Here is a 57671-nt window from a genome sequence, read left to right as displayed (position 1 = left end):
TCCGCCAGGTACTTGTAGGAGGAGCGCGCGATCTGCACCGGCGCGAGGTAGTTGACCTTCAGCGCCTCCTCGATGGTGGCGTTGTCGGTCTCGGCGAGCTTGCCTATGCGCAGCACGCCCGCGGTGTTGACCACGTAGTCGATCCGGCCGGTCTCGGCGTACGCCTTGGACAGCGCGTCGTCGACCTCCTCCGGGTTCTCCACGTGGGTGCCGGTGGTGGAGCGGCCCAGCGCGTACACCTTGGCGCCGTAGGACTCGGCGAGTTCGGAGATGTCCTTGCCGATGCCGTACGAGCCGCCGAAGACGACGATGGTCTTGCCGGTGAGCAGCTCGCGGTAGGCCTCGTCGCCGTTCTGCTCGGGCGCCGCGGTGGAGGCGAGCTGGAACAGCTTGTCGGCGATGAAGACGTCGACCGGCTGGGTCACCTTCATGTTGTACTCGTCGCCCGCCACGACGTGGATCGGCACGTCCGGCAGGTACTTGAGCACGACCGAGCAGTCGTCGGTGGCCTGGAAGTTGGGGTCGCCGGACGCGACCTCGTAGGCCCGCTTGATCGTGGACAGCTTGAAGGCCTGCGGGGTCTGGCCCCGGCGCAGCCGGGAGCGGTCCGGGATCTCGGTGATGAACTCGCCGTCCTGGCCGTGGGTGCGCGTGACGATGATGGTGTCCGCGGAGGGGATGGCCACGTCCACGGCCTGGTAACGCTCGAGCGCGGCCACGCAGTCGTCGATGACACGCTGCGACAGCAGGGGGCGGACGGCGTCGTGGAAGAGGACGTTGAGGTCCTCGCCGTCGGCCAGGCCCTCGCCCAGCGCGTCGATGGCGCGCTCGGTGGTCTCGTTCCGTGTCGAGCCGCCCTCGATGATCTTCTTGACCTTGGTGAACCCGGCCTTGGCGACGATCTTCTCGATGTCGGGCACGTAGCCCGGCGCCATCAGCACGATGATGTCGTCGATCGAGTCGGCGTTCTCGAAGGTGGTCAGGGTGTGCTCGATGACTGCCTTGCCGGCGATCTTCAGCAGCTGCTTGGGGATCGACAGACCCACCCGCTGACCGGTACCACCGGCCAGGATCACTGCGGTGGTACGGGGCTTGGCTATGTGCTGTGACACAGGTGACCTACCTCGGGGCGACAGGGAACCCGGAAATGGTCCCACTTCGGGTTACCGCAGTGCAAGGTGAGCGACCGGCGCCGCATATGTGCGCGCAACCTCTCATTCACCTGGCAGCGCTGGTGAAGGGCGATGCCCTCTTTGTCAGTTCCGCGGAATTGCTGTGAGTAACTCCACAGGTTCCGCGTGCCCCGGTTCGGCGCGGGCGCACCCGCTTCGGAGCGGTGTCCGAGGACCCCGAGGACACGGACCGGTTCCTCCGGCGGCGTCCGGTGAACGCTACGCGACCGCGCGGGCCGGGCGGGCACGGAAGCCGCCGCGGCCAGGGCGCCGTACAGCGCAGGGGCGGCCACCTCCGTGGCCACACGGGCCTCGTGGAACGCCGGATCGGCGATGATCCGGACACCCGTCACGTCGATCCGCTCGGCCATTCCCGCGCCGGTCGCGGCGGCGGCCTCGACGGCCCATTGGATGGTGCCGGTCCTCATGTCCCGCGGGATGGGACTGCACATGTTCTCCATATGCATGACCGCGCCGTTGCGAACGGGCTCGGAATAGAGCTCGGCGGGCGGTCCATTGCCCCGGAATTCCACATCAAGATTCCGCAGCATTTCGGTCTCGGCCAGGGTGAGCGGCCGATTCGCGGTGTCCGGAAACGGACGCAGGAGACCGCCGGGCGGCCCGGACGGCGCCTCGAAGGTGCACGGCAGGCCGCCCCGGTCCCGGGCGTCGGCCACGACGACGGCGACACGCCCCGGACCCGCCGCCCGGCCCGGGCGCCCGACGAACGGGAGCACCGTGGGACTCCGGTGGGTCCCACGGTGCCGCGCCGTACCGTCAGACCACCTGCACGCCGGGTTCGTCGGACTCCACCCGCAGCGTGGCGAGCGTGCTCGCCGTCGCCTGCGGTTTGAGCACGGTGTCCACGACACGGACCTGCGCGTCGATGCCGTCCTGGCGGATGTCGAAGAGGTGGTAGCCGCGGTGGGCGTCGATCACCTTCCAGTGCGGGTTGTCCGCCTTCAGCGGGTCCCACTGGGCGTGGAAGGCGGCCTGGTCCTGGTCACCGCTGCTGGAGATGGAGGTGCCGACGAACTCGGCGCCGACGACGTCGGAGTCCGGGTCGGCGAAGTCCTCCTTGAGGTCGCTGATCATCGTCAGGTGCCGGTCGCCGCTGAGCACGACCGGGTTGCGGATGCCGGTGAACTCCTTCAGGAGGGCGTTGCGTTCGACCTGGTAGCCGTCCCAGGCGTCGTAGTACCAGAGCTTGCCCTCGCCGAGCTTCAGGTCGGTCTCGGCCATCATGATCTGCGAGGCGATGATGTTCCAGCGGGCCGGGGAGTCCCGCAGCCCGTCGAGGAGCCACTCCTTCTGGTCCGCGCCGAGCATGGTCATCGACGGGTCCTGGGCGCCGGCCTGGCTGGTGGCCTGGTCGCTGCGGAACTGCCGGGTGTCCAGCACGTTGAACCGGGCGAGGCGGCCGAACTCCAGGCGCCGGTGCATCCGGATGTGCGGGCCGTTCGGGATCGCGGTGGCGCGGACCGGCATGTGCTCGTAGTACGCCTGGAAGGCCGCCGTCAGCCGGGCCACGAACGCGTCGTGCGACTGCTTGTCGGGGTCCTGCGGGATCTCGCCGGCCCAGTCGTTGTCGACCTCGTGGTCGTCGAAGGTCACCACCCAGGGGGCGTTCGCGTGCATCGCCGCGAGGTCGGGGTCCGACCGGTACTGGGCGTACCGGTTGCGGTACTGGACCAGGGTGTACGGCTCCCCCTTGCCCTCGTGCCTGCGCACGGCCGTCGCGGAGGGCGAGGACTCGTAGATGTAGTCACCGACGAAGAGCACGAAGTCGGGGTCCTGGGCGAGCATGTCGGCGTACGGGGTGAAGTAGCCGTGCTGCCAGTTCTGGCAGGAGGCCAGCGCGACGCGCAGCGAGCCGCCCTTGCGGTACGGGTGGGGCGCGGTGCGGGTGCGTCCGGTGGGCGAGACCTGGCCGCCGCTGCGGAAGCGGTACCAGTACGTGCGTCCCGGGCGCAGTCCGCGTACATCGACGTGAACGCTGTGCCCGTACTCGGGCAGGGCCTGGGCGACACCCCGGCGCACGGTCTTTCTGCACCGTTCGTCCTCCGCGAGTTCCCACTCCACCGGGACCGCGCTGTCCGGCATGCCGCCGCCGTTCAGCGGGTCGGGGGCGAGCCGGGTCCACAGCACGATGCCGTCCGGCAGCGGGTCGCCGGAGGCGACGCCGAGGCTGAAGACCCCGTCCGGCAGCTCGGTTCCGGCCGCTCGTGCGGTGGTCGGCAGCCAGAGCTGGGCGGAGGCCGCGGCGCCGAGGACGGCGGCACCCGCGGTCAGAAGGCGGCGTCGGTCGGGCGATGCTGCGGTCATTCGCTGACTCCCTTGCCACAGTGACCTCTTCGGACATGCGGAAGCTCCCACGGCCGGACGGTCCGCCCGTTGAACGGAACCCTTCGCGAGCATGACAAAAGCGCGACAACAGAAGACCCGTTGCGACACGGGAACGCCGCGAAGGCGTGATCTTGCCACAACGGGTCTAACGAAACGTCAACTGACATTCTGCGGACGAGCGTTCAGCCGGGGAAGCCCGATCCCGGCCAGGGCGTCAGGGCGTCCGCGACTTCACTCGAACGGGTCGAACTCGCCGAACTCCCGGAGGGACTCGTCACGCTCGGCCTGGCGGTCACGGCGCCGCTGGACCGCGGGGCGCTGCTCCTCGAAGCGGTGGTCCTCGCCGCGCCGCCCGAGCATCTCCGCGCCCGCCATGACCGTCGGCTCCCAGTCGAAGACGACGGCGTTCTCCTCGGGGCCGATGGCCACGGCGTCCCCGGAGCGGGCGCCGGCCTTCATCAGCTCCTCCTCGACACCGAGGCGGTTCAGCCGGTCGGCGAGGTAGCCGACGGCCTCGTCGTTGTTGAAGTCGGTCTGGCGGATCCAGCGCTCGGGCTTCTCGCCGCGCACCCGGAACACGGGTTCCCCGTCGGCCTCCTCGCGGGTGACCGTGAAGCCCGCGTCGTCCACGGCCTTCGGCCGGATGACGATCCGGGTCGCCTCCTCCTTCGGCTTCGCGGCGCGCGCCCGCGCGACCAGGTCACCGAGCGCGAACGACAGCTCCTTCAGCCCGATGTGCGCCACCGCCGACACCTCGAAGACCCGGTAGCCGCGCGCCTCCAGGTCCGGCCGCACCATCTCGGCGAGGTCCTTGCCGTCGGGCACGTCGACCTTGTTCAGGACGACGATCCGGGGGCGGTCGCCGAGCCCGCCGTACTCGCGCAGCTCCGCCTCGATGATGTCGAGGTCGGACACCGGGTCGCGCTCGGACTCCAGGGTCGCCGTGTCCAGCACGTGCACCAGCACGCTGCACCGCTCCACGTGCCGCAGGAACTCCAGGCCCAGCCCCTTGCCCTGGCTGGCGCCGGGGATCAGCCCCGGTACGTCGGCGATGGTGTACACGGTCGAACCCGCGGTCACCACACCCAGGTTGGGCACGAGGGTGGTGAACGGGTAGTCGGCGATCTTCGGCTTGGCCGCGCTCAGCACCGAGATCAGCGAGGACTTGCCCGCGCTCGGGTAGCCGACGAGCGCCACGTCGGCGACCGTCTTCAGCTCCAGGACGATGTCCTGCAGGTCCCCCGGCTCACCGAGCAGCGCGAAACCGGGCGCCTTGCGCCTGGCCGAGGCCAGCGCCGCGTTGCCGAGACCGCCCCGGCCGCCCTGCGCGGCGATGTACGACGTGCCGTGCCCGACCAGGTCGGCCAGCACGTTGCCCGCCTTGTCCAGGACGACGGTGCCGTCCGGCACCGGCAGGACCAGGTCCTGGCCGTCCTTGCCGGAGCGGTTGCCGCCCTCGCCGGGCTTGCCGTTGGTGGCCTTGCGGTGCGGGGAGTGGTGGTATTCGAGCAGCGTGGTCACCGACTGGTCGACGGTGAGGATCACATCGCCGCCCCGGCCGCCGTTGCCGCCGTCCGGGCCGCCCAGCGGCTTGAACTTCTCACGGTGGACGGAGGCACAGCCGTGACCTCCGTTACCCGCGGCGACGTGCAACTCGACGCGGTCCACGAAGGTGGTCATGGTTCAGTGCCTCCAGAAAAAGTACAAGTATGTCTCTGCGTCAACACGCGAAAGGCGGACCCGCCTTCCCGACCGGGAAGTGAGGTCCGCCTCGCGAAAGCGTTCGGTCTGTGCCTGGGATCAGGCGACCGGAACGATGTTCACGACCTTGCGGCCACGGTGGCTACCGAACTCCACCGCACCGGCCTGCAGCGCGAACAGCGTGTCGTCGCCGCCACGGCCGACGCCCGCACCGGGGTGGAAGTGGGTGCCGCGCTGGCGGACCAGGATCTCGCCCGCGTTCACGACCTGACCGCCGAAGCGCTTCACGCCGAGCCGCTGAGCGTTGGAGTCGCGACCGTTCCGGGTGGACGATGCGCCCTTCTTGTGTGCCATTTCTCCTCAGTCCCTTACTTCGCAGCCGTGGGGATCTCAGTGACCTTGATCGCCGTGTACTGCTGGCGGTGGCCCTGACGACGGCGGTAGCCGGTCTTGTTCTTGTAGCGCAGAATGTCGATCTTCTGGCCCTTGTGGTGGTCCACGACCTCGGCCTGGACCTTGATGCCGGCCAGCACCCACGGGTCGCTGGTCACAGCGTCGCCGTCGACAACGAGCAGGGTCGAGAGCTCGACCGTGTCGCCAACCTTGGCAGTGGAAATCTTGTCAACCTCAACGATGTCGCCGACAGCAACCTTGTGCTGGCGACCACCGCTGCGCACGATGGCGTACACGCGGATCTCACTCTCTCGCTCGGGAAACGGCACCCCCGCAGTCCAGCCGTCCGCACCGCGGACGGCCTCTCCCGGCCGGCCGACCGGGAGGAAGAGGTTTACGGGGATGTGGCGGGTCAGTGGACACGCCGACGGTCAAGGTTACGGGGCCACGCCCGAAGGGGTCAAACCGGGTGGCCGCGTGACACCCGCCCCACCCGGCGGTCACCGGGCGGGCAGCTCCGCCAGTTCGGTCGGGTACCCGGAGCCGTCGGCCGCAGCCCGCTCCGCGTACCGGGCACCGGTCCGGGGGCACTCCCACACCCCCGGCTCGCCCTCCCGCTCGACGAGCCGTACTCCGGCCCGGCCGACCCAGCCGACACGGCGGGCGGGCACCCCGGCCACCAGCGCGAAGTCGGGGACGTCCCGGGTGACCACGGCACCCGCCGCCACCAGCGCCCACCGCCCGACCCGCACCGGCGCGACACACACCGACCGGGCTCCGAGCGAGGCCCCCTCGGCCACCGTGACACCGACGGCCTCCCAGTCGCCGCCGCGCTTGAGGTTGCCGTCGGGGTCGACGGAGCGCGGGTTGTGGTCGTTGGTGAGGACGGCGGCGGGACCGACGAACACCCCGTCGCCGAGCTCGGCCGGCTCGTACACCAGGGCGTAGTTCTGCAGCTTCACGTTGTCGCCGATCCGGACACCCGTCCCCACGTAGGCGCCGCGCCCGATGACGCAGCCCGAGCCGAGACGGGCCTTCTCACGGATCTGCGCGAGCTCCCACACGGTGGTCCCGTCGCCCAGCTCCGCGCTGTCGTCGACCTGCGCGGTGGGCTTGATGGTGTGACTCACTGGTGAACCTTCCTGTGGCCGCCGGGCAGCAGCCGGTCGGGATCGTCGCGTACACGGTCGACGATCAGTGGCAGGCCCAGGACGACGGGCATCCACATCAGGACTCCGAGCCGGTCGGCCTCCTGGACCAGTGGATGGGCGGTGACCTGGCACACCCCCGTGAGGGCGGTCGCCAGGGCCAGTCCACCGAGGCCGTCGCCGCAGACGGCCAGCGCCCAGACCGCGGCGGCCGTGAGCAGCAGGAAGCCGGGCGCGGCGGCCTGCTGCGCGAGCCAGTCCCGCCAGAACCGTCCGGCGAGCGAGAACAGTGCGCGCCAGGGATCGGCGATCTCCGGGGAGCTGAAGTGGTGCGTGAAGGTGTCCTGCAGCGTGACCTGCGAGGACGGCAGGCGCAGCGTCCGCATCGCCACCGCGACGGCGGCGGCGGCCACCGTGGACAGGGCGGCGAGCGTGACGGTTCCCCGGTGCCGCGACCTGCGCGACAGGCAGAGGGTGCCGGTCACGACCGAGGCCACGAGGGCCGCGAGCACGAGGACCGAGGAGTAGCGGGTCACCGCGGCCATCGCGTACGCCAGGGCGGTGCCCAGCGCCGCTCCCACCGGATGTCTGCCGCGAACCAGCAGCAGACCACCCCACAGCACGCCCAGCACGCAGACCGTGAACAGTCCCTCCCCCAGCGCCTGTGCGCTCCACCAGCCGAGCGGTGTCGCCAGGAACGTCACCTGACCGACGGCGGCCGCGGGTCTGGTCAGCCCGGCACCGCGCAGCAGACCGTATACGAGCAGCGCGCCCGCCGCGGCCGTGAGCAGCCCCAGCAGCCGCATGCCGCGCAGCACCCCGAGGGCGCCGACGAAGGGCGCGGCGAGCAGCGGGTAGCCGGGGCGGCTCGAGAAGATGGCCTGGTAGCGCGGATCGCCCGTGGTGATGTCGGGGGCGTCGGCCCACCGGTCGAGGCACTGGCGTTCCTCGGCCGCCCTGATGGTGCTCCCGCTGCGCCGGGTCAGCGGCTGGAGCCGCGCGTCGTGCGCCGCGCGGTCGGCTCGGCTCGCGCAGTAGGCGGCGAGCGCGGTGCGGTGCGCCTCGGCGCGCGTGGCGCCGAGGTACTGCTCGGCCGCCCGCGCGTAGCGGTAGGAGTCGGGGAAGAGCGTCCACTGCGGTCCCGCCGCGAGCTGGAACGCGGTGTAGAGCGCGCACACGAGCAGGGGGAGGGCAGCCCGGTGCCGTCGCGCACGGGCGACGGCCCGGGCCACGGCGGGGGCGGTGGGAGCGGCAGGGGCGAGGGACACGTCGATCGGACGGCGGGCGCCGCGTCAGCCGCCGATGACGACGCGGCGGACGCCCTTCCAGGCCTCCGGGTCGGTGGTGCGCCGCCCGTCGACCAGGACCCTGACGTCCGGCAGGTCGGCGGGGGTCAGCGCGCGGTACTCGGCGTGGTCGGCCTGCAGGACCGCCGCGGTGACCGACTCTCCGGCGTGCGGGGTGAGGCCGAGCGCCGCGAGTTCCCCGGCCGTGTACATCGGGTCCGAGACGTACGGGACCGCGCCGCGTGCCTTCAGGGCCTCGACGGTCGGGAAGACGCCGGAGAACGCGGTCTCCTTCACCCCGCCGCGGTAGGCGGCGCCCAGCACGAGGACGTTCACCCCGGTCAGGTCGCCGTACGCGGCGGCCAGCAGGTCGACGGCGTACTCGGGCATCGCGGCGTTGGCCTCGCGGGCGGCGCGCACCACGGTCGCCTGCGGGTCGTTCCACAGGTACATCCGCGGGTAGACCGGGATGCAGTGGCCGCCGACGGCGATGCCCGGCTGGTGGATGTGGCTGTAGGGCTGTGAGTTGCAGGCCTCGATGACCTTCTGCACGTCGATGCCGTTGCTGTCGGCGAACCGCGCGAACTGGTTGGCGAGGCCGATGTTGACGTCGCGGTAGGTGGTCTCGGCGAGCTTGGCGAGCTCGGAGGCCTCCGCGGTGCCGAGGTCCCAGACGCCGTTCGGGCGGGGCAGGTCGTCGCGGGGGTCGAAGTCGAGTACCTGCTGGTAGAACTCCACACCGCGGCGGGTCGAGGTCTCGTCGATGCCGCCGACCAGCTTCGGGTAGCGGCGCAGGTCGGCGAAGACCCGGCCGGTGAGGACCCGTTCGGGCGAGAACACCAGGTGGAAGTCCTCGCCGGGGGTGAGGCCCGAGCCCTCGGCCAGCATCGGCGCCCAGCGGGTGCGGGTGGTGCCGACCGGCAGCGTCGTCTCGTACGACACCAGGGTGCCGGTCACGAGGCCCCGGGCGATGTCCTTCGTGGCCGCGTCCATCCAGCCGAAGTCCGGCACGCCCTCGGCGTCGGTGAACAGCGGTACGACCACGACGACGGCCTCGGACCCGGCGACGGCGGCCGCGGTGTCCGTCGTCGCGCTGAGCAGCCCGGCGTCGACGGCCTGCTTCAGCCTGACGTCCAGGTCGTGCTCACCGGGGAACGGTTCGGTTCCGGCGTTGACCAGCTCGACGACCCGCTCGTCGACGTCCGCGCCGACGACCCGGTGCCCCTTCGCCGCGAACTGCACGGCCAGCGGGAGTCCGATCTTGCCGAGCGCCACTACACAGATGTTCATGGACGGTCGCTGCTACTTCCTTCTGGAACCAGGGACGAAAACGGCCCTGACCCGGGAGGCCAGGGACTTCTTGCGCTGGGCCATCCGCGCGGTGTCGATCACCACGCGGCCCTTGTCGTTCACCAGGGCCGACGCCCGGTACGGGTCCTCGTAGCGGCCCCACCGGCGGGCCAGCGGCATGGGCTTGTCCTTGCCGCGCACGGGGATCTCGTACGTCGAACCGGCGACGTCCAGGTACACGCGCACACCCAGTTTCACGTCGCGCTTCTCCAGCGGGACGCGGGCGTGCAGTACGGTCGCGGAGCCGTCCTCGGCGGTTCCGGCCGTGGTGCGGCCCACCGGCGCCGGAAGGGTGTGCCTGGCGGGCAGCTTTCTGGCCCCGGCCTTGTCCGCGGTGTTCGGCATGGCGCCGTGGACGAGCCGGACGACGGCGCCGTCGACGTCACCGAGGACGGGCACCCGCACGGCGGCCGTGTAGAAGATGCCGTCGCCCTCCTGCTCCCAGCCGGAGTCGAGCAGTTCGGTGCCCTTGGCGAGGCGGCCGGGTACCGCCTCTCCGACGAGTTCGAAGCAGCGGTCGGACAGACCTATCCGCGGGTCGCGGAAACCGGGGTAGCGGGCGTACGCACGCTCGCCCTCGACGACGAAGGGCGGCGCCCCGTGCGCCTTCTCCGAGGTGATCGCCTCGCACAGCTCGTCGATCGCGCCGGCCCGGGCCAGGCACAGGCGCACCCGGCGCTGGACGCCGAGGCGGTCACGGATGCCGTCCGTGAGGTAGGCGTCGGCGAGCCGCGCGATGCCGGCGCAGATGTCGCGCTGCAGACCTCGGTCGAGGGCGGGGAAGTCGTGCTGGACGAGCTTGGCCAGCTCCCATGTGAAGTGCCGGCGCAGCACGGCGTCGCGCCGCGGGCCCGCCTCGACGAGAGCGGCGGTGAAGTCCATGATCTCGGCCGTGCACCGCAGCCGCGCCAGGTGGTCGGCCCGGTAGGTGATGTTCCCGGCGTCGCCGCGCTTCACCGCGTAGTAGCAGGTGTAGTCGGCCACCACGGAGATCTTCCGGGCGCGGACGCAGGCCTCGATGGTGAACGGCTGGTCGCTGCCCACGGGCAGGTGCTCGGGGAAGCGCAGCTTGTGCTGTTCGACCAGGTCGCGCCGGAACAGCTTGGTGTTGGCGAGGGTGAACGGCAGGTCGGAGTCGTAGAGGCTGACGTCCCGGTTGCCCTTCTTGTACAGCGCCTGATGGACGTAGCGGCCGTTGGTGCCGACCATCCTGCCGACGACGACGTCCGAGTCGTTCGCGTCGGCGCAGGCCACCATGCGTTGCAGCGCCTCCTCGCCGAGGTGGTCGTCGGAGCCGACGAAGTACACGTACCGGCCGGTGGCGATGTCCAGCGCCCGGTTGCTGGGGGCGGCCGGGCCGCCGGAGTTGGCCTGGTGGATCACCTTGACGGTGTCCGGGTAGAGCTCCGCGAACCGGTCGAGCTCGTCTCCGCTGCCGTCGGTGGAGCCGTCGTCGACCGCGACGATCTCCAGCCGGTCCCGGCCGATACTCTGCCCGACCAGGGAGTTCAGGCACTCCGTCAGGTAGGGCATGGTGTTGTACACCGCGATGACGACGCTGACGTCTGGGGTCCCGGTCATGCCCGCGCCTCCACCGCTCTCCGGCCGGCCGCGGGGCGGGCCGCGCCGCCGCCCAGCAGCCCGCTGTAGACGGCGTCCAGCCGCTCGGCCTGCGCCTCCCAGGTCCACTGGTCGAGCAGCCCGGGCGCGTCGTACGCGCTCCGGTACCGCTCCGCGTCGCCGACGACCGACTTCACCGCACGCACGTAGTCCTCCACGTCCTCGGCCCGGAACACCTCGCCCTGGCCGGTCTGTTCCACCATCGAACCCATCGTCCGCACGTCGCTGACCACCAGCGGCAGCCGGGCGTGGGAGTACTCGAAGAACTTGGTGATGAGCGCGATCTCATGGTTCGGCCAGTGGTGGATCGGGATGACCCCGACGTCCGCGGCCGACAGGAAGCGCACCACCTGGTAGTGCGGCACGTACGGCAGGATGTGCAGCCGGTCGGAGACGCCGAGTTCGTCAGCGCGTGCGTGCAGGGTCCGCATGAGGTCGGACTTGGGGTTGAGCACGACGAAAGCCGTGTGCACGTCCGGCAACAGCGGCAGTGACTCGACCATGATGTCGAGGCCACGCTGCGGTGACGCGGAACCGCTGTAGACCGTCAGCGGCACGTCGTGGCCGATTCCGCACAGCTCGCGCAGGTCCGGGACCGGCTCCGCGGCCAGCTCCGGCGGGAGCCCGGCGTCCGGCGCGTTGAGGACGACGGCAGGGCGTTCCCTGAGCCCGTGCCGCTCCTGCAGCATCCCGGCGAGGGTGTCCGACACCGTGGTCACGGCGTCGGCGTGCCGCGCGTACTCCCGTTCGTGCGCGCACTGGGCGACGTGCCAGCGCGGGTGCGACTCCCACGGTTTGATGCCGGGCAGGAACTCGTGGGCGTCCCAGACGAGCTTGACGTCCCGGCCCCGGGCTCGGGCGCGCAGCGCGGCGCGGGCGCCGACGCCCAGCATGCGGAAGTCGTTGGCATGGATGAGATCGGGCTCGAGCTCGTCGACGACCTTGCCGTAGGCCAGTTCGAAGTCCCACAGGTGCGGGTCCAGCCGCCGCCAGGCCCGGTCGCCCATGGTCTTCCGCCAGAAGGCCGTGGTGAACCTGTCCAGTGCCGAGTCCATGGTCTTGCGCCGCTTCTCCAGTGCCTGGGTCCTGCGGTGCCGCAGTCTCACCCAGGAGTCCAGGAACCGCGAGGCCAGCCGGGGAACCAGCAGCCTCAGCCGGCCGAGGGCCGAGCCCTCCCGCCGGGCGATGATCAGCCGGACGTTGAGGTCGGCACGCCAGGCCTTCACCTTCTGGCGCCGGTACGCGGCCAGCGGCCCGGGGCGGTAGGCCAGCGGGGAGCGCAACACGGCCCGCCGGTACTCGTGGCGCCGGCGGTGCAGAGGCCCGGGTACGGGCAGGAGACGCACCTCGGCGTCACCGATCCGCCAGGTCTGCCCCTTCTTTCCCTTGGCCCTGCCCAGCAGGACGACGTCCCAGCCCGCCTCGGCGGCCGAGCGGGCCTCCTTCTGGACGCGGGAGTCGCCGTTGACCCCGTTGTCGACGAGCATCACGATCCGGCCGCGGGCGGCGCGTCCGGCCGCCGCGGGGTTGTCAGACGCCATGAGCTGCCAGATCCTCCGACTGAAGCAGAACGCTGCGGTTGTCCGTCGCCGACTCGAGCACCGCCGCCGCCACCTCGACCGTGCGCAGTCCCTGGCGCAGGGTGCAGATGTCGGCGGGCCTGCCGAGCACGGCGTCGCGGAACAGCTCGTGTTCCACGAGGAGCGGCTCGCGCTTGGGGATGGCGTAGCGGATCATGTCTCCCTCGGACACGCCGCGGAAGGCCTGCAGGGCCTCCCACTCGGTCGCCACCGCGGAGTTGGAGTGGAACGTCAGGTCCGCGGTGAGCGTGTCGGCGATGAAGCAGCCGCGCTCGCCGGTGACCGAGGTGAAGCGCTCCTTGAGCGGGCTCAGCCAGTTGACGAGGTGGTTGACCATGGTGCCGTCGTCGAGCCGGCCGACCGCGGAGACCATGTCCTCGTGTTCCCGGCCGCTCTTGGAGACCGTGTGCGCGGCGATGGAGACGTACTCGCGGCCGGTGACCCAGCCGGTGAGGTCGATGTCGTGGGTCGCGAGGTCCTTGACCACGCCGACATCGGCTATGCGGTGCGGAAAGGGACCCTGACGGCGTGTCACCACCTGGTACACGTCGCCGAGTTCCCCGGCCTCCAGCCGGACCCGCAGCGAGCGCAGCGCCGGATTGCACCGCTCGATGTGCCCGACCCCGGCCACCAGGCCACGCGACTCGAAGGCGGTGACGAGCCTGCGCGCCCCCTCCACGGTGTCGGCGACCGGCTTCTCGACCAGCGCGCAGACACCGGCCGCGGCGAGCCGCAGGCCGACCTCCTCGTGCAGGGCCGTCGGGCAGGCCACCACGGCGTAGTCGATCCCCGAGCCGATCAGTTCGTCGACGGTGGACAGCAGAGGGGCGCCCTGCGCGGCGCCGTGCTTGTCGCCCATCGGGTCGACGACACCGACGAGGTCGACGCCTTCCAGACCGGACAGGACCCGGGCGTGGTGACGGCCCATGGAGCCGAGGCCGACGAGTCCGGCCCGCAGTGTTCTTCCCGTGCTCACCCCTGCTCCCCCAGCGTGTTCACGGCGGACACGATGCGCTCCAGGTCCCGCGTGGACAGGCCGGGGTGGACGGGCAGCGACAGGACCTCGGCGGCCGCGCGCCCGGTCTCGGGCAGCTCCCAGATCCGGCCGGCCTTCTGGTCCGGCTCCCAGTACGGCTTCAGCCGGTGGATCGGCGTCGGGTAGTACACGGCGTTTCCGACCCCGGCGGCGGTCAGCCGCGCCGTCGCGGCGTCCCGGTCACCCCGGACCCGCACGGTGTACTGGTGGTAGACGTGCCGGGCGCCCTCGGCGACCGTTGGCGTGACCACGTCCGGGTTGGTGATGTGCCCTGTCAGGTGTGCGGCGTTGGCGATGCGCCGCTCGGTCCAGTCGTCGAGTCTGGTGAGCTGCACCCGGCCGATCGCCGCGGAGACGTCCGTCATGCGGACGTTGGCGCCGACGATCTCGTTGGCGTAGCGCTGCTCCATGCCCTGGTTGCGCAGCAGGCGCAGGGTGCGGGCGAGCTGGGCGTCGGCGGTGCTGACCATGCCGCCTTCGAGGCTGTGCATGTTCTTCGTCGGATAGAAGCTGAACGTTCCGGCGGTGCCCCAGGAACCGACCGGCGTGCCGTGCAGTGCGGCCGCGTGCGCCTGGCAGGCGTCCTCCACGACGGCCAGGCCGTGCCGCTCGGCGATGGCCTGGATGCTGTCCATCGCGGCCGGGTGTCCGTAGAGGTGGACCGGCATGACCGCGGCGGTGCGGGGCGTGATCGCCGCTTCGACGGCCGCCGGGTCCAGGCAGAAGCTGTCGGGCTCGATGTCGGCGAAGACCACCTCGGCGCCGACCAGCCGCACGGCGTTCGCGGAGGCGGCGAAGGAGAACGACGGCACGATGACCTCGTCGCCCGGACCGAGCCCGAGGGCTGACAGCGTCAGGTATAACGCGGAGGTGCCGGAGTTGACGGCGACGCAGTGGCGTCCGCCCACCAGCCGTGCGAACTCCTCCTCGAAGGCGGCCACTTCAGGTCCCTGTACGACCCTTCCGCTGCGCAGAACGCGTACCGCGGCCTCGATCTCCTCGTCGTCGATCACAGGCTTCGCGGCCGGTATTAAGTCCTGGATGTCAGTCATCCGCATCCCCTCCCCGGACCGCCGTCACGTTACCAGCGGATGGCCAAGTGATTTCCTCCGGAATACGAGAGAGAGTCACCCGAAGTGGCGTGGATCACAGGTGAAACCGTGAGTGCCGGCCGGCAAGGGGTCCGGCAGGGGAAACGAAAGCGCGGGACACCGGTGGATCCGGTGTCCCGCGCTTCTCTCCGCGCTACGGCCCCTGTGGGAGGGACCGGGTCAGTCCTCCGCGGTGGCCGAGACCGACGGCGGCGTCTGCTCCGCCGCCGCGGTCTTCTTCGTCGTCCGCTTCGCGGCGGTCTTGGCGGTGGTGGTCTTCGCCGCCTTCTTGGCCGTCGTCTTCTTCGCGGCCGTCTTCTTGGCCGCGGTCTTCTTCGCCGCGGTCGTCTTGGTGGCGGCCTTCTTCGCCGTGGCCTTCTTGGCGGCCTTGCGGGCCGTCTTCTTGGCCGGGGCGGCCTCCTCCGCGTCAGTGGCCTCGGCGGCTGCCGGGACCTCCGCCGACGGGACGACCACGACGGCCGTCTCCTCGGGCGCGGTGGGTGCGGTGGCCTTGCGCACGGCACGGCGACGCGGGCGGGCCGGGGCGGCGCTCTCGGCGGGCGCCTCCTCGACCGGGGCCGCGGTCCCGGGCTGTGCCACCGGGGCCTCGTCGGCGGACGACGCCTGCTCGGTGACCGTCACCACGACCGCCTCGGCCCCCGCGGGGGAGCCGGCCGGTGCCGACACCTTGCGGGTCGCCCGGCGGCGCGTACGGCCCTTGGGCGCGGCCTCCTCGACAGCCGGGGCCTGAGCCTCGGGCTGCGCGTGCGGCACGACCGGGTCCTCGACGGCCATGGGCTCGGCCTGCGCCTCGACGGCCGGCTCCGGCAGCACCGGACGCTCGGCCTCCGCCGCCGCGGGGACGTCCTGGGCGGTCGGGGCCGCGGCCTCCTCGGTCACGGGCTCCGCGTCACGGGCTTCCGGCTTCCGGGTGTCCGCCTTGGGCGTGCCCGCCGGAGCGGACGCCCGCCGGCTCGCCCGGCGGCGCGAGCGGCCCCGGGTGGCGGCGGCCTCGGCCTCGGCGACGCTGCTGAACAGCTCCTCGTCGGGCGCGAAGTCGGGCGCGGGCAGCGCCACCGGCTCGGCGATCTCGGCCGCGACCTCCGCCACGGCCTCGTTCTCGGCCTCCTCCTCGGCGGTCTCGGCGACGCCCGAGGCCACGGAGACGGTCTCCTGCTCGGTGACCTGGCCGTCGCCGCCGCGCCCGCGCTTCTTGCGCTTGCCGCCACCGCCCCCGGTCGAGGTCGGCTGCTCCATGTGCACGATGACACCGCGGCCGTTGCAGTGGACGCAGGTCTCCGAGAAGGACTCCAGCAGGCCCTGGCCGACCCGCTTGCGGGTCATCTGGACCAGGCCCAGCGAGGTGACCTCGGCGACCTGGTGCTTCGTACGGTCCCGGCCCAGGCACTCCAGCAGGCGCCGCAGCACCAGGTCCCGGTTGGACTCCAGCACCATGTCGATGAAGTCGATCACGATGATGCCGCCGAGGTCGCGCAGCCTGAGCTGGCGCACGATCTCCTCGGCCGCCTCCAGGTTGTTCCTGGTGACCGTCTCCTCGAGGTTGCCGCCCTGACCGGTGAACTTGCCGGTGTTGACGTCGATGACGACCATCGCCTCGGTCCGGTCGATCACCAGCGAACCGCCGCTGGGCAGCCAGACCTTGCGGTCCAGGGCCTTGGCGAGCTGCTCGTCGATCCGGTACGTGGCGAAGACGTCGACCTCGGAGCTCCACCTGGACAGCCGCTCGGCGAGGTCCGGGGCGACGTGCGAGACGTACCCGTGGATGGTCTCCCACGCGTCCTCGCCGCTCACGATGACCTTGGAGAAGTCCTCGTTGAAGATGTCGCGCACGACCCGGACGGTCATGTCCGGCTCGCCGTACAGCAGCGTCGGGGCGTTGCCGTTCTTGGCCTTCTTCTGGATGTCCTCCCACTGCGCCTGCAGCCGTTCGACGTCCCGGCGCAGCTCGTCCTCGCTGGCGCCCTCGGCGGCGGTGCGGACGATGACGCCCGCGTCGTCGGGGACGATCTTCTTGAGGATGCTCTTCAGCCGGGCCCGCTCGGTGTCGGGGAGCTTGCGGCTGATGCCGGTCATCGAGCCCTCGGGCACGTACACGAGGTAGCGGCCCGGGAGGGAGACCTGGCTGGTCAGGCGGGCGCCCTTGTGGCCGATCGGGTCCTTCGTCACCTGGACGAGGACCGACTGGCCGGACTTCAGGGCGGACTCGATGCGGCGCGGGCCGTTGGCCATGCCCAGCGCCTCGAAGTTGACCTCACCGGCGTACAGGACGGCGTTGCGGCCCTTGCCGATGTCGATGAAGGCGGCCTCCATGGACGGCAGCACGTTCTGGACCTTGCCCAGGTAGACGTTGCCGACGTACGAGGTCGACTGCTCCTTGTTGACGTAGTGCTCGACGAGCACGCCGTCCTCCAGGACGCCGATCTGCGTACGGTCGCCGTTCTGGCGGACGACCATCACACGCTCGACGGCCTCGCGGCGGGCCAGGAACTCGGCCTCGGTGATGATCGGGACCCGGCGGCGGCCCTGCTCGCGGCCCTCACGGCGGCGCTGCTTCTTGGCCTCCAGGCGGGTCGAGCCCTTGATGGACTGCACCTCGTCGGACGGTTCGGCGGGCTTGCGCGGCTCACGGACCTTGACGACGGTGCGCTCCGGGTCGCCGTCACCGGGCTCGGCGTCGGCGGAGGTGTCCCCGGCGCGACGACGGCGGCGGCGACGACGGCGGCTGCTGGAGCTGGAACCGCCGGACTCCTCGGAGCGGGCGTCCTCTTCGTCCTCTTCGTCCTGCTCGGCGGTGTCCTCGGCGTCCTGGTCGGCCTGCTCGGCGGCGACCTCGTCGGACTCGGTGTCGTCCGCGCCCCCACCGGCCTCGCCGTCCATGGCGTCACCGCGACGGCGGCGCCGGCCACCACGACGGCGACGGCGGCGTGAACCGGTCTCCTCGCTGTCGTCGGTGTCGTCGGCCTCATCGGCCTCGTCGCCCTCGGCGACGTCCTCGACGGGCTCCGCCGCTTCCTCGGCCTCGCCGGTCCGGCCGGCGGTCACGGTCTCGTCGTTACGGGCCTCGGCCTCGTCGCTGCCCCGGCGGCGACGGCGGCGACGCGAGCCGGTCTGCTCCTCGGGGAGCTCCTCGGCCGCCTGGACCTCGGGGGCCTGGTCGGCCTCGTCGACCTCCGCGGCCTCGGCGGCCGCCTGGGCGGCGGCGCGCTCCGGGGTCTGGAACCTCGGCTCGGTGAACACGGGCGCCTGGAACACGGCCACGGCCGGGCGTGCCGGGCGGCGCGGTGCGTCGGCCTCCGCGGCCTTCGGGGAGGCCTCCTGCGCGGGCTCGGCGAACCCGGTCGCGGCCTGCCGCACGACGCGGCGGCGGCGACGCGGGGTGGCGGCCTCGGTAGGGGCCTGCGGTGCTTCGGCGGCGGGGGCCTGCGGTGCTTCGGCCGCCTCGGCGGTCTGCGTGGGCTCGGCGGCGGTGTCCGCGGCCACAGCGGTCTCCTCGGTCACCTCGCCATCGGCCGGGGCCGACACGCGGCGCGTGGCACGGCGGCGGGTACGGCGCGGCGCGGCCTCCTCGGCGGCGGCCGGTGCCTCGACAGCGGGAGCAGCCTCGGTGACCTCACTGGTCACGGCGGTCCCCGAAGTCTCTTCAGCCTCGGCGGGCGCCTCGGCGGCGGCTTCCGGAGCGCCTGCGGACGCGGACGCCCGGCGGGTCGCACGGCGACGCGGACGTGCGGCGGGTGCGGCCTCCTCCACGGCGGCGGCCTCCTCCACGGCGGCCGGAGCCTCGGCGGCGGGCGTCTCGGCGGCGGCCGGGGCGGCCTCGGCCTCGGTGGCCTCCGCCGACGCGGGCGCGCCGGCCGGGGCGGACGCGCGGCGCGTGGCACGGCGGCGGGTACGGGGCGGAACGGCCTCCTCCACGGCCTTCTCCGCGCTCTCCTCCGCAGCCTCCTCCACGGCCTCGGCAGGGGCCGCGGCGGCAGCGGCCGGGACGACCGTCTCGACGGTCTCCGCCGACGCCGGGGAGCCGACGGGTGCGGACGCCCGGCGGGTCGCACGGCGACGCGGACGGCCGGCGGCTGCGGCCTCCGTCACCGCGGCCGGAGCCTCCGGAGCGGACGCCTCTGCGGCCACCTTCTCCTCGACCTCGTCGGCCTCGGCGGCCGGTATGGCCGGCGCGGTGACCTCGGCCGGAGTCTCCGCCCCGGCGGGCGGCCCCGCGGGGCGGGAAGCGGCCCGGCGCCGGCGACGCGGCGGCAGGGTGTCGCTGGGGGTGTTCAGTTCGGAGCCCTCTGTGGGCTCGGTCGGTTCGAGCATGCGGGCGTTTCTCCCGTCAGGCTCCCGGGCGCCGCGCCTGGTCCGGGGTCGATCCAGTCGACCGCCGTTGACGTCCACGGCTCGCGCGGTGCGCGGTGCCGCCGTCCGGGGCGCGGGCGCCACACGGGAGCTCTATTGTCCTGTCTCGCCGGTTCCGTATGCCTTGTCGCCTACGGCCTGGCGAAAGTCTTGTGGTCGGTGCGCTGCCCGACCCAGGTGGCTCCCGAGTACGAGGGCGGCGCTACGACGTCCGTCCTACGCGGAGCCTTCCGTCGCCGGCACCGTCGCGGTGGCAGCGGCAGCGGCCGTTGTGAGGGCCGCCGCTGCCTCGCGGTCGGGCGCGAGCGGGTCGGTCACCGTGCCGGTCTCTTCATCGAACAGCCCCTGCGCCAGCCTGGTCACCGCTACGGGGACCGGCGGCGCCAGGTCGGCCACGGCGCGGAGTCCGGACAGGACGTCGTCGGGTCGTACGGCAGGCGTCACGTGCCGAACAACCAGCCGCAGTATCGCACAGGGCTGGTCGCTGGGCCTATCAGCCTGCTGACTCTGTGTTGTCACTCTCTTCTGGCTCTCCAGGCGCGCGACCGCGGACCGGGCGTCGAAAGTGCGGACGCCGTTCTTGGTCGTGCGCTGGACCTCGACGGTGCCGGCCTCGTTGAAGGCCGCCACCGCCCGCTCGGCCTCGGCCGGGTCGACGCCGTCCAGCCTGAGCTCCCACACGGAAGCCGTCAGCCGGTCGGCGAGTCCCGACGTCCGCGCCTCGACCGCGTCGACGATGTCGAGCCCGGGGGGCAGCGACTCGTCGAGCAGGACGCGCAGCGTCCGCGGGTCACGGGGCGCGGCGAGCGCGATCTCCAAGTACTCCGCCTCACTGCCCGTACCGGTGGGTGCGGCATTGGCGTACGACACCTTCGGGTGCGGCGTGAACCCCGCCGAGTACGCCATCGGCACCTCGGCACGGCGCAGCGCACGCTCGAAGGCGCGCTGGAAGTCACGGTGGCTGGTGAACCGGAGGCGGCCGCGCTTGGTGTAGCGCAGTCGGATGCGCTGCACCGCGGGTGCGGGCGGCGGGCCTTCGGGCTGTCGCTTGCCCAGTGTCCTAGTCCTTCGTGAGAGCGGTGGTACTCCTACCAAGAGTACGTGCCCCGGCGGCCGTGGGTTCCCGCCGGGGCACCGGTTCCGGTCGCCGGGGCTCGCCGAAGAGCATGCGCCGCACGTCGGCGCGTGCCTGCCGGACGGTCTCCCGGGCGGCGGCCAGGGCCTGCCCGGTGGCCCGGCCCACGGCCCGCGCCGCCGCGGCGACGGGCCGCAGCAGCGCGTCCCGCAGGACGTGCCCGGCCGGGGTGAGGAGGGTCCGGTACACCCAGCGCGCCGGCTCCGCCAGGACCCACCGGAAGAGGGTCCCGACGACCCGTCCCACGGCGCGTGAGACATGCCCCGCGATCCGCCAGGCGTGGCCGAGCGCGGCCCCGATCTCCCGTCCGACGACGGCGAGGACCCGGCCGACCGGCGCGAGCACCCAGCGCCACAGGGCGAGGGCGGGCAGCACCAGCAGTACGCGCGCGATCCAGTGGAGCGCGGTACCGATCCCGGTGCCGGCCATCCGCAGCAGCCATGCCACGGCCTGCCCGACCGGCGCGAGCACCCAGCGCCACAGGGCGAGGGCGGGCAGCACCAGCAGTACGCGCGCGATCCAGTGGAGCGCGGTGCCGATCCCGGTGCCGGCCATCCGCAGCAGCCACGCCACGGCCTGCCCGACCGGCCTGAGCACCCACGTCACGGCGTGCCCGATCGGCGTGAGCACGCGCGCGTACAGCCACACCAGGGTTTGGCCCAGGGGGGTGAGGAGATACCGGTAGAGCCAACCCAGGGGTACCACGAACAGCGCGTACAGCAGCCAACCGATCGCCCTGCCGACCGGTGCGAGCCCGTACCGCCACAGGAACCGCCCGGTCGCCGCCAGCACGTCCCACACCATCCGCACCGGCACGACCAGCACGAGCACGACGATCCGCAGCGGGATCCGGAGCGCGACGACCAGGCAGCCCTCGACGCGCTCGGGCGGGGGCGCCGGCCTGTGGGGATCCATCTCCGCGGCCACTAGCCGACGACCCGGACGGGCGTTCCCTTGGTGGCGAAGTCCCACATCGCCTTGCCGTCCGCCGCACGCTCCCTTATGGCACCGGTGCGCAGACTCGGGTCGGGCGACGGGGAGGAGCCGTCGACGGCGTTGGAGAAGGCGTTGGCGGTCCCGAAGTACACGGCGTTCTCGATCTGCACGCCGTCACTGCCGGTTCCGGTCTCCCGCCGGAACGAGACGGCGTAGGCGCCCTTGGACGGCGTCACCGTCCCCGGCCAGACGGCGAACGTGCGCTGGGCCTTCCCGTCGGCCCCGACCAGCCACACCCGCTTCTGCCCCACGGAGTACACCACCCTGCGCCCGGTGCCGGAGCCGGCGGGCAGCTTGTGCTCCGGCGCCTTGGGCGCGGCGGAGTGGGAGGCCTTCGCACGGGGCTTCGCTGAGGCCCCGGCGGCCAGTCCCCCGTCCGGGATGTTCTTCCGCGCCTGCAAGGACAGTACGAACACCGCGGCCAGTGCCCCGACCAACAGCCCGGTTATCCAGGCGCCCGCGGGCACCTTACGCCTCGACACTGGACCAGTCTCCCCAAACGCCTTGTACGGACCTCCCCGACGTCGGCCCTTCGTGTCGGTAGATTATCCGTGCGGTACCCGAGGTCGGCCCCTGCACGATGTACTCGGGGTACTCGGGGACGTCTGAGTACTCGTGCTCTGGTCGGCGGCGGGGCGGCCCGGAACGCTGGGGCCATGCGACGAAGACTGCTGAAACCCCTTCTTCCCCTGCTGTGGCTCCTCGTGCTGGCCGGGACATCGGCGGCGGCGTGGGCCGCCTGGCTGGGCTGGGACCAGAAATACGACGAGCATCCCGATGGCACGGTGAGCGGCCCGTACCAGGCGTGGCAGGTGATCGGGCTGGTGCTGACCCTGCTGGCACCGGTGTGCTGGGCGGCGTACCGGCGCCACTTCGCGGGCACTGTGCTCGGCACCACGTTGGGCCTGACGGTCGCCGCCAACTACGACTGGTCGGACGACTCCACCGGCCAGTACGGGGTCGGCGTGGTCCTGATCATGATGGGCAGCCTCGCAGCGACCGCCGTCGTGTCCGCCGTGGCGGCCTCCATGGCCCGGGACGTGCAGCGGATCGGTGCCTGACGGCCGGGGTCCGGGCCTACGGGGCCTGGCCGTCCGCCGGCGCGAGGTCCTGCTCGGTCCAGATCGTCTTGCCGGTGGCGGTGTAGCGCGTGCCCCAGTGGCGCGTCATCTGGGCGATGATGAACAGGCCCCGGCCTCCCTCGTCGTCACTCGCGGCGTGCCGCAGGTTGGGCGTGGTGTGGCCGGTGTCGGAGACCTCGCAGATCAGGTTCCGGTCGCGGATGAGGCGTACCTGCACCGGGCCGCCGACGTAGCGGATGGCGTTGGTGACCAGTTCACTGACGATGAGCTCGCTGGTGAACGCCAGGTCGTCCAGCCCCCAGTCGCCGAGCTGCTTGCCGACCGCGGTGCGGATGCCGGCCACCGCCGCCGGGTCCGGGGGCAGTTCCCACTGGGTGAACTGGTTGCGGTCGAGCAGGCGGGTGCGGGCCACGAGCAGCGTCGCGTCCTCGTCCACCGGCCCGGGCAGCAGGGCGGCCACCGCCCGGTCGCACAGCTCCTCCAGGGACCTCCGGTCGTCGGCGAGGACCTGGGACAGCTTGGCGAGTCCGGCGTCGCGGCCGTCCGCGGACTGCAGGAGACCGTCCGTGCACAGGGCGACCAGGCTGCCCGGCGGGAGCTGGAGTTCCGTGCTCTGGTAGGGCACGCCGCCGATTCCCAGCGGCGGCCCGGGCGGCAGCCGCGGACAGTCGACGACGCCCGTGTGCGGTTCCACGACCGCCAGCGCCGGCTCCCCGGCCCGGGCCAGGCTGCAGCTCCCCGAGACCGGGTCGTACACCGCGTACAGACAGGCCACGCCCAGGGTCCGGTCGGCCCCCGGCCTCCGGTTGCCCGGGCCATGGCGGGCCCTGCGCTCCTGCGCGGTCTGCTCGAACAGGTCGTCCAGTCGGGACAGGACCTCGTCCGGGGTCAGGTCCAGCCGGGCGAGGACGCGCACGCCCGTACGCAGGCGTCCCATGGTGGCCGCCGCGCGCATGCCGTGGCCGAGCACGTCCCCGACGACGAGACCGACCCTGGTCCCCGACAGCGGGATGACGTCGTACCAGTCGCCGCCGACCCCGGACCCGCTGTCGGCGGGCAGATAACGGCTCGCCGAGTCGAGGGCGGTGTGCGGCGGCAGACCACGCGGGAGCATGCTCCGCTGCAGCTTGAGCGCCACGGTGTGGCCCCGGGTGACCACCGGCATCAGCAGCAGGCCCAGCAGCAGGGCGCCCAGGCCCACCACGGTGACGCCGCCGGTCGGTCCGACGAGCGGCAGGTCGACACTGGTCGCGCCGTATCCGGGGTCCGCGTAGACGAGGGCGGCGTACACGAACAGGCCCAGCATGAGCAGCCCGCCCAGCGCGGGCAGCACACCCTTGAAGACGAGGTCCTCGGTGCTGCGGGTGAGGACCCTGCGGTGGTACCGGACGCAGGCGAACCCGGTCAGCCCGTACTGGAAGGTGATCGCGAGGCCCACGGAGTCGATCGAGTCGGCCAGCACGTTCCCGCTGAAGGTGGTCAGCAGGACGAGGAAGGCGATGGAGACCGCTCCCATGCCGACGGTCGACCAGGTCGGGGTGAGGAACCTGCGGTGGACCCGGGCGAACCGGGCGGGCACGGCCTTGTGCACCGCCATGGAGAAGACGGTCCTGGCCAGCGGCAGGATGGTGGTCTGGGTGGAGGCCAGCGCCGAGGTCAGCACCATCAGGATCAGCAGGCTCGACAGCACGAAGCCCGTGCCGTGGCTGCCGAAGACGGCGTCGCCCAGTCCGGAGAACACGTCGTCGGAGTGGCTGGGGTTGCCCAGGCCGATGCCCGAGCGGCCGGCGCCGGCGAAGGCCTGCGCCGAGGTGGCCACCAGTGCGTACATGACCAGGAGCAGCACGGTGGACAGGACGGCGGCACGGCCCGGGATGCGTGTGCTGTCGACGGTCTCCTCGTTGATGGAGACGGCGGTGTCCCAGCCCCAGTAGATGAAGACGCCCGCCAGCAGGCCCGAGGTGAGGGCCTTCGCCGAGGACACCTCGAAGGGGTTGAACCAGGAGGCGGAGACATGGATCGCCGTCGGGGGCGGGTCGGTGTAGACCCTGACCAGCGCGGCCACGGCGAACAGGGCGAGCATCGCCACTTCCAGGCACAGCAGCCAGCGCTGGACTGCGGCCGAGAACTCGATGCCGACGTAGCAGACCGCGGTCATCACCGCGATCCAGACGATGCCCGCCACGGTGGTCCACAGCCGGTCCTCCGCCAGTCCGTCCAGGCCCACCAGCCGGAAGCTGTAGGTGCCGGCGATCTCGGCGAGGCTCGCCATGACGATGACGTTGGCGACGACGATGCCCCAGCCGCCCATCCAGCCGGTGCGCGGGCCGAAGGCGCGGGTCGCCCAGGTGAAGGTGGTCCCGCAGTCGGCGTTGCTCGCGTTGAGCTCCCGGAAGGCGTACGCGATCAGGAGCATCGGCACGAACGACAGCATGGTGACGATCGGGGCCTGCAGGCCGACCGCCGCCACGATGAGCCCCAGCGTCGCGGCGAGGCTGTAGGCGGGGGCGGTGGACGCCACCCCGATGACCACCGAGGAGAACATGCCGAGGGCGTCGTTCTTGAGCCCTTTGCGGCCGACCCCCGTCCCGGGGGCGGGGCGGCCGGCGGGCCCGGTGCCTCCGAAGTGCCTCACACTTGATTGCACCGCCGGGCAACTCCCCCCGCAACAGCGCGGGAGCCGCGGCCACGGCCACCGATTCGCCGAATCCGCCGGCGCCGCTCCGCTAACATGATCGAGCTCATGACGGACGTCTTCCTGACCCGTCCTCACATCTCAACAAACCAACACACAATTGATATCCATAGCGCCGCGGGTGTTTTCGCGAAGAAACTGCAGAATTGCGGCGGGCGCGGCAACCCTGGGATTCCTCATCGCGCTGGAATTCGCCGCGCGCCGCTACGGCCTGCCGGGGCCGCTCACCAACCAGGTGCAGGAGGTGATATTCCCGCCGAAATCGGGATTCCTGCTGTACGCCGGCCTGGCGCTGACGATGGTGGTACTGACCTGGCGGCAGCGGTTCGTCGCGGTCGCCGCCGCGATCGGCATCGACGTCGCCTTCGCGCTGGTCCGATGGGCGCTCGGCGTCGAGGTGACCGACGGCCACCCCTTCGGCAACGGCGCCCTGTGGGTGATGCTGGGCTGCGGGATCATCGCCGTCACGCGCCGCACCGGCCGGGAACGTGTCCTGCTGCTGAAGGGCGTCGGGCTGGGCCTGCTGCTGGTGGCCGGCCGCAAGACCGGTGACACCTGGCTGCTCGTCACGGCGAAGACCCGCCCGATGGTGCTCGACCAGTACCTCGCGACCGCCGATCACGCGCTGGGCAACCCGTCGTGGCTGGCAGGCCGGATCGTCAGGGCCGGCGGCCCGATCGGCGCCCATGTACTCGACGCCGTCTACATCCAGCTCGCGGTGGCCGCGGTCGTCGTCGCGCTCCACCAGCTGCGCCACGTGGCGGCCGAGCGCCGCTTCCCGCGCCACCACCTGGTGCGCACCTTCCTGGCCATCGGCCTCCTCGGACCGGCCATCTACATGATCTTCCCGGTGGTCGGCCCGGTCTTCGCCTACGGACCCGGCGCCTTCGGCACCGGCGGCACGCACTGGGCGGTGGCCGACCTGTGGCCGCACACGCCGCCGCCGGTGAGCACCCCGCACCCGATGCCGTTCGACGAACTCACCCCGCGCAACTGCATGCCCAGCCTGCACACGGCGTGGGCCACCGCGATATTCGTCCATTCCCGGAAGGGCCCCCGCGCACTGCGCTTCGCGGGCACGTTCTGGCTGGTCGCCACGCTCGGCGCGACACTGGGATTCGGCTACCACTACGGCGTGGATCTCGTCGCCGGAGTGGTGTTCGCGCTCACGGTCGAGGCTGCTCTGCGCTCACTCGACCACGGCTGGAACCGGTCGGGAATTCAGCTGGTCGCGCACGGTACGGCGGTCTTCGCCGCGCTCCTGCTGGCCTACCGGTACCTGCCGCTGAAAATGGCCGAACATCCATGGGCGTTCGGCCCTCTTCTCATTCTGGCGATGGCCTCGGTGATCGGGGGCTACATACGGACCACCAGACTGTGGGACCCGAAAACCGCACCGGCACTGCAACCGGAACCGCAACCCGAACCCGCCTGAGCCGGGCCCGTCCGCGCCCGGACGACGCCCCTGGGACCGACGCGACACCGCATGCCCGGCGCGGTTGACTGCCAGGTATGGGAAGGCGCGGGACACCACCCGGCAGGGGCCGCTCCGACGCCGTGCGCGGGACCGGGCCGGGGAACGCGTGGCAGGCGGCGGGCCGGCGCTTCGCGGCGAGCACGGCGGGACGGCTGTGGGGGCGTCTCAGCGTGGCGGACTTCTTCGGCCACTCGTTCCAGCTGGCCTCGCTCGCCTTCCTCTGTTTCTTCCCGTTCCTGATCCTCGTCACCACCGCGGTCGGCCAGGACGCCGCGCAGATCATGGCGGGATGGCTCGGACTGAACCAGCAGGCGGCCCAGGCCCTCGCCGGCCTCTTCAAGCCCAGTCCCGGCTCGGTCACCCTCACCCTGGTGAGCGCGCTCCTGCTGGTCGCCGGGGCGGTCGCCGTAGCCGGCACCCTCCAGGGCTGGTACCAGTTCCTCTTCGACGTTCCCGCACGGTGGGGGCGCGACCTCGTGGCCCGGCTCGCCTGGCTCACGACGCTGGTCGCCTACGGCGCGGCACAGGCCGGGACCGGCGCGGCACTCACCTCGCTCACCCTGAGGAGCCTGTCCGGCTTCGTCCTGGCGCTGCTCTTCTGGTGGGTGACCATGCGACTGCTGCTCACCGGAGCGGTCACCTGGCGCTTCCTCCTGCCCGCCGCCCTCGCCACCAGTGTCAGCTGGACGGGTCTCGGGCTGTTCTCCGCCCGCTTCTTCTCCGCGTCGATCGTGGCCAACGACCAGAAGTACGGCCCCGTGGGCGTCGTCATGGTCATCCTGTCGTGGCTGGTGGCGGTGGGCGTGGTCATCCATCTCGGCGCCGTCGTGGGCAACGAGTACGCCGGGCACCGCGCCGCCCGGTCCCTCACCCGCGCCGGGTGAGGCCGTCCCCTCCCTGCCATGCACAGGATGAACTCGGAAGGGAGTCGACATGACTGCTCCACAGACCGCCCCCGCACACGCGGCGAGGCGCCCCTGGGCCCAGGGCCTCATGCTCTTCGCCGCCGTCATACTGATGATCACAGGAGTGCTGGACATCCTGCGCGGCATCATGGGGATCGCCCAGGACCAGGTGTTCCTGGTCACCCAGGGCTACGTCTTCCGGTTCGACCTGACCGGCTGGGGCTGGGTCCACCTCGTCCTGGGAGCGCTCGCCGTGATCGTCAGCCTCGGGCTGTTCCAGTCGGCGCGCTGGGCGCGCTTCGTCGGCGTGGCCATCGCCGGACTCATCATCATCGCCCACTTCCTGTCCCTGCCGTACTCCCCGGTGTGGTCCACGCTGATGATCGCGCTGTCGGGGCTCGTCATCTGGGGCCTGTGCGTGGCACGCCCCGCGGACTCCTCCGGGGTCTCCGGAACCTCCGGGACCTACGGGGGAACGCCGCGGGAACAGTGAGCGCCGCTTCCCGCGGGTCGCCCGCCCTCTGGGCCCGCCTGGCGCTGCTCGCCCTGCTGGGCAGTGTCCTCGTACCGCTGGTCGCCGCCGGACTGACCAGCCTGCTCTGGCCCTTGATCGGTGTCGCGGGGCTGGCCCTTGCCGCTGCCGGGCTGTGGCTGGCCCTCGCGCACACCGGGATCGTCCGGGCGGTGGGAACCCTGCTCTCGGTGGCCGTGCCACTCGCGGTCCTCGCCCTGTTCGCCGCGAACGGGGTGCTGTGGGCCGTCGTCGTCTCGCTCGGCCTGTGGGCGCTGGCCGTCGCGGCCGCACGGACCGCCGTGACGCCCGGGGGTGCCGCCGCCCCGGCCGGCCGAGAGCACCGTACCGAGGCGCCGCGCCGTCCCTGGATCGTGATGAACCCGCTGTCCGGTGGCGGCAAGGTGGCCCGTTTCCACCTGGTGGAGAGGGCGCGGGCGGCGGGCGCGGAGGTGGTGCTGCTGGATCCGGCGCGACGCCAGGACGTGGCGGAGCTGGCCAGGCGGGCGGTGGACGACGGAGCCGATCTGCTGGGTGCGGCCGGCGGGGACGGCACGCAGGCCCTCGTGGCCGAGGTGGCCGCCGCGCACGACATGCCTTTCCTGGTGGTCCCGGCCGGCACCCGCAACCACTTCGCCCTGGACCTCGGCCTGGACCGCGACGATCCGGCGGCGGCCCTGGACGCCCTGACCGACGGCGTGGAACTCCGGGTCGACCTCGGGTTCGCCGCCGGCCGTGTGTTCGTCAACAACGCCTCGTTCGGCACCTACGCGTCCGTGGTCGCCGACCCCGCCTACCGGAACCGGAAACTGCGCACGGCCCTGCAGACGCTGCCCGAACTCCTGGGCGGCGACGAAGCGCCCGGTCTGGAGATGCGGGCCGGTGACACCCGCCTGCGCGGACTGCAGGCCGTACTGGTCAGCAACAACCCCTACCGGCGTGCCGGCGACACGGCCCGCCCCGGGCGCCGGGAGCGGCTGGACTCCGGACGGCTCGGCGTGCTGTGCGTCGGTGTCCACAGTGCCGCCCAGGCGGCGCGGACGGTACGCGGCGCACGCTCCCCGGACCTGCGGCGGCTGACCGCCCGGGAAGTGGTCGTGCAGGCGGACGGCCGTACCGTCCCGGCGGGCATCGACGGGGAACACGTCCTGCTCACGGCCCCGGTGCTGTGCCGCATCGCCCCCGGCGCCCTGCGGATCCGCGTGCCCCGGCACCGCCCCGGCACCCCGGCGAACAGACCACCCGCCGACTGGCCGCGCGTACTGCGGCTCGCTCTGGGCACGGGAGGCGGTCAGCGGGACTGAACGGGCCCGCCCGCCCACTCGGCGCCGGTGCGCGGGCGGTAGGCGGCGACGGCGGCCTCCACGGTGGGGAAGAAGCGCGGGTGAGTCCGTACCGCAGCCCGCTCGGAGCGGCCGCCGCCCTCCACCGCCGCCGCCCGCTGCGGCAGCGCACGGGGCCCGGTGGCTGCGGTTGGCTGCCTCAAGGCCCCGACCACAGCCTCGCTCACGTCAGTGCGTGTGCCCGCTCGGAGCGGCAGCCGCGTTCTTCACCGTCAGCGGCAGCAGCTTCTTGCCGGTCGGGCCGATCTGGATGGAGGTGTCCATGGCCGGGCACACCCCGCAGTCGAAGCACGGCGTCCAGCGGCAGTCCTCGACCTCGGTCTCGTCGAGGGCGTCCTGCCAGTCCTCCCAGAGCCAGTCCTTGTCCAGACCGGAGTCGAGGTGGTCCCAGGGGAGCACCTCCTCGTAGCCGCGCTCGCGGGTGGTGTACCAGTCGACGTCCACGCCGAAGGGGGCGAGGGCCTTGTCGGCGCAGGCCATCCAGCGGTCGTAACTGAAGTGCTCGCGCCAGCCGTCGAAGCGGCCGCCGTCGTCGTACACGGCGCGGATGACGGCGCCGATGCGGCGGTCACCGCGGGAGAGCAGGCCCTCGACGATGCCCGGCTTGCCGTCGTGGTAGCGGAAGCCGATGGAGCGGCCGTACTTCTTGTCGCCGCGGATCTTGTCCCGGAGCTTCTCGAGGCGGGCGTCCGTCTCCTCCGCCGAGAGCTGCGGGGCCCACTGGAAGGGGGTGTGGGGTTTGGGGACGAAGCCGCCGATGGAGACCGTGCAGCGGATGTCGTTGGACCTCGACACCTCGCGGCCCTTCTGGATGACGCGCGTGGCCATGTCGGCGATCTGCAGGACGTCCTCGTCGGTCTCGGTGGGCAGGCCGCACATGAAGTACAGCTTCACCTGGCGCCAGCCGTTGCCGTAGGCGGTGGCGACGGTCCTGATCAGGTCCTCTTCCGAGACCATCTTGTTGATGACCTTGCGGATGCGCTCCGAGCCGCCTTCGGGGGCGAACGTCAGGCCGGAGCGGCGGCCGTTGCGGGTCAGTTCGTTCGCCAGGTCGATGTTGAAGGCGTCCACGCGGGTGGAGGGCAGCGAGAGGCCGATCTTGTCGTCCTCGTAGCGGTCCGCCAGGCCCTTGGCGACGTCACCGATCTCCGAGTGGTCCGCGGAGGAGAGGGAGAGGAGGCCGACCTCCTCGAAGCCGGTCGCCTTCAGGCCCTTCTCCACCATCTCGCCGATGCCCGTGATGGAGCGCTCGCGCACCGGGCGGGTGATCATGCCCGCCTGGCAGAAGCGGCAGCCGCGGGTGCAGCCGCGGAAGATCTCCACCGACATGCGCTCGTGGACGGTCTCCGCGAGGGGGACCAGGGGCTGCTTGGGGTAAGGCCACTCGTCCAGGTCCATCACCGTGTGCTTGGAGACGCGCCACGGTACGCCGGACCTGTTGGGGACGACGCGGGCGATACGGCCGTCGGCGAGGTACTCGACGTCGTAGAAGGCCGGGATGTAGACCCCGCCGGTCTTCGCCAGGCGGAGGAGGACCTCGTCGCGGCCGCCGGGACGGCCCTCCGCCTTCCACTCCTTGATGATCCGCGTCATGTCGAGCACGGCCTGTTCGCCGTCGCCGATGACCGCGGCGTCGATGAAGTCGGCGATCGGCTCGGGGTTGAACGCCGCGTGGCCGCCGGCCAGCACGATCGGGTCGTCGACGGTGCGGTCCTTGGACTCCAGCGGGATGCCGGCCAGGTCGAGCGCCGTCAGCATGTTCGTGTAGCCCAGCTCCGTGGAGAAGGACAGGCCGAACACGTCGAAGGCCTTCACCGGGCGGTGGCTGTCCACCGTGAACTGCGGGACGCCGTGCTCCCGCATCAGCGCCTCCAGGTCCGGCCACACGCTGTAGGTGCGCTCGGCGAGGACGCCCTGCTGCTCGTTGAGGACCTCGTAGAGGATCATGACGCCCTGGTTGGGCAGGCCGACCTCGTACGCGTCCGGGTACATGAGCGCCCAGCGGACGTCGCACTCGTCCCAGTTCTTGACGGTGGAGTTGAGCTCTCCGCCGACGTACTGGATCGGCTTCTGCACATGCGGGAGCAGAGCCTCGAGCTGTGGGAAGACCGACTCGACAGACATCGCGGGGGTTACCTTCGTGAGCTGACCGGGGGCACCCCCGGCCGGAGGCTGGGGGAGAGTGATTGTCTAGCGTAACCCGGTCGGAGCCCTCCCCCGTACGCTCAGCCGGACACCCGGGACCTCGCCCTCTTCCAGGCACCCGGCAGCTCGGCCTCCACCGCCGCCGCCCGCTGCTCCTCCCGCCCGTACAGCAGCCCGTAGGTGAAGGCGGACTCCCCCGCCGCGTGTGCCACGGCGGACAGTTCGCGCAGGGTCCGGCGGGCCATGACGCTGTCCTGGTGGTCGCCGAGGAGCTGGGTCAGGGACTTCATCGACCTGGCCAGGGCGGCGGCCGGGTCGCCCAGGGCCGGGGTGGCCGCCTCGGCGGCGTAGCGGGTGCGCTTGGCCTTCTTGCGGGCCTCGTGCACGGCGACGTCGCGGTCCTGGCCGGGGGGTGTGTCGATCGCGAGCTCGACGAGCCCGGAGACCCGGCGGAACTCGTCGCGTACGGCCTTCGCGATCGCCTTGGACGGCTGCTTCCCGGCCGCCTTCCGCAGCGGGGGGTCGGCGAGCAGGGCGTCCAGGGCGTCGAGCAGCGCCATGTAACGGCCGGAGTCGAGGACGCCGACGAGGTGGGGCCGCGATCCGCCGCGCCGGCCCTCGGCCCAGGCGTGCAGCCGGTCGCCGACCGGGCCGGAGACCAGGGTGTCCGGCAGTCCGGCGAGATCGGCGGTCAGACGCTCGGCCAGCACCTCGCGGTCGCGGTCCACGCCCAGTTCGCCCGCCAGCCACTTCAGCTCCGCGCCGATCGGCTCGGTGACGGCCCGGTCGAACAGCGTCCGGTAGGCGCGCAGCGCGCTGCGGGCGCGGCGGGTGGCGACCCGCATCTGGTGGACGGAGTCCTCGACGTCCCTGCGTACGGCCGGGTCGAGCGCGACGATCGCCTCCCGCTGGGCGCGGAGGTAGGCGAGGACGTGGTCGCCGGCGGTGACGGGCGGGGCGGCCTGCCGCCGGCCCCGTCCCTTCTTCCCCGCCTTCCCCTTCTTGCTCTTCGGCGCGGTCTCGGCGAGCGCCCGGGCCAGTTTCGACGGTGACTCGGAGGGGCGTACGTCGGCCTTGCGCAGCCGCTTGTCGACCAGGTCGAGGAAGGCCGGGTCCGCGCCGTCGGCGAGTTCGACCTCGATCTCGGTCCACTGGGCGAGGCCGCCCGCGCCGGTGAGCCGCTCCGCCGTCACGGCGTCCACGCTGGCCTCGGCGAGCAGTCGGCCGTCGGTGTCGACGAGGTGGCGTACGTCGCGGACGGAGCGGAGCCGGACGACGGGGACCAGTTCGGCGTCGCGGACCCGGGAGCGGGCCAGGGCGGTGAGGTCGTCCGGGACGGTGTCGGACAGGGGCGCCCGGATCTCGTCGCGTACTCCGGGAGCGACCGGGAGTTTGAGGTGCCAGCCGGCGTCGGAGCCGCCGGTGCGGCGGCGCAGGGTGACACCGCCGGCGGCCAGGCGCTCGTCGGGCGTGTCGTAGTAGGTGGCGTCCAGCTCGACCACGCCCTTGTCCAGGACGGCCGTCACCCCGCCGACGCCGGTCAGGTCGGGCAGGCCGCTCTGGTGGGACTCGTACTTGCGCTCTGTCTCCCGCTTCACATCCGCCATGAACCGAATCTAGTCGCGATTCACCCCGATGGACTCCCTATGCGGACATCGGTCGCTGCACCCTGATCGACTGCAGGAGTCCCACCGCCACCCACACCGCGAACATCGACGAGCCGCCGTACGACACGAACGGCAGCGGCAGACCGGTGACCGGCATGATGCCGAGGGTCATGCCGATGTTCTCGAAGGCCTGGAAGGCGAACCAGGCCACGATCCCGGCGGCCACGATCGTGCCGTACAGCTCGGTCGTCTCGCGGGCGATGCGGCAGGCCCGCCAGAGGACCACACCCAGCAGGAGGATTATCAGTCCCGCCCCGACGAAGCCCAGTTCCTCCCCGGCGACGGTGAAGACGAAGTCGGTCTGCTGCTCGGGCACGAACTGGCCGGTGGTCTGCGAGCCGTGGAACAGGCCGGCGCCGGTCAGTCCGCCGGAGCCGATCGCGATGCGGGCCTGGTTGGTGTTGTAGCCGACGCCCGCGGGGTCGAGGTCGGGGTTGGCGAAGGCCGCGAAGCGGTTGATCTGGTACTCGTCCAGGATGTGCAGTTGCCAGACCGCGATCGCGCCGAGCGCGCCCGCGCCGATGAGGCCGAACACCCAGCGGTTGGAGGCGCCGGAGGCGAGCAGCACGCCCAGGATGATGATCACCATGACCATCACCGACCCGAGGTCGGGCATGAGCAGCACGATCATGATGGGTACGGCGGCCAGGCCCAGGGCCTGCAGGACCGTGCGGTGGTCGGGGTACTTCTTGTCGCCCGCGTCGACCCGGGCCGCGAGCAGCATCGCCATGCCGAGGATGATCGTGATCTTCACGAACTCCGAGGGCTGGAGCGAGAAGCCGCCGCCGAGCACGATCCAGGAGTGCGCGCCGTTGACGGTGGAGCCGAGCGGGGTGAGCACGAGCAGGATGCCGAAGACCGACAGCCCGTAGAGGATCGGCACGAAGTTGCGCAGGGCGCGGTGGCCGAGCCAGATGGTGCCGATCATCAGGGCGAGCCCGATGCCGGTGTTCATGAGGTGCCGGATCAGGAAGTAGTACGGGTCGCCCTGGTTGATCTCGGTGCGGTTGCGGGTCGCGGAGTAGACCAGCAGGGAGCCGAGCATCGACAGGGCGAGGGCCGCGAACAGCATCGGCCAGTCCAGTCGGCGGGTGATGGAGTCGCGGGCGAAGACGCGGGTCCAGCCGGCCCGCTCGGGGCCGTAGCCGGAGACGGAGAAGGTGTTGGCGCCGGTCATGCGGGCATCCTCCGGCTTCCCCTCTTCCGAGGCCTTCTGCGGGTGTTGCGGTTGCGGCTCCCGGGTGAGGCCGTGGTCGCGGCGGGCTGCGAGTCGCCCGGGGACGGGGAGCCGGACGGGGTGGCCTGGATGTCCTTGGCGGGGTCGCCGGAGACCTTGGGGGTGGCGATGGTGCCGTCGGTGCGGACCTTCGGCAGGCCCTTCTGGGGCTCGGGCAGCAGCGCCTTCTTCTTGTCGATCGAGCCGTCCGACTGGACGCCGTAGAGCGCGCTGTAGATGTTGCGCACGGCCTCACCGGAGGCGCCGGAACCCGTACCGGCCTGGGCGATGGTCATGATGACCGTGTAGTCCTTGGAGTAGGTGGCCAGCCAGGACGTGGTCTGCTTGCCGTAGACCTCCGCGGTACCGGTCTTGGCGTGCAGGGCGATCTTGTCCTGCGGCCAGCCGCCGAACTTCCAGGCGGCGGTACCTCGGGTGATGACGCCCGCGAAGGCCTCGTTCATGCCCTTGAGGGTGGCCTGGCTGACCGGCAGCTTCCCGGTCCTCTTCGGCTTGATCTCCTCGACGCGCTTGCCGTCGGCGCTGATGACCGCCTTGCCGATGGTCGGCTGGTACATGGTGCCGCCGTTGGCGACGGCGCCGTAGATCGCGGCCTCCTGGATCGGGGTGACGAGGGTGTCGCCCTGGCCGATGGAGTAGTTGATCTCGTCACCCTCGCGCATCTTGTTGCCCTCGAGGCAGTTCTCGTACGCGATCCGCTCCACGTACGAGCCGTTCTTCTTGCCGCTCTTGCACCAGGCGTCCTTGTTGGCCTTCCAGTAGTTCTGCTTCCACTGGCGGTCGGGGACGCGGCCGGTGACCTCGTTGGGCAGATCGACGCCGGTCTCCTTGCCGAGGCCGAACTGGTGGGCGGTCTTGAAGAAGTAGTCCTTGGGCTCGCCCTTCTTCGGGTTGATGCCGCCGTCCTTCTTCCATTCCCGGTCGGCGAGGCCGTAGAAGACGGTGTCGCAGGAGACCTCGAGGGCGCGGCCGAGCGAGATGTCGCCGAAGTTCTCGCCCTCGAAGTTCTTGAAGACCTGGCCGCCCACCGAGTACGAGCTGGTGCACGGGTAGCCGCCGTCCCAGGGGTAGCCGGCCTGGACCGCGGCGGCCGTGGAGACCACCTTGAAGGTCGAGCCGGGCGCGGCCTGACCCTGTATGGCCCTGTTGAGCAGCGGGTAGTCGGAGTTCTTGCCGGTCAGGGCCTTGTAGTTCTTGCCGGAGATGCCGCCGACCCAGACGTTGGGGTCGTAGGTCGGGGCGGATGCCATGGCGACGATCCGGCCGGTCTTGGCCTCCATCACGACGACGGCGCCGGAGTCGGCCTTGTAGTTCCTGCCGGTGATCTTGTCGTACTGCTGGCGGGCGACCTTCATGGCGTGGTCCAGCTCGTACTCGGCGACCCGCTGGACCCGGGAGTCGATGCTGGTGACGAGGTTGGCGCCGGGCTGGGCGGCGTCCGCCTGGGCCTTGCCGATGACCCGGCCGAGGTTGTCGACCTCGTAGCGGGTGACGCCGGCCTTGCCGCGCAGCGCCTTGTCGTACTGGCGCTCGAGGCCGCTGCGGCCGACCATGTCGGAACGCAGGTAGGGCGAGTCGGTGTTCTTGGCCTTCTGGATCTCGTCGTCGGTGACCGGCGAGAGGTAGCCGAGCACCTGCGCGGTGTTGGCCTTGCCGGGGGCCGGGTAGCGGCGCACGGCCTCGGGTTCGGCGGTGATGCCGGGGAAGTCCTCGGCACGCTCCCGGATCTGCAGGGCCTGCTTGGGGGTGGCCTTGTCGGTGATCGGGATCGGCTGGTACGGGGAGCCGTTCCAGCACGGCTGCGGGGTCTTGGCGTCGCACAGCCGCACCTTCAGCATGACCTCCTTGGGGTCCATGCCGAGGACCCCGGCCAGCTTGGTGAGGACCGCCTTGCCGTCGTCCTTCTGCTGCAGCAGGTCGGTGCGGGAGGCGGAGACCACCAGCCGGGTCTCGTTGTCGGCGATCGGCACACCGCGCGCGTCCAGGATCGAGCCGCGTACGGCGGGCTGGACGACCTGCTGGACGTGGTTGCCGGATGCTTCCTTCTGGTACTCGGCGCCCTCCCGGATCTGCAGGTACCACAGACGGCCGCCGAGGGTGCCGAGCAGGGAGAGGACGAGGATCTGGATCACGACGAGCCGGATCTGGACCCTCGGGGTCCGTCCGGTCTCGGGGATATTGGTCACTGCGGCTGCCTCCCCCTCTCAGTGTGTGGATGTGTCATATACGACGAAGCTGTGCGCGGGCGGGTGTGGACCCCGCGTCCGCGGGGCCGTCGGTTCTCCGGTGCTCACAGCCGCTTGACCCCCTTGATACGGCTCACGCGCGCGGTGCGGGTGCGGGTCCTCGCCTTGAGGGCGCCGAGTCCGCCGCGCTGGCTGCCGATGCGCAGCCCGGTGCCGGAGGAGAGCCAGCCGGAGGAGATGTCGGCGGCCTTGGTCGCGGAGGTGGTCTCCGCGAGGGGGTCGTTGTCGAGGCGGCGGGCCAGGGCGATGATCCCGGGGACGACGAACGGCGCGAGCAGCAGGTCGTACACGGCGGCCGTGATCAGCAGGCTGACCAGTCCGACATGGCGGGCGGCGGTGTCGCCGACGAGGGCACCGACCCCTGCGTACAGCAGCGTTGAGCCGATCGCGGCGGCGACCACGACGACCATCGGGCCGGTGGCCGACTTCAGGCGGCCGTTCTCCGGCTTGATGAGTCCGGCGAAGTAGCCGATGACGCACAGCACCAGTGCGTACCGGCCGGCGGCGTGGTCGGCGGGCGGGGCCAGGTCGGCGAGGAGCCCCGCGCCGAAGCCGATGAGGGCGCCGCCGACATGGCCGTACACGATCGCCAGGCCCAGCACGGTGAGCAGCAGCAGGTCGGGGACCGCGCCCGGGAGGTGCAGCCGGGCGAGGACACTGACCTGGACGACCAGGGCGACGACGACCAGCGCGGTGGAGAGCAGGATCCGGTTGAGGCGCATGGGACTTCTAGCTCCTACTGCTGCTGGTCGTTGGCGGTCGCGTCGGAGGACGGGGTGACCGTCACGGTCACCGTCGGCGTCGGGGTCGGCTTGGGCTTGGCCGGGAGAACCTCGTCGCGCGGGTCCTTCTTCGGGGCCTCCACGACCACGCCGACGATGTCGAGCTTGGTGAAGCCGACGAACGGGGTGACGGAGAGGGTGCGGGTCAGACCGCCGCCGGAGGGGTCGACGCGGGAGACGACACCCACCGGCACGCCGGGCACGAACGGCTTGTCGGACTGGGAGCCGAAGGTGACGAGCCGGTCGCCCTTCTTCACCTCCGCCTTGCCGTTGAGGAGTTCGACGCGCAGCGGGCGGTCGCCCTGCCCGGAGGCGAAGCCGAGTTCGTCGCTGCCTTCCATCCGGGTGCCGACGGTGAAGTCGGGGTCGTTGGCGAGCAGCACGGTGGAGGTGTTCGGGCCGACGGTGGTGACGCGCCCTACCAGGCCGTCCCCGTTGAGCACGGTCATGTCCCGCTTGATGCCGTCGTCGGCGCCGGCGTCGATGGTGATGGTCCAGGAGAAGCCCTGGGCCGACCCTATGGCGATGACCTGGGCGCCCTTGATGCCGTACTGGCCCTCGCCGGCGAGCTTCAGCATCTTGTCGAGCTGCTTGAGGCGGCTGCGGGTGCGGTCGTTGCTGCCGAGCTTCGCCTTGAGGGTCGCGTTCTCCTTCTCCAGCCGGGCGAGCCGGTCGTGCCGGTCACCGGAGTCACGGACCGCGGTGACGGCGTTGCCGACCGGGTCGACCACCGACGACACACCGTTCTCGATCGGGCCGAAGGCCGCGGCCGCGGCCTGCCGGGCGCCGTCGACCGGGGAGTTCTCGCCACCGCGGATGTCCACCGTGATCAGCGCGAACGCGATGGCGATCAGCAGCACCAGGAGCAGCCGGCTCTCTTTCGTGTCCCTCACGTGCGGCGGCCGTGCCCTTCCTCATTGGAATGCGACTGGGGATGCAACTTGCGGGATGAACTTGTGCGTGAACTTGTGGATGAACTTGTGCGATGCAACTTGTGGGAGCTTATGTCTCTATATCAACGATCCGCCGTACGAGAGGAGATCGTCTCGTACGGCGGAATCATGAGTCGCTCATCGGCGCGGCTGGGCGTCGAGCACCTGCTGGAGCGCCTCGAACTCCTCGACGCACTTGCCGGAGCCGAGCGCCACGCTGTCCAGCGGGTCCTCGGCGATGTGGATGGGCATACCGGTCTCCCGGCGCAGCCGCTCGTCGAGTCCGCGCAGCAGGGCGCCGCCGCCGGTGAGGACGATCCCGCGGTCCATGATGTCGCCGGACAGTTCCGGCGGGCACTTGTCCAGGGTCGTCTTGACGGCGTCGACGATCGCGTTGACGGGCTCCTCGATCGCCTTGCGCACTTCGGACGCGGAGATGACGACGGTCTTCGGCAGCCCGGAGACGAGGTCCCGGCCGCGGATCTCGGTGTGCTCGTCGTCCTCGAGTTCGTACGCCGAGCCGATCGTGATCTTGATCTGTTCGGCCGTCCGCTCACCCAGCAGAAGGCTGTACTCCTTCTTGATGTGCTGGATGATCGCGTTGTCCAGTTCGTCGCCGGCGACGCGGATGGACTGGGCGGTGACGATGCCGCCGAGCGAGATGACCGCGACCTCCGTGGTGCCGCCGCCGATGTCCACCACCATGTTGCCGGTGGCCTCGTGGACCGGCAGGCCGGAGCCGATGGCGGCGGCCATGGGCTCCTCGATGATGTGCACCTGGCGGGCGCCCGCCTGGGACGACGCCTCGATCACGGCGCGGCGCTCGACGCCGGTGATGCCGGAGGGCACACAGACGACGACACGCGGCCGCGCGAGATACCTCCGCTTGTGGATCTTCAGGATGAAGTAGCGGAGCATCCGCTCGGTGATCTCGAAGTCGGCGATGACGCCGTCCTTCAGCGGCCGCACGGCGACGATGTTGCCGGGGGTCCGGCCGATCATCTTCTTTGCTTCCGCGCCGACCGCGAGGATGCCACCGGTGTTGGTGTTGATCGCGACGACGGACGGCTCGTTGAGTACGATTCCGCGACCCCTGACGTACACCAGCGTGTTGGCGGTCCCGAGGTCGACAGCCATGTCACGGCCGATGAACGACATTGAGTTCCCCATCAGGATTCGTCTGGCCTTCCCACGAGCTTTTGAGGGCTTTTCAGGTCGGCGAGGTGGGTGCTGTGACGTGAAGGCTTCCATCGTAAACGCGCCTGCACGAACACTGCGCGAGGGTCTTCGCCATTGTCAGCAGATGGGCGAGCGCCTCGCTTGTGGAGACGGCCCAACGGGGGCAGTCGTTCCCCCAATCGGCGCGCATATGCCAATCGGCGGCCGAAAAGGTGCGGCCGCCGCAGCTCAGCCGACGATTCCAGGTGACGAACCCTCAGAAAATTCCTTGGAAAACTCACCTTCGGAGCCGAGCGGCCGGCCGTGGCCCGACCACCCGAATGCGGGCACGGGCGGGCGGCGGCACACAACCCCGCCGGGCGCAACACGACCGGCGCGGCCCCGCCCGGGGCGGTAGCACCCGGGCCGGGCGGCGCGGCCCGGGGCGGTAGCACCCGGCCGGGCGGCGCGGCGCATGCGTTCGGCGACCGGAGGCGGTGGAGGGGCACAGGCACGGCCGGGCGCGGCCACGGCGTACGAGCGCCCACGCCCGCCACCCCGGGTGACAGGAACCAGCCGGACGCGGAACCGGTGACGCGGGCAGCGCCCGGGCCCGAGCGGGCAGTCGTGGCGCGTGCGGCGGCGCGACTCTCCGTCCGGCGGCCGGTGGCTCCCGCCCCTGCCCCGCGCTCACGCCCGGGCACACACCGGCACGGCCGCCGATGACCCGGTCGTCCTCGGGCATGCCGGCCGTCCGCTCGGGGTCGGGCCGACCGCTCACCCCGCGCGGCCCCCGGCAGGGATTACGCGTGGCCCGGGAAGAAGATCTTCACCTCGCGGGCGGCGGACTCCTCGGAGTCCGAGGCGTGGATCAGGTTCTCGCGGACGATGACGCCGTAGTCGCCGCGGATGGAGCCGGGGGGCGCGGCGATCGGGTCCGTCGGGCCGGCCAGGGCGCGCACGCCCTCGATGACCCGCTCACCCTCGACGATCATTGCGACGACCGGGCCGGAGGCCATGAACTCCACGAGCGGCTCGTAGAAGGGCTTGCCCTTGTGCTCGCCGTAGTGCTGCTCCAGCGTCTCCTGGTCCAGCGTGCGCAGCTCCAGCGCGGTGATCTGCCAGCCGGCCTTGCGCTCGATACGGCCGATGATCTCGCCGGTCAGGCCGCGACGGACGGCGTCGGGCTTGAGCAGGACGAGGGTGCGCTGGGTCACTGGGGGCTCCTTCTTACTGACGTGTGCGGTGGCACGAGATTACAAGGTCGCGCTCCGCGCTTGTTACGCAGCGTCAGCTGGGGTGGAGCTCTCCGCCTGCGCCGCGAATCTCGCCTTCGCCTCGTCCACCTTCCGCCCGAAATGCACCGACGCCCACCACAGCGCCGCGAACACGACGCCGAGGATGAACATCATCGGGACGTAGAACCCGGAGGCGACCAGCGCGATCTGCAGGGCCCAGCCGAGGGCCACACCGCCGGGCCGGGTCACCATGCCGCACAGTGCCACGCTCAGGAACATGGCGATGCCGCAGACCGTCCACACGGTCGCCGTCGACAGGTCCTGGTCCTTCATGGCCACCAGCCCCGCGAAGCCGATGATGAAGAACTCGCCGATCAGGGTCGACGAACAGAGCGTACGCATGGGAGCCCTCAGCCCCTTCCCAGCAGCAGCCGGGCCTCGCCGACCGTGATGACGGAACCGGTGACGAGCACGCCGCCGCCAGTGAACTCGCCCTCCTCCTCGGCCAGCGTGATCGCCGCCTCCAGCGCGTCCGGCAGCCGCGGCTCGACCTGCACCCGCTCCTCGCCGAACACCTCGACGGCGATCGCGGCCAGTTCGTCGGCGTCCATCGCCCGGTGGCTGGAGTTCTGGGTGACGACGATCTCCGCGAAGATCGGCTCGAAGGCCTCGAGGAGACCGCGCACGTTCTTGTCACCGCTGGCTCCGACCACCCCGATCAGCCGGCTGAAGTCGAACGCCTCGCCCACGGCCTCCGCGGTCACCCGGGCACCCGCCGGGTTGTGCGCGGCGTCCAGCACGACCGTCGGCGATCGCCGCACGACCTCCAGCCGCCCGGGCGAGGAAGCCGCCGCGAAGGCCTTGCGGACGGTGTCGATGTCCAGGGGCTCCGCCCGCTGGGCGCCGACCCCGAAGAACGCCTCGACCGCGGCGAGCGCGACGGCCGCGTTGTGCGCCTGGTGGGCGCCGTGCAGGGGGAGGTAGACCTCCGGGTACTCGCCGCCGAGCCCGCGCAGGGTCACCAGCTGTCCGCCGACCGCGACCTGCCGTGCCACGACCCCGAACTCGAGCCCCTCCCGGGCCACGGTCGCGTCGACCTCCACGGCCTTCTTCAGCAGCACCTGCGCCGCGTCCACCGGCTGCTGGGCCAGGATCACGGTCGCGTCCTGCTTGATGATCCCGGCCTTCTCGCCGGCGATCTCGGCGTGCGTCTCCCCGAGCCGGTCGGTGTGGTCCAGGTCGATCGGGGTGACCACGGCGACATCGCCGTCGATCACGTTCGTCGCGTCCCAGCTGCCGCCCATCCCCACCTCGACGACGGCCACGTCCACCGGCGCGTCCGCGAAGGCCGCGTACGCCATGCCGGTGAGCACCTCGAAGAAGGAGAGCCGGAACTCCTGCCGGTCGTCGACCATCTCCACGTACGGCTTGATGTCCTGGTACGTCTCGATGAACCGCTCGGCGGTGATCGGGGCGCCGTCCAGACTGATCCGCTCGGTGATCGACTGCACGTGCGGCGAGGTGTAGCGGCCGGTGCGCAGCTCGAAGGCGCCCAGCAGGGCCTCGATCATGCGGGCGGTGGAGGTCTTGCCGTTGGTCCCGGTGATGTGGATGGAGGGGTACGAGCGCTGCGGCTCGCCCAGGACGTCCATCAGCGCCGAGATCCGGCTGACGGAGGGCTCCAGCTTCGTCTCGCCCCAGCGCGTCGCCAGGTCCGCCTCGACCTCGCGCAGCGCCTTGTCGACCTCGGGGTCCTCGGGCCGCGCCGGGACGTCCGCCTCCGGCGGCCCGCCCTGGGTGCGCAGGGTGCGGCTGCCTGCCTCGATCACCGCGAGGTCGGGGTCGCGGTCGGTCTCCGCCGCGATGATCTCCTCGAAGGAGTCGAGGGGGTCGGGCTGGTCGCTGTCGTCGTGCGGGGGGAGGTCGCTCACGGGGCCAGTCTACGGAGCCCGGTGACAGAGGTGGGCGAAGGCCCCCGGAGCTGGATTTTCCGGGGGCCTTCGACGACGTACCGGGGCCTACGCCTGCGGCAGCCGCTTCAGCTGGGCGACGATCCGGGCGATGTCCTCGTCCGCCTTGGCGAGCCGCGTGCGGATCTTCTCCACCACCGGCTCCGGTGCCTTCGCCAGGAACGCCTCGTTGCCGAGCTTGGCCGTGGCCTGGGCCTTCTCCTTCTCGGCGGCGGCGAGGTCCTTGGCCAGCCGCTTGCGCTCCGCCGCCACGTCGATCGTGCCGGAGAGGTCGAGGGCGACCTCGGCGCCGGCGACCGGCAGGGTGGCCGTGGCCGTGAAGGAGTCGCCCTCCGGCTGGAGCCGCAGCAGCTGCCGGATGGCGGCCTCGTGCGGGGCGAGGGCCGTACCGTCCAGCGTCAGGCGGGCCGGGACCCGCTGACCGGGCTGGAGGCCCTGGTCGGCGCGGAAGCGGCGGACCTCGGTGATGACGGACTGGAGGGACTCGATCTCCCGCTCGGCGGCCGTGTCACGGAAGCCACCCGGTGCGTCAGCACCAGGAACGAGCACAGTCGTGGGCCACTCGGCGATGACGACCGACTCACCGCCCGTGAGGGTGGTCCACAGGGTCTCGGTGACGAACGGGACCACCGGGTGCAGCAGCTTCAGCGTGACGTCGAGGACCTCGCCGAGGACCCGCTTGCTGGCCTCGGCCGCCTCACCGCCCGCCTGGAACGTCGTCTTGGACAGCTCGACGTACCAGTCGAAGACCTCGTCCCACGCGAAGTGGAAGAGGGCGTCGGAGAGCTTCGCGAACTGGAAGTCCTCGTAGTACGCGTCGACTTCGGCGATGACGGAGTTGAGGCGGGAGAGGATCCAGCGGTCCGTCGCCGAGAGCCTGGACGCGTCCGGCAGGGGCCCCTCCACCGTCGCGCCGTTCATCAGCGCGAAGCGGGTCGCGTTCCAGATCTTGTTGGCGAAGTTGCGGGAGCCCTGGACCCACGCCTCGCCGATCGGCACGTCGACGCCGGGGTTGGCGCCGCGCGCGAGGGTGAAGCGCAGCGCGTCGGAGCCGTACTCGTCCATCCAGTCCAGCGGGTTGACCGCGTTGCCGAAGGACTTCGACATCTTCTTGCCGAACTGGTCGCGGACCATGCCGTGCAGGGCGATGGTGTGGAACGGCGGGGTGCCGTCCATCGCGTAGAGGCCGAACATCATCATCCGGGCGACCCAGAAGAAGAGGATGTCGTAGCCGGTGACCAGGACGGAGTTCGGATAGAACTTCGCGAGGCTCTCGGTCTGTTCGGGCCAGCCGAGCGTGGAGAAGGGCCACAGGCCGGAGGAGAACCAGGTGTCGAGGACGTCCGTGTCCTGCTTCCAGCCCTCCGCCTCGGTGCCGGGCGGCTCCTCGTCGGGGCCGACGCAGACGACCTCGCCGTTCGGGCCGTACCAGACCGGGATCCGGTGGCCCCACCACAACTGCCGCGAGATGCACCAGTCGTGGAGGTTGTCGACCCAGTCGAAGTACCGCTTCTCCATCTCCTGCGGATGGATCTTGACCTTGCCCTCGCGGACGGCGTCACCGGCGGCCTTCGCCAGCGGGCCGACCTTGACCCACCACTGCATGGACAGCCGCGGCTCGATGGTGGTCTTGCAGCGGGAGCAGTGGCCGACGCTGTGGACGTAGGGCCGCTTCTCGGCGACGATCCGGCCCTCGGCGCGCAGCGCGGCGACGATGGCGGAGCGGGCCTCGAGCCGGTCCAGGCCCTGGAAGGGGCCGTGGGCCGTGATGACCGCGTGCTCGTCCATGACGGTCAGGGACGGCAGGTCGTGGCGCTGGCCGATCTCGAAGTCGTTCGGGTCGTGGGCCGGGGTGACCTTGACCGCGCCGGTGCCGAACTCGGGGTCGACGTGCTCGTCCGCGACGACCGGGATGGAGCGGTCGGTCAGCGGCAGCCTGATGAGCTTGCCGACCAGGTGCTTGTACCGCTCGTCCTCGGGGTGGACGGCGACGGCGGTGTCACCGAGCATCGTCTCGGCACGGGTGGTGGCGACGACGATGGTGTCGTCGCCCTCGCCGTACTTCATGGAGACGAGCTCGCCGTCGTCGTCCTGGTACTCGACCTCGATGTCCGAGATGGCCGTCAGACACCGGGGGCACCAGTTGATGATGCGCTCGGCGCGGTAGATCAGCTCGTCGTCGTAGAGCCGCTTGAAGATGGTCTGGACGGCCTGGGACAGCCCCTCGTCCATGGTGAACCGCTCACGCGACCAGGCGACACCGTCTCCCAGGCGCCGCATCTGCCCGCTGATCTGCCCGCCGGACTCGGCCTTCCACTGCCAGACCCGCTCGACGAAGGCCTCCCGGCCGAGGTCGTGCCGGGACTTGCCCTCCTTGCCCAGCTCGCGCTCGACGACGTTCTGCGTGGCGATGCCGGCGTGGTCCATGCCCGGCTGCCACAGCGTCTCGTAACCCTGCATGCGCTTGCGCCGCGTGAGGGCGTCGATGAGCGTGTGCTCGAAGGCGTGCCCGAGGTGCAGGCTGCCGGTGACGTTCGGGGGCGGGATGACGATGGTGTACGGAGGCTTGTCGCTCTTCGCGTCGGCCTCGAAGTAACCGCGCTCTACCCAGCGCTCGTACAGCGGCCCCTCTACATCGGCCGGCGCGTACTGGGTCGGCAGTTCGGTGTCGGGCGCTGGTGGCTGCTGCTGAGCGTTCTCGGTCACGGGGTCAGTTTAGAGGCGTCACGGGGTGGTCCCGAAACGCGTTTGTTCTGTAACGGTGGGGGCCCCGATGCGGTGTGCCTCCGGCGGCTGGGCCAGGATGTCAGGAACACATAAGCAGTCTGGAGGGGAACCCAGAAATGAGTCACAACCAGCCGGGCCCGTACGGCCAGCCGCCCCAGCAGCCTGGACCGTACGGCCAGCAGGGGCAGCCTGGACCTTACGGCCAGCCGGGGCCCTACGGCCAGCCGCCGCAGACCCCCCAGCCCGGCTACGGCTACCCCCAGCAGGCCCCTCCGGCCCAGCCCGGGTACGGCTACCCGCAGCAGGGTGCGCCGCAGCAGCCGAACCCCTACGGCCAGCAGCCGTACGGCCAGCAGCCCTACCCCACCGTCCCGCAGCCGCCCGTGCCCGAGGGCGGCAGGAAGAAGACGGGCCTGATCATCGGCGGCGTGGCGGTCGTGGCCGCGATCGCGGTGGGCGCGGCCTTCCTGCTCAGCGGGAACAGCGGCTCGGACGTCGCGGACGACGGCCCGCACAAGCTGACGACGCCGGCCACGATCCTCGGCGGCGAGTACAAGAAGGCCGACTCCGGCATCGGAAAGATGAGCAACAGCGACCTCAAGGACGCGGAGTCGTGGGGCGTCCACAACCCCAAGGACGTCAGCGCGGGCTACTCCTCGGGGTCCGGCGCCACCGTGAAGCAACTGCTGTTTTCCGGTGTGTACGGGACGATCGACGACCCGGAGGCCGTTGTGGACGCCATGCTCGCCCAGATGAGGAAGGAGTCCGAGAAGAGCTCCGACTCCTCGGACGGCAAGTTCGTGGGCAGCCCCGAGAAGGTCAGTCCTTCCGGCTTCTCCAACGGCGTCATGAAGTGCCAGTACCTCGAGGGCAAAGACTCAGGCAAGACCACCAAGATGCCGTTCTGCGTCTGGGGCGACCGCAGCACCATCGCCTACGTGTTCTCGTACGACGTCGCGAGCGTGGTCGCGGGTAAGACCACCCCACTTGCGGACGCCGCCGACCTGGCCGCCAAGGTCCGCAACGACGTACGCGCCAAGGCCTGACGCCGCCAGTCGTCTCAGGAAAGGGCCCCGGTCAAGCGGCCCTTTCCCGCGCCTCATGCACGCAACCGGAGGCGCCATCAGGAAGCAGCACGAGGGCGCGTACGCATCGCACGAAGGCCTCGCACCCGGCAAGGGAAATCAGCCAGATCGGCATCTGCAGCAAGCACCCGTCTCCCCCTCGGCCGGACGGCTCACCACAGTGCTCTGCGCAGTAGGTGCCGGTCCGCCCGGTTCCCACACCCTGTCTCCACTGATGAGCATGCCCCCGCACAACAGAGCATTCCAGCCAAGAGCCACACAATTCCATCCGCACACACGACCGAATTATGTTTGTCTTGTCCGCGTCAGAAAGGGCTCCACGGAACAGAGGAGTTGCTATGAGATCACTGCGGGTGGGCCAGGCGCTGGCAGCGGCGGGCTTCACGGCGGCCGCCGTCCTCGTACCGGTCGCAGCGGCCACGCCGGCGGCAGCGGCCACACCGGCGGCAGCGGCCACACCGGCGGCAGCGGCCAGTTACTACAGCGGCTGCACCAATTATGTGGCGGCCCACGGCTATGTGGTGGGCCCCAAGGTGAAGGGCGCCTGTTCGAACAAGGCCCTTCATTTGGCGGGCTGGTCCCCGAACCCTTATTGCTGGGGAGGGCTCGTCGAGATCGGGGTCGAGAACGGGATCGCTTCCGAGGCCTGCATCCGCGCCCACTGACCCACCTGCCGCCGAACGGACCCGCGGGACCGGAAATGATGCGGAAAGGCCGCCACCTCGTAAGAGGTGGCGGCCTTTCCGCATCAGGGGGCGATGCCCCGGGCTCTTACGCCGTCTTCTGCTCGCCGGAGCCCCGCCCCCGGGCGTCCCGGGGGATCAGGGTCGGGTTGACGTTGGAGTGGACGACGTCCGGGGTGATGACGACGCGGGCGACGTCCTTGCGGGAGGGCACCTCGTACATCACCGACATGAGGACCTCCTCCATGATGGCGCGCAGGCCGCGGGCGCCGGTCTGGCGGAGGATGGCCTGGTCGGCGATGGCCTCGAGGGCCTCGCGTTCGAAGTCGAGTTCCACGCCGTCGAGTTCGAAGAGGCGCTGGTACTGCTTCACCAGGGCGTTGCGGGGCTCGACCAGGATCTGGAGCAGGGCCTCCCGGTCGAGGTTGTGGACCGAGGTGATCACGGGGAGACGGCCGATGAACTCGGGGATCATGCCGAACTTGACCAGGTCCTCCGGCATGACGTCCTCGAAGACGTCCTTGGCCTCCAGCTCGCGCTTGGAGCGGATCGTCGCGCCGAAGCCGATGCCCTTCGCGCCCGCCCTGGACTCGATGATCTTGTCCAGGCCGGCGAAGGCGCCGCCCACGATGAACAGGACGTTCGTCGTGTCGATCTGGATGAACTCCTGGTGGGGGTGCTTGCGGCCACCCTGGGGAGGGACGGAGGCGGTGGTGCCCTCGAGGATCTTCAGCAGCGCCTGCTGGACGCCCTCGCCCGAGACATCACGGGTGATCGACGGGTTCTCGCTCTTCCGGGCCACCTTGTCGATCTCGTCGATGTAGATGATCCCGGTCTCGGCCTTCTTGACGTCGTAGTCCGCCGCCTGGATCAGCTTGAGGAGGATGTTCTCGACGTCCTCGCCGACGTACCCCGCCTCCGTGAGCGCGGTCGCGTCGGCGATCGCGAACGGGACGTTCAGCATGCGGGCCAGGGTCTGGGCGAGCAGCGTCTTGCCCGACCCGGTGGGGCCCAGCAGGAGGATGTTGGACTTCGCCAGCTCGATGGCGTCGTCCCGGCTCTGCGCGCCGCCGTTCTCACCGGCCTGGACCCGCTTGTAGTGGTTGTACACCGCGACCGAGAGCGCCTTCTTGGCGGCCTCCTGCCCGACCACGTACCCCTCGAGGAACTCGTAGATCTCGCGGGGCTTCGGGAGCTCCTCCCAGCGCACCTCGCTGGTCTCCGCGAGCTCCTCCTCGATGATCTCGTTGCAGAGGTCGATGCACTCGTCGCAGATGTACACACCGGGCCCTGCGATGAGCTTCTTGACCTGCTTCTGGCTCTTGCCGCAGAACGAGCACTTGAGCAGATCGCCGCCGTCACCGATGCGTGCCACGGTGTGCTTCCCCTTCGCCTGGGAGACGCCTGGACGCTACGAGTCCAGCGGCTCCTGGTGCTGCCTTATATCCGACGGTACCTTGCCGGGCCCCTCGTTCGGGCCCCCCTTGGCACGGTTCACTTTGACGTGCACCTTGCCGCGCACACGGTCAAACCGTGCCAAGGACGGCAGACGACAACATCGCGCCCGCGTCAGCGGACGGATTCGTTGTTCATCTTCCGGGTCGAGATGATCTGGTCGACGATGCCGTAATCCAGCGCTTCCTCGGCCGTGAGGATCTTGTCGCGCTCGATGTCCTCGCGGACCTGCTCGAGCCCCCGGTTGGAGTGCTTGGCCAGCATGTTCTCCAGCTGCTCACGCATCCGGGTGAACTCGTTGGCGATGATCTCCAGGTCGGAGAGCTGCCCGCGGCCGGTGGAGCCGGCCGGCTGGTGGATGAGCACGCGGGAGTTCGGCAGCGCCATGCGCTTGCCCGGCGTACCGGCGGCGAGCAGGATGGCCGCGGCGGAGGCCGCCTGGCCCATGCAGACCGTCTGGATGTCCGGCTTCACGAACTGCATCGTGTCGTAGATCGCCGTGAGGGCGGTCATGTCGCCGCCGGGGCTGTTGATGTAGATCGAGATGTCCCGGTCGGGGTCCATCGACTCCAGGCACAGCAGCTGCGCCATGACGTCGTTGGCGGAGGCGTCGTCGATCTGGACGCCGAGGAAGATCACGCGCTCCTCGAAGAGCTTCGCGTACGGGTCGTACTCGCGGACGCCCTGGGAGGTGCGCTCGACGAAACGCGGGATCACATAGCGGCCCTCGGGGCGCGGCCCGTCGTACAGGCCGCTCGCGGCGCCGGGGAAGTTGCTCATGGGGGTGTTCACCGTCCTGGTGGCGTTCTGGGGGCTGGAGTATCGGCGGTGCGTGGCGAAGCCGGACCGGTCAGGCACCGGTGCCGCCGCCTCCCGGAATACCCGAGGCGTTCGTGATGATCTCGTCGATGAGACCGTACTCCTTGGCCTCTTCGGGGGTGAACCAGCGGTCGCGGTCGGCGTCGCGGAGGATCGTCTCGACCGACTGGCCGGAGTGCAGCGCGGTCAGCTCGGTCATGGTCTTCTTGGTGCGCAGCAGGTACTGGGCCTGGATCTTGATGTCCGAGACCGTACCGCCGAGGCCCGCGGAGCCCTGGTGCATCATGATGTCCGTGTGCGGCAGGGCGAAGCGCTTGCCGGCGGTGCCGCCGGTGAGCAGGAACTGCCCCATCGAGGCCGCCATGCCCATGCCGATCGTGACCACGTCGTTCGGGATGTACTGCATGGTGTCGTAGATCGCCATGCCGGCCGTCACCGAGCCGCCGGGGCTGTTGATGTAGAGGTAGATGTCCTTGTCCGGGTCCGCGGCAAGGAGCAGCAGCTGTGCGGTGATCTTGTTGGCGATGTCGTCGTCAACCTGCTGGCCGAGGAAGATGATCCGCTCGCCGAGCAGCCGGTTGTAGACCTGGTCACCGAGGCCACCACCGATGGAAGGCTCGCCGGCGGCGGAGGGCATCAGATTCGTCACGTATCCACCTGCTCGTCTTTACGACGGCGCCGGGCCGTCTCACGTGTTCCCGTCCGGGGGCTTGCCCGGGGACTCCAGTCCCCTTGCCCTCGTACTCATGGACCCTAACGCGCTGGTCCCTTCGGGGAATCCCGGAGATGTGGGTGTTCGCCGGGGGCGTAGCGGAGACCTCCGGCGGATCGGCGGGGGCGGCGGCCGTGGGAAGCGGTGCGGGGTACGGCCTCCAGGCAGGCGAACGGGCCCCGGGGAACGATGTCCCCGGGGCCCGTTCCGAGTGCTTCGGAGGCGCCGTAGGGCTCAGCCCTCGGTCTTCTCCTCGGCGGCCGGAGCCTCAGCGGCCTCAGCGGCCTCGGCGGCCGGAGCCTCGGCGGCCTCGGCCGTCTCGGTCTCCTCCTCGTCGTCCAGGTCGACGATCTCGCCGTTGGTGTCCTTCACCGTGGCGGCCTCGACCACGACGGCCAGGGCCTTGCCGCGGGCGACCTCGCCGACGAGGAGGGGCACCTGGCCACCCTCGACGACGGCCTGGGCGAACTGGTCGGGGGACATGCCGGAGGAGGCCGCACGCCGCATGAGGTGCTCGGTGAGCTCCTCCTGGTTGACGTTGAGCTTCTCCACCTTGACCAGCTCGTCGAGGACGAACTGGGTCTTGATGCCCTTGACCGCGGCCTCGCGGGTCTCGGTCTCGAACTCCTCGGCGGTCTTGCCCTGGAGCTCCAGGTACTTGTCGAGGGTGAGGCCCATCTGGCCGAGCTGGTGGTGCTCGAGGTTGTGCTTACGGGTGTTGATCTCGTCCTCGAGCAGCTTCTCGGGGACGGGCACCTCGACGAGCTCCAGCAGCTTGTCCAGGACGCGCTCCTGCGCCTGGGTGGCCTGGTCGTACTGCTTGGTGTCGGCCAGCCGCTTGCGGCTGTCGGCCTTCAGCTCCTCCAGCGTGTCGAACTCGGAGGCGAGCTGCGCGAAGTCGTCGTCCAGCTCGGGCAGTTCGCGGGCGGCGACCTGGGTGACCTTGACGGTGACCTCGGCCTCCTTGCCCGCGGCGGAGCCGCCCTTGAGCTCGGAGGTGAAGGTGGCCTCCTCGCCGGCCGACAGGCCCTTGACGGCGTCGTCGATGCCGTCCAGCAGCTCGCCGGAGCCGATCGTGTAGGAAACGCCCTCGGCGACGCCGTCCTCGAGGACCTCGCCGTCGACCTTGGCCTGCAGGTCGATGGTCACGACGTCACCGTCCTCGGCGGCGCGCTCGACCGGGGAGGTGGAGGCGAAGCGCTCGCGCAGCTGCTCGACCGCCTTCTCCACGTCCTCGTCGCTCACCTCGACGGCGTCGACCTCGACCTCGATGCCGGAGTAGTCCGGGATCTCGAGGGCCGGGCGGATGTCGACCTCGGCGGTGAAGTTCAGCGTCTCGCCGTCCTTCAGCTCCGTGATGTCGACCTCGGGCTGGCCCAGCGGGCTGAGCTCGGCCTCGTTGACCGCCTCGGTGTAGAACTTCGGCAGCGCGTCGTTGACGGCCTCCTCCAGCACCGCACCGCGGCCGAACCGCTGGTCGATGACGCGGGCCGGGATCTTGCCCTTGCGGAAGCCCTTCACCGTGACCTGCTGGTTGATCTTCTTGTACGCCGCGTCGAGGCTGTCCTTGAGCTCCTCGAAGGGCACCTCGACAGTGAGCCGAACCCGGGTCGGGTTCAGGGTCTCCACGGCGCTCTTCACGGTTCGGTCTCCTTGTGGCTGACTTCTTGGGTTCTGCCGGAGCCAGACAGGTCCGGCGGATCACGCCGCCCGAAGGAGTTCGTAGGCCGAGTGGGCCGGGACACACGGGGGCGCAGCTTGCATAGTAACCGCGACCGGTCGGCGCCCCAAAAGGCGATCATCACGGTGGCATGAGTCGGTGGTCGGGGTGGCGGGATTTGAACCCACGGCCTTCCGCTCCCAAAGCGGACGCGCTACCAAGCTGCGCCACACCCCGTCTGGTGCGACACGTAGGGTACATCCCGGAGCCGGAGGCGTCGGCCACTTTCCCGGACGATCACCCCCGGGGACGGACCCGCGGCCCAACCCGTTCGCCCGTACGGCATGCGACCCGCTACGATGCCTTCTGTGCCGCGGTCCCGGGACCACGGCGCACGCATGCGGGCGTAGCTCAATGGTAGAGCCCTAGTCTTCCAAACTAGCTACGCGGGTTCGATTCCCGTCGCCCGCTCTGCACGGCTCAGGGCCAGGCGGAGGATGATTCCCCCGTCTGGCCCTGATCGCTTTCCGGGACTCCGACCGGACCACATGGGCACATGGGCCTGCCGCGGCCGAGCCGGGACAGGCCCCCGGGGACTGCGGCCAGGGCGCGGCGGTCGCGCCGATGACCACCGGTCCCGCGGGCCGACGGGGGCCGGGGCCGAGGGCCGACACCGAGGGCCGGGGCCGGGGGCCGGGTCAGAAGCGGATGGAGTTGATCGAGTCCGCTATCGAGTTCAGGAACCGCTGGATGGACGGAGCCATCCCGGTCGAGGCCAGGAAGAAGCCGAACAGCACCGCGACGATCGCGGGGCCGGCCTTGATGTTCCCCCCTCTGATCAGCACCACAAGGATGATCGCCAACAGCAGCACCACAGACAGTGAAATGGCCACAACTGATCACGCCCTCGGTCGGTCCGCACTCCCGCAACCATCGTGCCACCAACCGGCCCGGCCTATGCGGCACGTGACACAACGTTGGCCCGGGTGTCGCCAAGTGCGGTCCGCCGCACAGTAATTCGACGCTCCACCCGCACGTGCGCCCACCGGTTTCCCACAGGAAATTACACAACTTCGTTTCCCTGGCCACACATCCCGTGCGCAGGTAATTCGAATTGTTGAGGCAGAGACACCCTTATGCACCAATTCGTCGGGATGAATCGGGACATTGAGACCGAGTGGATCCCCACGCCGACTGATCGGTGTGCCCGCCGTCACGCTGCCGGACATGTCAACTCCGGGTAATCCGGGGGTACCAGCAGTCCGTTAACCAGGAATGACTCACGGGGTTTTACGGAATCGCACAACCGACGCTAGGGTGCCTCAGATGTTTGACGCCGCCTCGTCCCACGGCCAGCACCGAAGGCCGCTCCCCCCGGCACAGCCACCGGCGGACGGAGTGCCAAGTCCGCGTACCCCCAAGGGCGCAGGACAGTCCGAGCAGGCGGACAGATCCGGCAAAACGCGCGACGCGTTCTTCGACAACGCCAAGTACCTGGCGATCGTGCTGGTCGCCATGGGCCACTCGTGGGAGCCCCTGAAGAGCGACAGCCGGATCCTCGAGGCCCTGTACACGGTCGTGTACACGTTCCACATGCCGGCGTTCATCATCATCTCCGGCTTCTTCTCGCGCAGTTTCGACATGCGCCCCGACCGGCTGAAGCGGCTGATCACGGGCGTCGCCGTGCCGTACGTCGTTTTCGAGACCGCCTACTCGCTCTTCAAGCGGTACGTCGAGCACTCCCCCGGCCAGGAGATCAGCCTCCTCGACCCCTGGTACCTGACCTGGTTCCTGTGCGCCCTGTTCGTGTGGCGGCTGACCACGCCCATCTGGAAGCTGGTCCGCTGGCCGCTCCCGGTCGCGCTCGGCATCGCCATGCTGGCCTCCGTCAGCCCGAGCATCGGCGACGACCTGGACCTGCAGCGCGTGCTGCAGTTCCTGCCGTACTTCGTGCTGGGCCTGTGCATGAAGCCCGAGCACTTCCAGCTGGTGCGCCGCCGCTGGGTCCGGGCCGCCGCCGTGCCGGTGTTCGCGGCCGCGCTGGTGTTCGGCTGGTGGGCGGTGCCCCGTATGAACACCGCCTGGTTCTACCACCGGGACTCGGCGCAGGAGCTGGGCGGTCCGTGGTGGTCGGGCCCGGTCATGGCGGTCGCGATGTTCGGCTGCTCCATGCTGCTGACCGCCTGCTTCTTCGCCTGGGTGCCGCGCCGCAAGATGTGGTTCACCACGCTGGGCGCGGGCACGCTGTACGGCTACCTGCTGCACGGCTTCCTGGTGAAGTACGCCGACTACCGGGGCTGGCTCGACCACCCGGCGTTCCACCACCCGCTCGGCGAGATCCTGGTGACCGCCGTCGCGGCCACCGCCGTCACGCTGCTGTGCACCGCCCCGGTGCGGCGCGTGTTCCGCTTCGCCATGGAGCCGAAGATGGACTGGGCGTTCAAGCAGGACGCCGCGGAACTCGCCCGCGGACGCCAGCAGAAGGAACGCGAACGCGAGAAGGTCAGCGCCTAGCCTCCGTCATTCCCCCGGCATTCCCCCGAGACCGAGGAGTGCGCGCATCCGCGTGTACTTCTCGGTCAGTCGTTTCCGGGTCCCCTCGTCCAGTACGGCCAGCCGGTCCGGGTCGGCGTTGTGGGCGAGGTCGGCCTCCTTCACCAGCAGCGCGCCGGGCGTGGCGAGGATGCGCCGCGCGTACGCCCGGGGCTCCTCCCCCGCCTGCTTGGTGACGGCCAGCACGATGTCCTTCGTACGGGGGCTCAGCGCGGCCCCCGCCAGCCACCGGGCGGAGAGGGCGTCGTCCTCGACCGCGTCGTGCAGCCAGCCCGCCGCGATCTGCGCCTCGTCGCCGCCCCGGCTGCGCACCCCCTCCGCGACGGCCCGCAGGTGCTCGGCGTACGGCCGCCCCGCCTTGTCGGTCTGCCCGGCGTGGGCGGCACACGCGAGGGCCTCGACCTCGGCCAGGGTCATCAGGGGCTGCGTCTCGGTCACTCTCCCAGTGTCTCCCGGCGCAACGCGGCCCGGGCCGGAAGGGCCGCCGCGCCCAGCCCGAGCAGCAGGACCCCACCCGCGAACGCCCCGTACAGACGCGGCGGTATGTACGGCCCCTGCCCCGTCAGCCCGTTCATCATCGGCACGAGCGTGGCCAGCGCGATCGCAGTGCCCAGGGCGATGCCGGCGACGGCGACCAGGAGCGCCTCCCAGCGGATCATGCGCAGGATCTGCCGGCGGGTCGAGCCGATGAGCCGGAGCGTGCCGAGTTCCCGGCGGCGGTCGAGGACCGTCATCACCAGGGTGTTGCCGGCGGCCACGGCCGCGAACCCGCCGAGCACGCCCGCCATCACCGCGTTGGCCCAGGCGTTCAGCTCCCGGTCCAGCGACCGGGCGGTGGCGTACCCGCCGCGGTCCAGCACCGTCCCCAGGGGCGCCAGCGCCCGTGCCGTACCGCCCTTCGTCCACAGCTCGGTGTCGAAGGACGAGGTGACGTGACCGGCCAGCGCGGCACGGCCGAGGGTGATCTGTGCGAGCCCCATGCCGCGCGCGTACGTCGCCACGACCAGCGGCTTGGCCCTGGTCCCGTCGGGCAGGTAGAGGCGCACCCGGTCGCCGACCCCGACGTGCGCGTTCCGCGCGAGGGACGCGTCCAGTGCCACCTCGCCGGGCCGCAGGGACAGCCGTCCGCGCCGTACACCCAGGTCCTGTACGGCGGCCAGGTCCCGCACCGGCCCGGTGACCCCCTGCGCGCTCGCGGACTCCAGCGAGCCGGAGACCGGCACGAGCACGGATGTCTTCAGCAGGCCGACGGCGGCGGTGACTCCTGGGGTGTCATGGGCCCGCCGTACGGCGTCGGGGGCGAGACCCGGATCGGCGGTCACGATGTGGTCGGCGGTGATGCCGGCCCGCTGCTGCTCGCCGGTCACCTTCTCCTCGCTGGTGTGCATGAACACGAGCACCGAGGAGAAGGCCATCGCCAGCACGATCGGCGTGATCGCGGAGGCCAGTCGGCGGGCGTTGGTACGGGAGTTGGCGGCGGCCAGCGAGCCGGACGCCCCCGCGCCCCGCAGCAGCAGCCCGAACAGGGCCGCGCACATCCGGGCGAGCAGCGGCCCGAGCAGCGCCACGGCCAGCATGAACAGCACGACGACACCGAGGGCGGTGTTGGCCGCGTCCTCCCCGTCGAGCGAGGAGGCCAGCCCCGCGCAGAGGAACCCCCCGACGGCGGCGGCGATCCCGAGCGGCGTACGGATCCACCCGATCCGCAGCCGCTCCACGGACGCCTCGCCGAGCGCCTGCCCCGGCTTGATCCGGGAGCTGCGGCGGGCGGCCGCGTATCCGGCGCACAGAGCGGTGACCAGCACCGCGCCGACCGCGCTGACCAGCGGGATCCAGCCCACCGCGAGATCGACGGCTCTCGGGATCGCCCCCTTGTCCTGAAGCTGCCCGAACCACCACCGGGCCAGGACGATCCCCGGCAGACAGCCGATCCCGGCCGCGAGCGGTGCGACGAGCAGGGCCTCGGTGGCGATGGTGCGGCGGATCTGGCGCGGAGTGGTGCCGATGGCCCGCAACAGGGCGAACTCCCGGGCGCGTTGACCGACGGCCAGCGCGACGGTCCCGGCGGCGGTGAACATCGCGACCAGGGTGGCGACACCGCCGAAGGAGCCGCCGAGTCCGATGAGCAGCTCACGGGCCTCGCTGAGCGAGGGGTCCTCGACGGCACCGCGGTCCGCTCCGGTGTGTACGAGGGCCCGGTGCCCGAGGGCATGCGCTACCTGCGCCTTGAGGACGGCCGGGGTGACGCCGCGCTTCGGCAGTACGACGACGGCGTCCACCCGGCCCGGGTGGCCGGAGACACGCAGGGCGTCGGCCTCGGCGAACCAGGCGGTCGCCGCCGGGGCCCGGGTGAGGCCGGAGACACGGTAGGGGCGGGGTCCGTCGGGGGTGGTGAGGGTGACACGGTCGCCGACGGTGCCGTGGCTCAGTACGACCTCTCCCGGCCCGGGTGCGCGCCCCGCGGCGAGACGCTCGGCGGTGAACGCGGTGGAAGCCCAGTTGTGGGCGGTGAGCGGGGTGCCGTGCGGGCCGCGCACGGGGAAGGTGAGGTCGGCGACGGCCGTGCGGGCGCCCGGCGCGGAGGCGGCCCGCGCCACCAGGGAGGCGTCGAGGCGGGCGCGGTCCGGGAGCGGCTCGGCGTCGTTGTCGTCCCCGTGATCGGGCCGCGCGCTCTGGTCGGCGGCGGCGACCACGGGGGCGTGGGCGTAGCGGACCGGCGGCACCGTGGCCCGTATGCCCGTCTCCAGCAGGATGCCGCAGGCCGCGACGATCATCGCGGCCAGTACGAAGGCGACGAAGGTGCCCGCGAACGCGGCGGGACGGAAGCGGACGGCGGCGCGGGCGAGGCCGTTGGAGACGGCCATCAGGCGGCCGCTTCCGCGCGGGAGGGGCGGGCGGTGAGCTCGGCCATTCGGGCGGCGATCCGGGCGGCCGGGGCGCGGTCGAGGTGGTCGACGATCTCGCCGTCGGCCAGGAACAGCACACGGTCCGCCCACGCGGCGGCCGACGGGTCGTGGGTGACCATCACCACCGTGGCGCCCTGCGCGTCGACGGCGTCCCGCAGGAGGGCCAGGATCTCGGCGGCGGTGGTGGTGTCCAGGGCGCCGGTCGGCTCGTCGGCGAAGACCACGTCCGGGCGGGCGATGAGTGCCCGGGCGATCGCCACGCGCTGCTGCTGGCCTCCGGAGAGCTGGCCCGGCCGGCGGCGGGCCTTGTCGGCGATGCCGACCTGGGCGAGGACCTCGGCGGCGCGGCGGCGGTCGGGGCGGTGGCCGGCGAGACGGGTCGGCAGGACGACGTTCTGCTCGACCGTGAGGGAGGGCAGCAGGTTGAACGCCTGGAAGACGAAGCCGAGACGGGTACGGCG

46 protein-coding genes and 2 tRNA genes (1 of these 48 cut by a window edge) are annotated in these 57671 nt (G+C 71.1%); 9 read left to right on the top strand and 39 right to left on the bottom strand.

Annotation, left to right across the window (positions count from 1 at the left end; all coding sequences use genetic code 11):
• From ACWC21_RS00945 to ACWC21_RS00865, 17 genes are all read right to left on the bottom strand, one after another.
• A protein-coding gene (locus tag ACWC21_RS00945) for a D-ribitol-5-phosphate cytidylyltransferase (protein WP_450876709.1) crosses the window boundary here: on the bottom strand, positions 1 to 1112 show its 5' portion. It extends 385 nt beyond the left edge of the window; the window shows 1112 of its 1497 coding nt (coding positions 1-1112); the start codon lies at positions 1110 to 1112; its stop codon lies beyond the left edge, outside the window.
• Positions 1097 to 1909: a hypothetical protein gene (locus ACWC21_RS00940; RefSeq protein ID WP_450876707.1), complete on the bottom strand. Its 813-nt coding sequence runs from the start codon at positions 1907 to 1909 to the stop codon at positions 1097 to 1099. Before ACWC21_RS00940 ends, ACWC21_RS00945 begins: the two co-directional genes overlap by 16 nt.
• A gap of 40 nt (positions 1910 to 1949) precedes the next feature.
• Entirely contained in the window at positions 1950 to 3497 is a 1548-nt protein-coding gene (locus ACWC21_RS00935; protein WP_450876705.1) for an alkaline phosphatase D family protein, read from the bottom strand.
• Positions 3498 to 3749: 252 nt separating this feature from the next.
• Positions 3750 to 5198, bottom strand: coding sequence for a GTPase ObgE (gene obgE, locus ACWC21_RS00930; RefSeq protein ID WP_450876703.1), 1449 nt, complete (start codon positions 5196 to 5198; stop codon positions 3750 to 3752).
• Between the two features lie 120 nt (positions 5199 to 5318).
• Positions 5319 to 5573, bottom strand: coding sequence for a 50S ribosomal protein L27 (rpmA, locus tag ACWC21_RS00925; RefSeq protein WP_061922958.1), 255 nt, complete (start codon positions 5571 to 5573; stop codon positions 5319 to 5321).
• 14 nt (positions 5574 to 5587) lie between these two features.
• Complete coding sequence (gene rplU / locus ACWC21_RS00920; RefSeq protein ID WP_003990208.1) at positions 5588 to 5908, bottom strand: 50S ribosomal protein L21; 321 nt, start codon at positions 5906 to 5908, stop codon at positions 5588 to 5590.
• 204 nt (positions 5909 to 6112) lie between these two features.
• Complete coding sequence (locus tag ACWC21_RS00915) at positions 6113 to 6742, bottom strand: acyltransferase (RefSeq protein ID WP_450876701.1); 630 nt, start codon at positions 6740 to 6742, stop codon at positions 6113 to 6115.
• Positions 6739 to 8028 carry a hypothetical protein gene (locus tag ACWC21_RS00910; protein ID WP_450876699.1) on the bottom strand — a complete coding sequence of 430 codons (1290 nt, stop codon included), beginning with the start codon at positions 8026 to 8028 and terminating at the stop codon, positions 6739 to 6741. The genes ACWC21_RS00915 and ACWC21_RS00910 overlap by 4 nt, the downstream gene beginning before the upstream one ends.
• A 24-nt stretch (positions 8029 to 8052) precedes the next feature.
• Complete coding sequence (locus ACWC21_RS00905) at positions 8053 to 9336, bottom strand: nucleotide sugar dehydrogenase (protein ID WP_450876697.1); 1284 nt, start codon at positions 9334 to 9336, stop codon at positions 8053 to 8055.
• Between the two features lie 12 nt (positions 9337 to 9348).
• On the bottom strand, positions 9349 to 10977 hold the full coding sequence (locus tag ACWC21_RS00900) for a glycosyltransferase family 2 protein (RefSeq protein ID WP_450876695.1): 1629 nt from the start codon (positions 10975 to 10977) through the stop codon (positions 9349 to 9351).
• The gene (locus ACWC21_RS00895; protein ID WP_450876693.1) at positions 10974 to 12557 is read right to left on the bottom strand and encodes a glycosyltransferase family 4 protein; all 1584 of its coding nucleotides are present in this window, start codon (positions 12555 to 12557) and stop codon (positions 10974 to 10976) included. The genes ACWC21_RS00900 and ACWC21_RS00895 overlap by 4 nt, the downstream gene beginning before the upstream one ends.
• Entirely contained in the window at positions 12547 to 13572 is a 1026-nt protein-coding gene (locus ACWC21_RS00890) for a Gfo/Idh/MocA family protein (RefSeq protein WP_450876691.1), read from the bottom strand. The genes ACWC21_RS00895 and ACWC21_RS00890 overlap by 11 nt, the downstream gene beginning before the upstream one ends.
• Entirely contained in the window at positions 13569 to 14684 is a 1116-nt protein-coding gene (locus ACWC21_RS00885; RefSeq protein ID WP_450876689.1) for a DegT/DnrJ/EryC1/StrS family aminotransferase, read from the bottom strand. Before ACWC21_RS00885 ends, ACWC21_RS00890 begins: the two co-directional genes overlap by 4 nt.
• Positions 14685 to 14903: 219 nt before the next feature.
• Entirely contained in the window at positions 14904 to 19052 is a 4149-nt protein-coding gene (locus ACWC21_RS00880) for an Rne/Rng family ribonuclease (RefSeq protein ID WP_450876687.1), read from the bottom strand.
• Between the two features lie 255 nt (positions 19053 to 19307).
• A complete protein-coding gene (locus ACWC21_RS00875; protein ID WP_450876685.1) occupies positions 19308 to 20105 on the bottom strand; it encodes a TIGR03936 family radical SAM-associated protein in 798 nt (265 codons plus the stop codon).
• A gap of 46 nt (positions 20106 to 20151) precedes the next feature.
• Complete coding sequence (locus ACWC21_RS00870; RefSeq protein WP_450876683.1) at positions 20152 to 21141, bottom strand: hypothetical protein; 990 nt, start codon at positions 21139 to 21141, stop codon at positions 20152 to 20154.
• A gap of 11 nt (positions 21142 to 21152) precedes the next feature.
• Complete coding sequence (locus ACWC21_RS00865; RefSeq protein ID WP_450876681.1) at positions 21153 to 21704, bottom strand: hypothetical protein; 552 nt, start codon at positions 21702 to 21704, stop codon at positions 21153 to 21155.
• A 174-nt stretch (positions 21705 to 21878) separates the two neighbouring features.
• On the opposite strand from ACWC21_RS00865, the gene ACWC21_RS00860 reads away from it, so the two are divergent.
• Positions 21879 to 22283: a hypothetical protein gene (locus ACWC21_RS00860; RefSeq protein WP_450876679.1), complete on the top strand. Its 405-nt coding sequence runs from the start codon at positions 21879 to 21881 to the stop codon at positions 22281 to 22283.
• Between the two features lie 16 nt (positions 22284 to 22299).
• Here ACWC21_RS00860 and ACWC21_RS00855 read toward each other — a convergent pair whose 3' ends face one another.
• Positions 22300 to 24939 carry an amino acid permease gene (locus ACWC21_RS00855; RefSeq protein ID WP_450876677.1) on the bottom strand — a complete coding sequence of 880 codons (2640 nt, stop codon included), beginning with the start codon at positions 24937 to 24939 and terminating at the stop codon, positions 22300 to 22302.
• Positions 24940 to 25120: 181 nt separating this feature from the next.
• Here ACWC21_RS00855 and ACWC21_RS00850 point away from each other — a divergent pair, with 181 nt between their 5' ends.
• The 4 genes from ACWC21_RS00850 (at position 25121) to ACWC21_RS00835 (ending at position 29196) form a co-directional block, all read left to right on the top strand.
• A complete protein-coding gene (locus tag ACWC21_RS00850; protein ID WP_450876675.1) occupies positions 25121 to 26434 on the top strand; it encodes a phosphatase PAP2 family protein in 1314 nt (437 codons plus the stop codon).
• Between the two features lie 77 nt (positions 26435 to 26511).
• Positions 26512 to 27360, top strand: a complete 849-nt coding sequence (locus tag ACWC21_RS00845; RefSeq protein WP_450876673.1) for a ribonuclease BN — start codon at positions 26512 to 26514, stop codon at positions 27358 to 27360.
• A 49-nt stretch (positions 27361 to 27409) separates the two neighbouring features.
• Entirely contained in the window at positions 27410 to 27874 is a 465-nt protein-coding gene (locus ACWC21_RS00840; RefSeq protein WP_450876671.1) for a DUF7144 family membrane protein, read from the top strand.
• Positions 27871 to 29196 carry a diacylglycerol/lipid kinase family protein gene (locus ACWC21_RS00835; protein WP_450876669.1) on the top strand — a complete coding sequence of 442 codons (1326 nt, stop codon included), beginning with the start codon at positions 27871 to 27873 and terminating at the stop codon, positions 29194 to 29196. The genes ACWC21_RS00840 and ACWC21_RS00835 overlap by 4 nt, the downstream gene beginning before the upstream one ends.
• Here ACWC21_RS00835 and ACWC21_RS00830 read toward each other — a convergent pair.
• The 12 genes from ACWC21_RS00830 to ACWC21_RS00775 form a co-directional block, all read right to left on the bottom strand.
• Entirely contained in the window at positions 29184 to 29378 is a 195-nt protein-coding gene (locus ACWC21_RS00830) for a hypothetical protein (RefSeq protein ID WP_450876667.1), read from the bottom strand. The genes ACWC21_RS00835 and ACWC21_RS00830 overlap by 13 nt on opposite strands.
• Before the next feature lie 25 nt (positions 29379 to 29403).
• Positions 29404 to 31359 carry a TIGR03960 family B12-binding radical SAM protein gene (locus ACWC21_RS00825; protein ID WP_450876665.1) on the bottom strand — a complete coding sequence of 652 codons (1956 nt, stop codon included), beginning with the start codon at positions 31357 to 31359 and terminating at the stop codon, positions 29404 to 29406.
• Between the two features lie 101 nt (positions 31360 to 31460).
• The gene (locus ACWC21_RS00820; RefSeq protein ID WP_450876663.1) at positions 31461 to 32987 is read right to left on the bottom strand and encodes a CYTH and CHAD domain-containing protein; all 1527 of its coding nucleotides are present in this window, start codon (positions 32985 to 32987) and stop codon (positions 31461 to 31463) included.
• A gap of 37 nt (positions 32988 to 33024) precedes the next feature.
• Complete coding sequence (gene rodA, locus ACWC21_RS00815) at positions 33025 to 34224, bottom strand: rod shape-determining protein RodA (protein ID WP_450876661.1); 1200 nt, start codon at positions 34222 to 34224, stop codon at positions 33025 to 33027.
• Positions 34221 to 36470, bottom strand: a complete 2250-nt coding sequence (gene mrdA / locus ACWC21_RS00810; RefSeq protein WP_450876659.1) for a penicillin-binding protein 2 — start codon at positions 36468 to 36470, stop codon at positions 34221 to 34223. Before mrdA ends, rodA begins: the two co-directional genes overlap by 4 nt.
• Before the next feature lie 104 nt (positions 36471 to 36574).
• Complete coding sequence (gene mreD / locus ACWC21_RS00805) at positions 36575 to 37252, bottom strand: rod shape-determining protein MreD (RefSeq protein WP_450876657.1); 678 nt, start codon at positions 37250 to 37252, stop codon at positions 36575 to 36577.
• 14 nt (positions 37253 to 37266) lie between these two features.
• Positions 37267 to 38205 carry a rod shape-determining protein MreC gene (gene mreC / locus ACWC21_RS00800; RefSeq protein ID WP_450876655.1) on the bottom strand — a complete coding sequence of 313 codons (939 nt, stop codon included), beginning with the start codon at positions 38203 to 38205 and terminating at the stop codon, positions 37267 to 37269.
• Between the two features lie 177 nt (positions 38206 to 38382).
• Entirely contained in the window at positions 38383 to 39402 is a 1020-nt protein-coding gene (locus tag ACWC21_RS00795) for a rod shape-determining protein (RefSeq protein ID WP_450877019.1), read from the bottom strand.
• A gap of 803 nt (positions 39403 to 40205) precedes the next feature.
• A complete protein-coding gene (gene ndk / locus ACWC21_RS00790) occupies positions 40206 to 40619 on the bottom strand; it encodes a nucleoside-diphosphate kinase (RefSeq protein ID WP_450876653.1) in 414 nt (137 codons plus the stop codon).
• Positions 40620 to 40682: 63 nt separating this feature from the next.
• Positions 40683 to 41042 carry a DUF4233 domain-containing protein gene (locus ACWC21_RS00785; protein WP_450876651.1) on the bottom strand — a complete coding sequence of 120 codons (360 nt, stop codon included), beginning with the start codon at positions 41040 to 41042 and terminating at the stop codon, positions 40683 to 40685.
• An 8-nt stretch (positions 41043 to 41050) separates the two neighbouring features.
• Positions 41051 to 42571 carry a bifunctional tetrahydrofolate synthase/dihydrofolate synthase gene (gene folC, locus ACWC21_RS00780; RefSeq protein WP_450876649.1) on the bottom strand — a complete coding sequence of 507 codons (1521 nt, stop codon included), beginning with the start codon at positions 42569 to 42571 and terminating at the stop codon, positions 41051 to 41053.
• Positions 42572 to 42658: 87 nt separating this feature from the next.
• Complete coding sequence (locus ACWC21_RS00775) at positions 42659 to 45316, bottom strand: valine--tRNA ligase (protein ID WP_450876647.1); 2658 nt, start codon at positions 45314 to 45316, stop codon at positions 42659 to 42661.
• A gap of 137 nt (positions 45317 to 45453) precedes the next feature.
• Here ACWC21_RS00775 and ACWC21_RS00770 point away from each other — a divergent pair, with 137 nt between their 5' ends.
• On the top strand, positions 45454 to 46383 hold the full coding sequence (locus ACWC21_RS00770) for a hypothetical protein (protein WP_450876646.1): 930 nt from the start codon (positions 45454 to 45456) through the stop codon (positions 46381 to 46383).
• A 377-nt stretch (positions 46384 to 46760) separates the two neighbouring features.
• On the top strand, positions 46761 to 47087 hold the full coding sequence (locus tag ACWC21_RS00765; RefSeq protein WP_450876644.1) for a hypothetical protein: 327 nt from the start codon (positions 46761 to 46763) through the stop codon (positions 47085 to 47087).
• 106 nt (positions 47088 to 47193) lie between these two features.
• Here the strand turns inward: ACWC21_RS00765 and clpX are convergent, their stop codons facing one another.
• The 5 genes from clpX to ACWC21_RS00740 all read right to left on the bottom strand — a co-directional run bounded on the left by clpX (position 47194) and on the right by ACWC21_RS00740 (position 51988).
• The gene (clpX, locus tag ACWC21_RS00760; protein ID WP_450876642.1) at positions 47194 to 48480 is read right to left on the bottom strand and encodes an ATP-dependent Clp protease ATP-binding subunit ClpX; all 1287 of its coding nucleotides are present in this window, start codon (positions 48478 to 48480) and stop codon (positions 47194 to 47196) included.
• A gap of 194 nt (positions 48481 to 48674) precedes the next feature.
• Positions 48675 to 49340 (bottom strand): ATP-dependent Clp protease proteolytic subunit, encoded by a 666-nt coding sequence (locus ACWC21_RS00755; RefSeq protein WP_450876640.1) that lies wholly within the window; start codon positions 49338 to 49340, stop codon positions 48675 to 48677.
• 70 nt (positions 49341 to 49410) lie between these two features.
• Positions 49411 to 50016, bottom strand: coding sequence for an ATP-dependent Clp protease proteolytic subunit (locus ACWC21_RS00750; protein ID WP_450877017.1), 606 nt, complete (start codon positions 50014 to 50016; stop codon positions 49411 to 49413).
• 309 nt (positions 50017 to 50325) lie between these two features.
• On the bottom strand, positions 50326 to 51732 hold the full coding sequence (gene tig, locus ACWC21_RS00745; protein ID WP_450876638.1) for a trigger factor: 1407 nt from the start codon (positions 51730 to 51732) through the stop codon (positions 50326 to 50328).
• A 179-nt stretch (positions 51733 to 51911) separates the two neighbouring features.
• A tRNA-Pro gene (locus ACWC21_RS00740) sits at positions 51912 to 51988 on the bottom strand.
• Between the two features lie 163 nt (positions 51989 to 52151).
• Between ACWC21_RS00740 and ACWC21_RS00735 the strand changes: the two genes are divergently transcribed.
• Positions 52152 to 52222, top strand: a tRNA-Gly gene (locus tag ACWC21_RS00735).
• 227 nt (positions 52223 to 52449) lie between these two features.
• Here ACWC21_RS00735 and ACWC21_RS00730 read toward each other — a convergent pair.
• Positions 52450 to 52644: a hypothetical protein gene (locus tag ACWC21_RS00730; protein WP_388787054.1), complete on the bottom strand. Its 195-nt coding sequence runs from the start codon at positions 52642 to 52644 to the stop codon at positions 52450 to 52452.
• Positions 52645 to 53077: 433 nt separating this feature from the next.
• Here ACWC21_RS00730 and ACWC21_RS00725 point away from each other — a divergent pair, with 433 nt between their 5' ends.
• A complete protein-coding gene (locus tag ACWC21_RS00725) occupies positions 53078 to 54265 on the top strand; it encodes an acyltransferase family protein (RefSeq protein WP_450876636.1) in 1188 nt (395 codons plus the stop codon).
• Between the two features lie 6 nt (positions 54266 to 54271).
• Here ACWC21_RS00725 and ACWC21_RS00720 read toward each other — a convergent pair whose 3' ends face one another.
• The 3 genes from ACWC21_RS00720 to ACWC21_RS00710 form a co-directional block, all read right to left on the bottom strand.
• The gene (locus ACWC21_RS00720; RefSeq protein WP_450877015.1) at positions 54272 to 54721 is read right to left on the bottom strand and encodes an HD domain-containing protein; all 450 of its coding nucleotides are present in this window, start codon (positions 54719 to 54721) and stop codon (positions 54272 to 54274) included.
• 17 nt (positions 54722 to 54738) lie between these two features.
• The gene (locus ACWC21_RS00715) at positions 54739 to 57168 is read right to left on the bottom strand and encodes an ABC transporter permease (RefSeq protein WP_450876634.1); all 2430 of its coding nucleotides are present in this window, start codon (positions 57166 to 57168) and stop codon (positions 54739 to 54741) included.
• Positions 57168 to 57671 (bottom strand): ABC transporter ATP-binding protein (locus ACWC21_RS00710; RefSeq protein WP_450876632.1); only part of this gene is annotated, 504 nt, incomplete at its 5' end. The genes ACWC21_RS00710 and ACWC21_RS00715, both read right to left, overlap by 1 nt.

This window comes from Streptomyces sp. NPDC001348, from assembly GCF_053597535.1.
Note: the sequence above shows the minus strand (reverse complement) of the source record. Positions and strands in the feature narration are given on the sequence as shown.

Excerpts from the sequence above, each read along its gene's own strand:
- ACWC21_RS00750 (WP_450877017.1), bottom strand. The coding sequence starts at position 50,016 with ATGCCCTCCGCCGCCGGCGAGCCTTCCATCGGTGGTGGCCTCGGTGAC.
- ACWC21_RS00825 (WP_450876665.1), bottom strand. The coding sequence starts at position 31,359 with ATGTCTGTCGAGTCGGTCTTCCCACAGCTCGAGGCTCTGCTCCCGCAT.
- ACWC21_RS00880 (WP_450876687.1), bottom strand. The coding sequence starts at position 19,052 with ATGCTCGAACCGACCGAGCCCACAGAGGGCTCCGAACTGAACACCCCC.
- ACWC21_RS00895 (WP_450876693.1), bottom strand. The coding sequence starts at position 12,557 with ATGGCGTCTGACAACCCCGCGGCGGCCGGACGCGCCGCCCGCGGCCGG.
- rpmA (WP_061922958.1), bottom strand. The coding sequence starts at position 5,573 with ATGGCACACAAGAAGGGCGCATCGTCCACCCGGAACGGTCGCGACTCC.
- rodA (WP_450876661.1), bottom strand. The coding sequence starts at position 34,224 with ATGACCGGCGCCAACACCTTCTCCGTCTCCGGCTACGGCCCCGAGCGG.
- ACWC21_RS00755 (WP_450876640.1), bottom strand. The coding sequence starts at position 49,340 with ATGAGCAACTTCCCCGGCGCCGCGAGCGGCCTGTACGACGGGCCGCGC.
- mreD (WP_450876657.1), bottom strand. The coding sequence starts at position 37,252 with ATGCGCCTCAACCGGATCCTGCTCTCCACCGCGCTGGTCGTCGTCGCC.
- obgE (WP_450876703.1), bottom strand. The coding sequence starts at position 5,198 with ATGACCACCTTCGTGGACCGCGTCGAGTTGCACGTCGCCGCGGGTAAC.
- ACWC21_RS00885 (WP_450876689.1), bottom strand. The coding sequence starts at position 14,684 with ATGACTGACATCCAGGACTTAATACCGGCCGCGAAGCCTGTGATCGAC.
- ACWC21_RS00715 (WP_450876634.1), bottom strand. The coding sequence starts at position 57,168 with ATGGCCGTCTCCAACGGCCTCGCCCGCGCCGCCGTCCGCTTCCGTCCC.
- ACWC21_RS00860 (WP_450876679.1), top strand. The coding sequence starts at position 21,879 with ATGCGACGAAGACTGCTGAAACCCCTTCTTCCCCTGCTGTGGCTCCTC.
- ACWC21_RS00765 (WP_450876644.1), top strand. The coding sequence starts at position 46,761 with ATGAGATCACTGCGGGTGGGCCAGGCGCTGGCAGCGGCGGGCTTCACG.
- ACWC21_RS00870 (WP_450876683.1), bottom strand. The coding sequence starts at position 21,141 with ATGGATCCCCACAGGCCGGCGCCCCCGCCCGAGCGCGTCGAGGGCTGC.
- ACWC21_RS00900 (WP_450876695.1), bottom strand. The coding sequence starts at position 10,977 with ATGACCGGGACCCCAGACGTCAGCGTCGTCATCGCGGTGTACAACACC.
- ACWC21_RS00840 (WP_450876671.1), top strand. The coding sequence starts at position 27,410 with ATGACTGCTCCACAGACCGCCCCCGCACACGCGGCGAGGCGCCCCTGG.
- ACWC21_RS00770 (WP_450876646.1), top strand. The coding sequence starts at position 45,454 with ATGAGTCACAACCAGCCGGGCCCGTACGGCCAGCCGCCCCAGCAGCCT.
- ACWC21_RS00725 (WP_450876636.1), top strand. The coding sequence starts at position 53,078 with ATGTTTGACGCCGCCTCGTCCCACGGCCAGCACCGAAGGCCGCTCCCC.
- ACWC21_RS00935 (WP_450876705.1), bottom strand. The coding sequence starts at position 3,497 with ATGACCGCAGCATCGCCCGACCGACGCCGCCTTCTGACCGCGGGTGCC.
- ACWC21_RS00720 (WP_450877015.1), bottom strand. The coding sequence starts at position 54,721 with ATGACCCTGGCCGAGGTCGAGGCCCTCGCGTGTGCCGCCCACGCCGGG.
- ACWC21_RS00785 (WP_450876651.1), bottom strand. The coding sequence starts at position 41,042 with ATGCGTACGCTCTGTTCGTCGACCCTGATCGGCGAGTTCTTCATCATC.
- ACWC21_RS00795 (WP_450877019.1), bottom strand. The coding sequence starts at position 39,402 with ATGTCGTTCATCGGCCGTGACATGGCTGTCGACCTCGGGACCGCCAAC.
- ACWC21_RS00820 (WP_450876663.1), bottom strand. The coding sequence starts at position 32,987 with ATGGCGGATGTGAAGCGGGAGACAGAGCGCAAGTACGAGTCCCACCAG.
- ACWC21_RS00845 (WP_450876673.1), top strand. The coding sequence starts at position 26,512 with ATGGGAAGGCGCGGGACACCACCCGGCAGGGGCCGCTCCGACGCCGTG.
- ACWC21_RS00905 (WP_450876697.1), bottom strand. The coding sequence starts at position 9,336 with ATGAACATCTGTGTAGTGGCGCTCGGCAAGATCGGACTCCCGCTGGCC.